The 57,671-nt window shown below is 60.5% G+C and carries 50 protein-coding genes and 1 pseudogene (2 of these 51 cut by a window edge); 32 read left to right on the forward strand and 19 right to left on the reverse strand.

The window, feature by feature from the left end; genetic code table 11:
• Positions 1-608, reverse strand: partial view of a bifunctional allantoicase/(S)-ureidoglycine aminohydrolase gene (locus AGR7B_RS15235; protein WP_080857212.1) — the 5' portion only. The gene continues 217 nt to the left of window position 1, outside the view; only the first 608 of its 825 coding nucleotides appear in the window; its start codon is at positions 606-608; its stop codon lies beyond the left edge, outside the window.
• Positions 609-700: 92 nt separating this feature from the next.
• The gene (locus AGR7B_RS15240) at positions 701-1,747 is read right to left on the reverse strand and encodes a class I SAM-dependent methyltransferase (RefSeq protein ID WP_162934167.1); all 1,047 of its coding nucleotides are present in this window, start codon (positions 1,745-1,747) and stop codon (positions 701-703) included.
• A 316-nt stretch (positions 1,748-2,063) separates the two neighbouring features.
• On the opposite strand from AGR7B_RS15240, the gene AGR7B_RS15245 reads away from it, so the two are divergent.
• Positions 2,064-4,058 (forward strand): putative bifunctional diguanylate cyclase/phosphodiesterase, encoded by a 1,995-nt coding sequence (locus AGR7B_RS15245; RefSeq protein ID WP_080857213.1) that lies wholly within the window; start codon positions 2,064-2,066, stop codon positions 4,056-4,058.
• Positions 4,059-4,101: 43 nt separating this feature from the next.
• On the opposite strand, the gene AGR7B_RS15250 is transcribed toward AGR7B_RS15245, so the two are convergent.
• Together AGR7B_RS15250 and AGR7B_RS15255 are read right to left on the reverse strand one after the other, a co-directional pair.
• Positions 4,102-5,178, reverse strand: a complete 1,077-nt coding sequence (locus tag AGR7B_RS15250; protein ID WP_162934168.1) for an Ldh family oxidoreductase — start codon at positions 5,176-5,178, stop codon at positions 4,102-4,104.
• A gap of 92 nt (positions 5,179-5,270) precedes the next feature.
• Positions 5,271-7,946 (reverse strand): DNA translocase FtsK, encoded by a 2,676-nt coding sequence (locus AGR7B_RS15255; RefSeq protein ID WP_080857214.1) that lies wholly within the window; start codon positions 7,944-7,946, stop codon positions 5,271-5,273.
• 374 nt (positions 7,947-8,320) lie between these two features.
• Here AGR7B_RS15255 and AGR7B_RS15260 point away from each other — a divergent pair, with 374 nt between their 5' ends.
• From AGR7B_RS15260 to AGR7B_RS15305, 10 genes are all read left to right on the forward strand, one after another.
• Positions 8,321-9,931, forward strand: coding sequence for an ABC transporter substrate-binding protein (locus AGR7B_RS15260; protein ID WP_078052732.1), 1,611 nt, complete (start codon positions 8,321-8,323; stop codon positions 9,929-9,931).
• A gap of 9 nt (positions 9,932-9,940) precedes the next feature.
• Complete coding sequence (locus AGR7B_RS15265) at positions 9,941-10,930, forward strand: ABC transporter permease (RefSeq protein ID WP_080857215.1); 990 nt, start codon at positions 9,941-9,943, stop codon at positions 10,928-10,930.
• Positions 10,927-11,757 (forward strand): ABC transporter permease, encoded by an 831-nt coding sequence (locus AGR7B_RS15270; protein WP_080857216.1) that lies wholly within the window; start codon positions 10,927-10,929, stop codon positions 11,755-11,757. The genes AGR7B_RS15265 and AGR7B_RS15270 overlap by 4 nt, the downstream gene beginning before the upstream one ends.
• Positions 11,754-12,557, forward strand: a complete 804-nt coding sequence (locus AGR7B_RS15275) for an ABC transporter ATP-binding protein (RefSeq protein ID WP_080857217.1) — start codon at positions 11,754-11,756, stop codon at positions 12,555-12,557. The genes AGR7B_RS15270 and AGR7B_RS15275 overlap by 4 nt, the downstream gene beginning before the upstream one ends.
• Positions 12,554-13,333 carry an ABC transporter ATP-binding protein gene (locus AGR7B_RS15280; protein ID WP_080857218.1) on the forward strand — a complete coding sequence of 260 codons (780 nt, stop codon included), beginning with the start codon at positions 12,554-12,556 and terminating at the stop codon, positions 13,331-13,333. The genes AGR7B_RS15275 and AGR7B_RS15280 overlap by 4 nt, the downstream gene beginning before the upstream one ends.
• A gap of 9 nt (positions 13,334-13,342) precedes the next feature.
• On the forward strand, positions 13,343-14,461 hold the full coding sequence (locus tag AGR7B_RS15285; protein WP_080857219.1) for a pyridoxal-phosphate-dependent aminotransferase family protein: 1,119 nt from the start codon (positions 13,343-13,345) through the stop codon (positions 14,459-14,461).
• A gap of 158 nt (positions 14,462-14,619) precedes the next feature.
• Positions 14,620-14,814, forward strand: coding sequence for a hypothetical protein (locus AGR7B_RS25940; protein WP_003523745.1), 195 nt, complete (start codon positions 14,620-14,622; stop codon positions 14,812-14,814).
• A gap of 66 nt (positions 14,815-14,880) precedes the next feature.
• The gene (locus AGR7B_RS15295; protein ID WP_080857221.1) at positions 14,881-15,381 is read left to right on the forward strand and encodes a helix-turn-helix domain-containing protein; all 501 of its coding nucleotides are present in this window, start codon (positions 14,881-14,883) and stop codon (positions 15,379-15,381) included.
• Positions 15,378-15,782 (forward strand): VOC family protein, encoded by a 405-nt coding sequence (locus AGR7B_RS15300; protein WP_080857222.1) that lies wholly within the window; start codon positions 15,378-15,380, stop codon positions 15,780-15,782. The genes AGR7B_RS15295 and AGR7B_RS15300 overlap by 4 nt, the downstream gene beginning before the upstream one ends.
• Before the next feature lie 56 nt (positions 15,783-15,838).
• Positions 15,839-16,063, forward strand: coding sequence for a hypothetical protein (locus AGR7B_RS15305; protein ID WP_245317740.1), 225 nt, complete (start codon positions 15,839-15,841; stop codon positions 16,061-16,063).
• Between the two features lie 124 nt (positions 16,064-16,187).
• On the opposite strand, the gene AGR7B_RS15310 is transcribed toward AGR7B_RS15305, so the two are convergent.
• A complete protein-coding gene (locus AGR7B_RS15310) occupies positions 16,188-18,008 on the reverse strand; it encodes an IlvD/Edd family dehydratase (protein ID WP_080857223.1) in 1,821 nt (606 codons plus the stop codon).
• Between the two features lie 522 nt (positions 18,009-18,530).
• Between AGR7B_RS15310 and ytfQ the strand changes: the two genes are divergently transcribed.
• The 5 genes from ytfQ (at position 18,531) to AGR7B_RS15335 (ending at position 23,862) form a co-directional block, all read left to right on the forward strand.
• On the forward strand, positions 18,531-19,490 hold the full coding sequence (ytfQ, locus tag AGR7B_RS15315; protein WP_020809449.1) for a galactofuranose ABC transporter, galactofuranose-binding protein YtfQ: 960 nt from the start codon (positions 18,531-18,533) through the stop codon (positions 19,488-19,490).
• A 75-nt stretch (positions 19,491-19,565) separates the two neighbouring features.
• Positions 19,566-21,089, forward strand: a complete 1,524-nt coding sequence (locus AGR7B_RS15320) for a sugar ABC transporter ATP-binding protein (protein ID WP_078052722.1) — start codon at positions 19,566-19,568, stop codon at positions 21,087-21,089.
• On the forward strand, positions 21,089-22,132 hold the full coding sequence (locus AGR7B_RS15325) for an ABC transporter permease (RefSeq protein WP_161987805.1): 1,044 nt from the start codon (positions 21,089-21,091) through the stop codon (positions 22,130-22,132). Before AGR7B_RS15320 ends, AGR7B_RS15325 begins: the two co-directional genes overlap by 1 nt.
• Positions 22,129-23,109 (forward strand): galactofuranose ABC transporter, permease protein YjfF, encoded by a 981-nt coding sequence (yjfF, locus tag AGR7B_RS15330; protein ID WP_080857224.1) that lies wholly within the window; start codon positions 22,129-22,131, stop codon positions 23,107-23,109. Before AGR7B_RS15325 ends, yjfF begins: the two co-directional genes overlap by 4 nt.
• An 18-nt stretch (positions 23,110-23,127) precedes the next feature.
• On the forward strand, positions 23,128-23,862 hold the full coding sequence (locus tag AGR7B_RS15335) for a FadR/GntR family transcriptional regulator (protein WP_003523755.1): 735 nt from the start codon (positions 23,128-23,130) through the stop codon (positions 23,860-23,862).
• 46 nt (positions 23,863-23,908) lie between these two features.
• Here the strand turns inward: AGR7B_RS15335 and AGR7B_RS15340 are convergent, their stop codons facing one another.
• Positions 23,909-25,126 carry an MFS transporter gene (locus AGR7B_RS15340; protein ID WP_080858119.1) on the reverse strand — a complete coding sequence of 406 codons (1,218 nt, stop codon included), beginning with the start codon at positions 25,124-25,126 and terminating at the stop codon, positions 23,909-23,911.
• A 182-nt stretch (positions 25,127-25,308) separates the two neighbouring features.
• Here AGR7B_RS15340 and AGR7B_RS15345 point away from each other — a divergent pair, with 182 nt between their 5' ends.
• A complete protein-coding gene (locus AGR7B_RS15345) occupies positions 25,309-26,247 on the forward strand; it encodes an AraC family transcriptional regulator (protein ID WP_080857225.1) in 939 nt (312 codons plus the stop codon).
• A gap of 9 nt (positions 26,248-26,256) precedes the next feature.
• Here the strand turns inward: AGR7B_RS15345 and AGR7B_RS15350 are convergent, their stop codons facing one another.
• The 3 genes from AGR7B_RS15350 to AGR7B_RS15360 are packed head-to-tail and all read right to left on the reverse strand — an operon-like array spanning position 26,257 to position 31,725.
• Positions 26,257-29,532, reverse strand: a complete 3,276-nt coding sequence (locus AGR7B_RS15350) for an error-prone DNA polymerase (RefSeq protein WP_080857226.1) — start codon at positions 29,530-29,532, stop codon at positions 26,257-26,259.
• Positions 29,529-31,046 carry a Y-family DNA polymerase gene (locus AGR7B_RS15355; RefSeq protein WP_162934169.1) on the reverse strand — a complete coding sequence of 506 codons (1,518 nt, stop codon included), beginning with the start codon at positions 31,044-31,046 and terminating at the stop codon, positions 29,529-29,531. Before AGR7B_RS15355 ends, AGR7B_RS15350 begins: the two co-directional genes overlap by 4 nt.
• Positions 30,961-31,725 (reverse strand): ImuA family protein, encoded by a 765-nt coding sequence (locus AGR7B_RS15360; RefSeq protein WP_080857227.1) that lies wholly within the window; start codon positions 31,723-31,725, stop codon positions 30,961-30,963. The genes AGR7B_RS15355 and AGR7B_RS15360 overlap by 86 nt, the downstream gene beginning before the upstream one ends.
• A gap of 229 nt (positions 31,726-31,954) precedes the next feature.
• Here AGR7B_RS15360 and AGR7B_RS15365 point away from each other — a divergent pair, with 229 nt between their 5' ends.
• The 3 genes from AGR7B_RS15365 (at position 31,955) to AGR7B_RS26185 (ending at position 33,965) form a co-directional block, all read left to right on the forward strand.
• Entirely contained in the window at positions 31,955-32,308 is a 354-nt protein-coding gene (locus AGR7B_RS15365; protein WP_078052716.1) for a DUF1304 domain-containing protein, read from the forward strand.
• Positions 32,309-32,312: 4 nt separating this feature from the next.
• Complete coding sequence (locus tag AGR7B_RS15370; RefSeq protein WP_080857228.1) at positions 32,313-33,599, forward strand: glycerate kinase type-2 family protein; 1,287 nt, start codon at positions 32,313-32,315, stop codon at positions 33,597-33,599.
• Positions 33,600-33,716: 117 nt separating this feature from the next.
• Complete coding sequence (locus AGR7B_RS26185; protein ID WP_080857229.1) at positions 33,717-33,965, forward strand: hypothetical protein; 249 nt, start codon at positions 33,717-33,719, stop codon at positions 33,963-33,965.
• 72 nt (positions 33,966-34,037) lie between these two features.
• Here the strand turns inward: AGR7B_RS26185 and AGR7B_RS15380 are convergent, their stop codons facing one another.
• The 6 genes from AGR7B_RS15380 to AGR7B_RS15405 form a co-directional block, all read right to left on the reverse strand.
• Positions 34,038-35,225: a Gfo/Idh/MocA family protein gene (locus AGR7B_RS15380; RefSeq protein WP_065655512.1), complete on the reverse strand. Its 1,188-nt coding sequence runs from the start codon at positions 35,223-35,225 to the stop codon at positions 34,038-34,040.
• A 21-nt stretch (positions 35,226-35,246) separates the two neighbouring features.
• Positions 35,247-36,299, reverse strand: a complete 1,053-nt coding sequence (locus AGR7B_RS15385) for a sugar phosphate isomerase/epimerase family protein (RefSeq protein ID WP_080858121.1) — start codon at positions 36,297-36,299, stop codon at positions 35,247-35,249.
• 144 nt (positions 36,300-36,443) lie between these two features.
• A complete protein-coding gene (locus tag AGR7B_RS15390; protein ID WP_080857230.1) occupies positions 36,444-37,517 on the reverse strand; it encodes an ABC transporter ATP-binding protein in 1,074 nt (357 codons plus the stop codon).
• A gap of 17 nt (positions 37,518-37,534) precedes the next feature.
• Positions 37,535-38,383, reverse strand: a complete 849-nt coding sequence (locus AGR7B_RS15395) for a carbohydrate ABC transporter permease (protein WP_078052712.1) — start codon at positions 38,381-38,383, stop codon at positions 37,535-37,537.
• Positions 38,376-39,314, reverse strand: coding sequence for a carbohydrate ABC transporter permease (locus tag AGR7B_RS15400; protein WP_078052711.1), 939 nt, complete (start codon positions 39,312-39,314; stop codon positions 38,376-38,378). Before AGR7B_RS15400 ends, AGR7B_RS15395 begins: the two co-directional genes overlap by 8 nt.
• A gap of 67 nt (positions 39,315-39,381) precedes the next feature.
• The gene (locus AGR7B_RS15405; protein WP_080857231.1) at positions 39,382-40,683 is read right to left on the reverse strand and encodes an ABC transporter substrate-binding protein; all 1,302 of its coding nucleotides are present in this window, start codon (positions 40,681-40,683) and stop codon (positions 39,382-39,384) included.
• Positions 40,684-40,878: 195 nt separating this feature from the next.
• Here AGR7B_RS15405 and AGR7B_RS15410 point away from each other — a divergent pair, with 195 nt between their 5' ends.
• The 3 genes from AGR7B_RS15410 to AGR7B_RS15420 are packed head-to-tail and all read left to right on the forward strand — an operon-like array spanning position 40,879 to position 43,890.
• Positions 40,879-42,078, forward strand: a complete 1,200-nt coding sequence (locus tag AGR7B_RS15410) for an ROK family transcriptional regulator (RefSeq protein WP_065655517.1) — start codon at positions 40,879-40,881, stop codon at positions 42,076-42,078.
• Between the two features lie 52 nt (positions 42,079-42,130).
• A complete protein-coding gene (locus tag AGR7B_RS15415; protein WP_078052709.1) occupies positions 42,131-43,231 on the forward strand; it encodes a Gfo/Idh/MocA family protein in 1,101 nt (366 codons plus the stop codon).
• 17 nt (positions 43,232-43,248) lie between these two features.
• A complete protein-coding gene (locus AGR7B_RS15420) occupies positions 43,249-43,890 on the forward strand; it encodes a ThuA domain-containing protein (RefSeq protein ID WP_078052708.1) in 642 nt (213 codons plus the stop codon).
• A gap of 174 nt (positions 43,891-44,064) precedes the next feature.
• On the opposite strand, the gene AGR7B_RS15425 is transcribed toward AGR7B_RS15420, so the two are convergent.
• On the reverse strand, positions 44,065-45,423 hold the full coding sequence (locus AGR7B_RS15425; protein WP_080857232.1) for an amidase: 1,359 nt from the start codon (positions 45,421-45,423) through the stop codon (positions 44,065-44,067).
• Between the two features lie 343 nt (positions 45,424-45,766).
• Between AGR7B_RS15425 and AGR7B_RS15430 the strand changes: the two genes are divergently transcribed.
• From AGR7B_RS15430 to AGR7B_RS15440, 3 genes are all read left to right on the forward strand, one after another.
• Positions 45,767-48,085 carry an EAL domain-containing protein gene (locus AGR7B_RS15430; protein WP_080857233.1) on the forward strand — a complete coding sequence of 773 codons (2,319 nt, stop codon included), beginning with the start codon at positions 45,767-45,769 and terminating at the stop codon, positions 48,083-48,085.
• Positions 48,086-48,115: 30 nt separating this feature from the next.
• Positions 48,116-49,009, forward strand: a complete 894-nt coding sequence (locus AGR7B_RS15435; protein WP_065655521.1) for an amino acid ABC transporter substrate-binding protein — start codon at positions 48,116-48,118, stop codon at positions 49,007-49,009.
• A gap of 71 nt (positions 49,010-49,080) precedes the next feature.
• Positions 49,081-49,983, forward strand: a complete 903-nt coding sequence (locus tag AGR7B_RS15440; protein WP_080857234.1) for an amino acid ABC transporter substrate-binding protein — start codon at positions 49,081-49,083, stop codon at positions 49,981-49,983.
• Between the two features lie 42 nt (positions 49,984-50,025).
• Here the strand turns inward: AGR7B_RS15440 and minE are convergent, their stop codons facing one another.
• Genes minE through minC form a run of 3 tightly spaced genes read right to left on the reverse strand, consistent with a single transcriptional unit; the run spans position 50,026 to position 51,861 of the window.
• Entirely contained in the window at positions 50,026-50,286 is a 261-nt protein-coding gene (gene minE, locus AGR7B_RS15445; RefSeq protein ID WP_020809474.1) for a cell division topological specificity factor MinE, read from the reverse strand.
• Positions 50,283-51,098 (reverse strand): septum site-determining protein MinD, encoded by an 816-nt coding sequence (minD, locus tag AGR7B_RS15450; RefSeq protein WP_003506498.1) that lies wholly within the window; start codon positions 51,096-51,098, stop codon positions 50,283-50,285. The genes minE and minD overlap by 4 nt, the downstream gene beginning before the upstream one ends.
• A 34-nt stretch (positions 51,099-51,132) precedes the next feature.
• Entirely contained in the window at positions 51,133-51,861 is a 729-nt protein-coding gene (gene minC, locus AGR7B_RS15455) for a septum site-determining protein MinC (protein ID WP_161987806.1), read from the reverse strand.
• 405 nt (positions 51,862-52,266) lie between these two features.
• On the opposite strand from minC, the gene AGR7B_RS15460 reads away from it, so the two are divergent.
• From AGR7B_RS15460 to AGR7B_RS15485, 6 genes and pseudogenes are all read left to right on the forward strand, one after another.
• On the forward strand, positions 52,267-52,953 hold the full coding sequence (locus tag AGR7B_RS15460) for an HAD-IA family hydrolase (RefSeq protein WP_080857235.1): 687 nt from the start codon (positions 52,267-52,269) through the stop codon (positions 52,951-52,953).
• Positions 52,954-53,172: 219 nt separating this feature from the next.
• Positions 53,173-54,327: pseudogene (locus AGR7B_RS15465) on the forward strand (IS4 family transposase).
• Between the two features lie 296 nt (positions 54,328-54,623).
• Complete coding sequence (locus AGR7B_RS15470; RefSeq protein ID WP_080857236.1) at positions 54,624-55,340, forward strand: FadR/GntR family transcriptional regulator; 717 nt, start codon at positions 54,624-54,626, stop codon at positions 55,338-55,340.
• Positions 55,341-55,402: 62 nt separating this feature from the next.
• Positions 55,403-56,377: a sialic acid TRAP transporter substrate-binding protein SiaP gene (locus AGR7B_RS15475; RefSeq protein ID WP_078052583.1), complete on the forward strand. Its 975-nt coding sequence runs from the start codon at positions 55,403-55,405 to the stop codon at positions 56,375-56,377.
• Positions 56,378-56,437: 60 nt separating this feature from the next.
• Positions 56,438-57,010 carry a TRAP transporter small permease gene (locus tag AGR7B_RS15480; protein ID WP_080857237.1) on the forward strand — a complete coding sequence of 191 codons (573 nt, stop codon included), beginning with the start codon at positions 56,438-56,440 and terminating at the stop codon, positions 57,008-57,010.
• Positions 57,011-57,014: 4 nt separating this feature from the next.
• On the forward strand, positions 57,015-57,671 hold the beginning of the coding sequence (locus AGR7B_RS15485) for a TRAP transporter large permease (RefSeq protein WP_035220793.1). It continues 750 nt past the right edge of the window; the window shows 657 of its 1,407 coding nt (coding positions 1-657); it begins with the start codon at positions 57,015-57,017; its stop codon lies off the right edge, out of view.

The raw sequence follows: 57,671 nt of genomic DNA on the forward strand, positions 1-57,671 counted from the left end.
GCGCCCGGCTCGAAGGTGACGATGTTGAGATGCATGTCGTAACGCACGTCTTCCGGATCGATGAAGCGGGTCGTCGCCCATTTGCCGTCCGTATCCGGCATGGCCGACAAAGCGTGCTCATCCTCATGCGTGAAGATAGCCGGGGGCGGCTCCAGCCCGTCGACCGCCTGAAACGCCTTGCGGACCCAGTGGAACTTGACGGGCGCCTTGCCCGAATTGCGAAGCTGCCAGCGGGAACCGGCCGGCAGGAAGGCGAAGGAGCCCTCCCGCAAGGCATGCGGCACGCCCTCGAATTCCACGGTCATTTCGCCGTCGACAACGAAGATCGCCGCTTGCGCCCTTGCGTCCGGCTCCGGCCGCTCGCTGCCGCCGCCCGGCTGCACCTCGACGATATATTGCGCGAAGGTTTCGGAAAAACCCGTCATCGGCCGGGCGATGATCCAGGCCCGGGTGCCGGTCCAGTGCGGCAGCACGCTCGTCACGATATCGGACATGACGGTTTTGGGGATGACCGCATAGGCGGTCTTGAACACCGCCTTGCTCGACAGAAGTTCCGTCTGTCCCGGCAGACCACCCATATCCGAATAATATCTCTTCATTTCAGCCATTCCATTCTGCAACGCATTCGGCGCGGATTCTTAGGCCCGCGCCGAGGTTTAATCAAATGGTTATTGGCAAGCAGAGACTGGCCCGAAGGATGTCACGCCTTCTTACGCATCGTGGCGTAGACGATATTGTGGTTCTCGCCGAAGAACACATCCGCCTCGATGCCTGCAGGATCGGCGCTGGCATTGACGATTCGCCACATATCCGCCTTGGAGCGCAACAGCAGCGCCCAGTTCATGAAGGTTTCCATGTAACCGTCGACGACGATGTCCTCCGAGAAATTGGCGAAGAGGAACATGCCGCCGGGCTTCAGCATTTCCATGCAGCGCCGCGTGAGTTTGATCGCCACGCGGTCGTTCAGATAGTCGTAGAGACCGGCCGCATAGATCAGATCGAAAGTGCCGAGTTCCTGTGTGCGCAGGACGATATCGCGCACGGAACCGTCGATCGCCTCGATGCAGCTGCCGTTGAAATCGCGGGCGACGGAACCGACGCTCAAGGGGTCCTGATCGAGCGCTACCCAGCGCTTGATCTTGCCCTCTTTCAGCGCCACGGAGGCATCCGCCTCACGCAGATGACCGGAAGCGATGGTGAGGATTTCCGTCTCACTACCGTGCCGGGCCGCAGCCTCATCGACGAACCGCGTCAGCAAATCGCGCCGCTCGCGCACGGCGACCGAGGAACTGGCCTCCTTCGTGTAGTCGTAAAGGGCCGCACCGAGCGGCGTGGCTTTATTTACCAGTTCGGCAACACTGTCGTGGCCATAAATGAAATCGAGCAGCTGCGCATCGCCCGAATAACCCCGCGGCTTTTCGAAAGACCAGCGCGTGAACGGGTCCTCCAGAAAATGGACCGAAACAGGGTGATTCTGCACCAGCGGAATCAGTTCAGCCCACACGCTGGAGTGGAGCTTCTCACGCAGACCATGCAGTGCGCCCGCCGTTCTATGTATTATCTCACGTGCTGAAATACGATTGTCGAACTGCTGCTGTGCCAATTCGAGAATGAGCGCAATCTCTGCTTTCGCAACGGCGAACTGCTCATCGAATGTTTCCGTTCTGCGTTCAAAAATCTCTTTTGCGACAGTATCCGGGGTAATCAGACTTGCCCCGTCAAGATTTTTCTTCTTTACCCGCACCACTTCAGCCTCCAGTATTAACACATTGTTAACTATACGTTTCTGGGAGGCGGAAGGCCACTCGCTTTCGATTTTTGAGCGGTGTAGGGATACATTAGTAAATTAGCGTATTTTTTTGGTCACACTCGTGAGGACGGGAGAAAGCAGATACGCGATTTAGTGAAACTTAATGTTGCGAACGTATGATGCGTTCTTCCTTTCCATGTTCTCCGCACACATCGGCAGAGATCGACGGGAACCCGCACTGGGTGCGACAGCACACGGAAAAGTGGAATAAGCAGTTACTTAATAAAGTATACGCAACACTATGGGAAAGTGCATGAAGCACACATTGGGAGAGGTGAGTGGACAGCAAGACTATCGGCGGCCGGACTCCCGGTTTTCTGATGAACTCCTTGCCCTTTACCAGCAGGAAGGTGAGCGCAGCCGCCGCGGTTCTATCCGGCGGGGCCTGTGGACCGCTGTTTTCATCTATCTGCTGTTTGCCGCAACCGACATCATTCTGATACCCGACGTCGCTTTTTACACCATTATCGCACGTCTGATTGTTGTGTTGTCATCCCTGCTGACGCTGGAGATTCAGCTAAGCAAGGGCGCCAGCACCACGGCGCTCGATCTCACCTGCGCCACCGCTCTCGTCATGGGCTATATCGGCTGGCTGCTGCCGTCGCTGTTGACCGACAATACCGAAAACATGTCCTATTACATGGTTTTCGGGGCGATCTTCATGATGGGCGCCAATCTGTTTTTCACCTTCCGCTTCCATCTGTCGCTGGTGTCTTCAGGCATTATTCTCGTCACCTATTTTCTGGCGGCAACGCAGTTTCCCGAAGACAGCTTCTACAAGTTCGCCTTTGGCACCTTCTACATATCCTGTTTCGTCTTCACTTCTTACGTAAACTGGAACCTGAACCGGGAGCGCTACCACGTCTTCGTCAACGGGCTGGAGGCGAAGGCCCAGCAGAAGGCGGCCGACGAACGTGGCCAGGCGCTGCTGCGGCTTTCCAATACCGACTCCCTGACCGGCCTGCAGAACCGTCGCGCCATCGACCACCATCTGCGCCTGCTGTGGGACAACTGGATCAGGAAGGAAGAAGGCTTTGCCGTTTTCCTGATCGATGTCGACTTCTTCAAGAAATACAACGACCGTTACGGCCACCAGGAAGGCGACAAATGCCTGGTGACGGTGGGCAAAGCCCTGCAGGATGCGATCACCGAACACGGCGCTTCCATCGGCCGCTATGGCGGTGAGGAATTCATCGTGCTGGCGCCGTTCAAATCCAAGCAGCAGGTGGGTGAGCTTGCCGAGACGATCCGCCACACCGTTGAAGACCTTTCGCTTGCGCATGACCAGCGCCGGGATGGCACTTTCATCGTCACCGTCAGCATCGGTGCGTCCTTCACCCGCCCCAATGCGGACGGCAAGCTGGAAAAGATCATCAACGAGGCCGACCGCGCGCTCTATATCGCCAAGGGCAATGGCCGCAACTGCATGAAGCTGTTCGATCCGGACGATCCGCAGACCAGCGACGAGACGGAAAACATTGCCGCCCTGCTGAAAATCGCTGTCGCGGAAGATCTCGTTTCCCTCGTCTATCAGCCTATTCTCAACGTTTCGACCAATGAGACCGCGGGGGTCGAAGCGCTGATGCGGCTTCGCCTGCTGGATGGCAATCCAGTCGCACCCGGCATTTTCATTCCGATTGCCGAACGCACCGGCACGATCATGGAACTGGGCCTGTGGACCATCAAAACCGTCTGCAAGCAGATACTGGCCGATGACAAGGTGGCGGTCGTCAGTGTCAACGTGTCGCCGATGCAATTGAAAAATCCGGGTTTCGCCACCTCGGTGGCGGCCATTCTCGTGGAGGCCGGAATTGCCGGCAACAGGCTTGCCTTCGAAATCACCGAAGGCGTCGACATGGAAATGCACTCGGACGTGCTGCGTTGTCTGAACGACCTGAAAACGCTCGGCATCAATATCTGGCTGGATGATTTCGGAACGGGTTTTGCCGGCCTTTCCTGGCTGCGCATGACGGATTTCGATACCGTCAAGATCGACCGCTCCTTCCTGCACGACAGCAAGACCCCGCGTGGCCGGGCGATGCTGCAGGACATGATCCGCCTCATCCGCAATCGCGGCCACAAGATCCTGATCGAAGGCGTCGAGACCGAGGAACAGCTGAGGCTCGTGCGTCAGATGGAAATCGACTACGCGCAGGGCTATTATATCGGTCGCCCCATCGGGGCCGAAAGGCTGGGCGCGGCGGCAGCGCCCTATCCGCGTCCGAATATGCTGCTGCGACCCGCCTGAACACGGGATGACGGCGGAACGCCGCCGTCAGCCGCAGGCCGCTTTAATGATAAGCAGGCGGGTTGACCGAGAATTTTACGGCAAGCTCCGAGAAGGCCGCCCGCGTGACGGGATCGACAGGAGCCCCTTCCCTCTCCCGCCTTGCCGCCACCGCCCACTCCCGGTCACCCGGCGCCATGACCTTGCAATCTTCCCGAACGGGGGATCCGCGCAGGACCTCGAGATAACGTTTCATGCCCTCGTCGAACACCTCGCGTTCCAGGAAGGCTTCCGGCTTCAGCGCCAGAACGAAAGCCCCAAGCCCGCGCGGCGTGGAAAAATCCGGCCCGCCCATGGGAGCGATATCGAAGCTGAGTTTCATGCCCGTGAGAACAGCGCTGAAAATCTCGACCATTCCCGCAAGTGCGGCCCCCTTGAAACCGAACTCGCCGCCGACCGGGGCAAGCATTTCAACGGCATGGGGATCGCGGGTATCGACGCCGTCGCCGTCAGAGGCCACACCTTGCGGCAATTGCTGGCCGAGGCTCCGGTAAAGCAGGACACGGTTATAGGGCACCGCGCTGGTGGCCATATCCAGCAGCCAGGGCATGTCATCCGCTGCCGGCACACCGATGGCGATGGGATTGGTGCCGTGGAAACGCATGGCGCCATCGTGCAGGCGCACGAAACTGTCGGAATTGCAGAAGGTGAGGCCAATATAGCCCTGCCGCGCCGCTTCCAGCGCATATGCGCCGGCCGGGCCGAAATGCGATGAGTTGCGGATCGCCACCGCGCCAATGCCGAATTTTTCCGCGAGCACCATGGCGCTGTCCATCGCCGCATAGGTGGCGCGGGCGCCATGGGCGTGGTCGGCGTCGATCGTCTCCACCGCGCCGAAGCCCGAAACGCGGCGGATCTGCGGCCGCCGATTGAGACGCCCGCCTTCGAGCGCGGTAATATAATGGGCGAGGAGGCGCACACCGTGGCTGTCCACACCGAGCCTTGTGCCGTGCATCATGGCGCGGGTCGCCGCATCGGCCGTTTCGTCATCGGTGCCGGCGGCCAGAAAAACGGTGCGGCAAAACCGCTCCAGCTCACCCAGGCTCGCCAGAACGGTGGCTTTTTCATTGCTGTGCGCCATGAGGGAATCCTCCCAATTCCAGAATCCATGCCGCACAAGCTATTCACGGGGCGCGTTTTTGCAATCGAATATCGCGCGCCCCGAAGGCTCAATCAGTCTTCCGCTCCCATGGCATCGTAAGAAGAGCGTTCGCCGGCAATAATCGCACGTTTGCCGACATGGTTGGCAGGCCCGACAATGCCTTCCTGTTCCATGCGCTCGACCAGCGAAGCGGCACGGTTGTAACCGACGGACAGGCGGCGCTGGATATAGGATGTGGAGCACTTCTTGTCGCGCATCACCACCTTGACGGCCTTTTCATAAAGATCGTCGCTATCGTCCTCACCCATGGCGGTCTTGTCGAAAACAGCGGCGTCCTCTTCCGCCTCTTCGTCGGTTTCGTCGGCGTCTTCGGTAACGGTGCCGAGATATTCCGGACGTCCCTGCGTCTTCAGATGCGCGACCACCTTTTCCACTTCCTCATCCGAAACGAAGGGACCGTGGACACGGGCGATGCGGCCACCGCCCATCATGTGCAGCATATCGCCCTGGCCGAGCAGATGTTCCGCGCCCTGTTCACCGAGGATGGTGCGGCTGTCGATCTTCGAGGTCACCTGGAAGGAGATGCGGGTCGGGAAGTTCGCCTTGATCGTACCGGTGATGACATCGACCGACGGGCGCTGGGTTGCCATGATGAGATGGATGCCGGCGGCACGCGCCATCTGCGCCAGACGCTGGATCGCGCCTTCGATTTCCTTGCCCGCGACCATCATCAGATCGGCCATTTCGTCGACGATGACGACGATATAAGGCATGGCCGTGAGGTCCATTTCTTCCTGCTCGTAGACCGCCTCGCCGGTGGCGCGGTCAAAACCGCTCTGCACGTTGCAGAACACCGTCTCGCCCTTGGCGCGGGCGGCAGCGGCCCTTGCATTGTACCCGTCGATATTGCGTACGCCGAGACGCGACATCTTGCGATAGCGGTCTTCCATTTCGCGCACGGCCCACTTCAACGCCATGACCGCCTTCTTCGGATCGGTAACGACAGGCGTCAACAGATGCGGAATACCGTCATAAACGGACAGCTCAAGCATCTTGGGATCGACCATGATCAGACGGCACTCTTCCGGCTTCAGACGATAGAGCAGCGACAGGATCATGGTGTTGATGGCGACCGACTTGCCGGAGCCGGTGGTGCCGGCGACCAGCAGATGCGGCATCTTCGCCAGTTCGGCGATGACAGGTTCGCCGCCGATGGTCTTGCCGAGGCAAAGTGCAAGCTTCTGGCGGGTTTCAGCGTAATCGGTCGCTTCGATCAGTTCGCGCAGATAAACCGTCTCGCGCACCGGGTTCGGCAGTTCGATGCCGATGACATTTCGGCCTGGCACAACGGCGACACGGGCCGAGAGCGCCGACATGGAGCGGGCGATATCATCCGAGAGACCGATGACGCGCGAGGACTTGACGCCGGGGGCGGGCTCGAACTCATACAGCGTGACGACGGGGCCCGGACGGACATCGATGATCTCGCCCTTGATGCCGAAATCCTCCAGCACGCTTTCGAGAAGCCCGGCGCTCTGCTCCAGCGCTTCCGGCGTCATGGTCGTGGTCTGCTGGACGCGGGCCTCCTGCAGAAGATCGATGGAGGGATATTCATATTCCCCTTCGGCGAAAACAGGCGCTTCGCGGAACATCGGCTGCGAGGCCTGGATGGGCGCGCGTGGCGTGAAGCGCGGCTCGGCCGCAATTCTCTCAACCGGCTGAACCTGCTCCACAGGTCTCGACGTCTCGACAACCATCGGCGCTTCCGCGACGGGCAGCGGCGCGACTTCCTGTTCTACCGCCGGAAGGGCGGCAGGAACGACGGACTGACGCACGCCAATCTCGCGGTAAAGCCGGATTGCGGAACCGCCCGGCACGGTGACGACCGGAGGTTCGGACGAAAGCACGATCGCAGCCGCTGCCGGCGACACGACGGCCGCCGGCGCGACTATCGTTGGCGCCGTGACGACCGAATTTGCAAGAACGGCGCGCGTGGACGCAGAAACGCCCTCGCCGGCACTGCCCGGCAGATCGAGCGTCATCACTTCCCAGAAAAGCTCATCCGGCAGATGGGCGGCGAAAGCAGGAATGGCGGCCTGAGCGGCCTCGACAGCAGGCGCGACGGATTGCGGCTGAACCGACGGGGATACCTGCGGCACAGGCGCTTCCACGGCTACGGAGATACCCTCCTGAACCGGCATCTGCGCAGCGGCAGCCGCCTCTTCCGCCTGCTTGCGGGCAAGCTCCAGCCGCAATTTGTAAGTCAGCGCCCTGGCGCCCCGGGCCTCCGGCGGCTGCGGCAGAAACGGCATGCGCGGCGGCGGCACGCGCTGTTCAGCGGGCTTCACGACGGGTTGAGGGACAGAAACCTCCTGCTGCACGGCGTGTTCCTGCTCCACCGTTTCAGGCGGGGCGGCAGCTGGGATTTCCTCTTCCGGAATATTGGGTGTCTCGACCGGCATGCGCCGGGCAAAGGCGCTTTCCGGCGTGCGGGTGAAACGCACATTCGGGCCGAGCACGAAAGCATTCTGCCAGCCGGGCATCTCGGCGCGGCCTTCAATGGCATCGGCTGCGCTAACATCGGCATTCGGCCGGGGTGCCGCGCCCGCCTTCATTCCCGCCGTCTGCTGACCGGCAACCGACTGGCCGCCGGCATGACGAGCCTTCTCGCTCCCCTCCCCTACGCTATTGGACGAATTCTGGAATCTGGATCGGGAGAAACTCATGGCAGCGTGCACACTCATCATAAACGTACATATTTCGGTCTCCCTGAAATAGAAAATAAAGGTTAATTACCCCTTTCCAAACGGGGTCACCGCGGCAGATTTTCGCTCCGCCCACAGGGGCAACGGGACACACACGGCCGAAACGCCGGCATCCCAACCACCTAATTTCATTGCGTTAAATCAATTTTCCGGAACATCGCCGCCGGCGGGACCGCAGCAGGAGAAAAGCGCATTGCCGCGAGAAAGCATATTGTTTCCGCAATGGCCCGCGCAACGTAAAATCATTGCTGTAAAGCCCGCGAATTAACGTGGACACTGCCGAGGTTGCAGTCTTAAGATCGGCCGCCGCGGACCAAGTGGAAAGGCCCGCCCAGCCCTCGTTTCCGGAGTGAATCATGTCGCCTGTCCACCTGTCCCGCCGCTCGCTTCTAAAGACGTCACTCCTTCTTGCCGCAACCACGGGTTTGGCGGGCATAGCCGCCGCGCAGGAGGCGGCACCAGGCGGAAGGCTGATCGTCGCGGCCGATTCGGAGCCGAAGAACCTCAACCCGGCGATCGTCGCCTCAAACGGCGTGTTTTATATTGCCAGCAAGATCGTCGAGCCGCTGGCCGAGGCCTCCTTCGATGGCAAGGATGGGCTCACACCGCGGCTTGCGACCGAATGGCAGGGATCGGATGACGGTCTCAGCGCCACTTTCAAGCTGCGCGAAGGCGTGTCCTGGCATGACGGCAAGCCGTTCACCGCGGCGGATGTCGCCTTTTCGGCGCTCTCCATCTGGAAACCTCTGCAGAATCTCGGACGGCTGGTCTTCGCCAATCTCGAGAAGGTGGACACGCCGGATGAACACACGGCGATCTTCCGCTTTTCCAAGCCCACGCCTTTCCAGCTCATCCGCAACGCCCTGCCGGTCGTCACCAGCGTCGTGCCGAAACATCTTTATGAAGGCACCGATATCGCCACCAACCCGGCCAATACCAAGCCGGTCGGCACCGGGCCTTTTTTCTTTGCCGAATACAAGCCCGGTGAATATTACCGCCTGACCCGCAATCCCAATTACTGGGGCAAGGGCGAACCGCAGCTCGAAGAGATCATCTACCGCGTCCTGCCGGACCGGGCGGGTGCGGCCTCCGCGCTCGAAGCAGAGGAAATTCAGCTCGCCGCCTTTTCGGCCGTGCCTCTGGCCGATCTCGAGCGCATCTCGAAGGTGCCTGGCATCAAGGTCATTGCCGATGGTTACGAGGCGCTGACCTATCAGCTAGTGGTCGAAATCAACCATCGCCGCAAGGAACTGGCCGATCTCAAGGTCAGAAAGGCCATCGCCCACGCCATCGACAAAAAATTCGTCATCGACAAGGTCTTCCTCGGTTACGCCACGGCATCCACAGGCCCGGTGCCGAAGAACGCCCCTGAATTCTACACCGACGATGTCGAGACCTATGATTTCGATGTGGCCAAGGCCAATGCACTGCTGGACGAGGCGGGTTATGCGCGCGGCCCGAACGGAACACGTTTCTCGCTGAAACTTCTGCCGGCGCCCTATTTCAACGAAACCAGACAGTTCGGCGCCTATCTTCGTCAGGCGTTGCAGGAAATCGGCATCGATGCCGAGTTGGTCAACAATGATTCAGCTGCTCACCAGAAGGCGGTCTACACCGATCATGCCTTCGACCTCGCCATCGCGCCGCCGGTCTTCCGCGGCGACCCGGCAATTTCCACCACCATTCTCGTGCGTTCCGGCATTCCGGCGGGCGTCGGCTTCTCCAATCAGGGCGGTTACGAGAACAAGACGCTGGACGAATTGATCGACAAGGCGTCGATAACGGTCGACACCGCCGCGCGCACGGCGCTTTACAAGGATTTCCAGAAGCAGGTCGCCGCCGATCTGCCGCTGATCAACGTTGCCGAATGGGGCTTCATCACGGTGGCGCGCGATACCGTCAAACATGTCGCCAGCAATCCCCGCTGGGCCGTTTCCAACTGGGCGGATACCGCGGTCGATACGTAAGGACGCATCGTGAAGCGTGCAGTAACATTGCTGAAGCGAAGGGCAGTCAGCGCCATTCCGGTGCTGCTGATCGTTGTCATCTTCACTTTCGTCCTGCTTGAAAATGCATCCGGAGACGCGGTGGACGCCTATCTCGTCTCCATTGGCGGCGGCGATGCCGGGCTCAGGGATGTGTTGCGCGAACAATACGGCCTGAACGGTTCGGTATTTGCCCGTTTCTGGCTCTATGCCAGCTCGGTGCTGCGGCTCGATCTCGGCTGGTCCCTTGCCTTCGACCGGCCGGTGCTGGGGCTGATCCTCAAGCGGCTGCCGAACACACTTCTCCTGATGGGCAGCGCCACCGCATTCGCCTTCATCCTCGGCACCGGGCTTGGCATCGTGGCCGGCGCGCGTCCCGGCGGGCTGACGGATCGCGTGCTTTCAACGCTTTCGCTGGCGCTTTACGCCACGCCCGGTTTCTGGCTCGGCCTCGTGCTGGCCATCGTCTTTGCCGTTCAACTCAAATGGCTGCCCACCTCAGGCATCGAAACTATTGCCTCGGGCAAGCAGGGATTTGCAAGGGCGCTCGATATTGCCCGCCATCTCGTGCTGCCGGTCGCCAGTCTCGGCCTCATTTATCTCGCGCTTTTCCTGCGCGTCATGCGCACTGCCATGGCGGCGGTCTGGCCGCTGGATTTCGTGCTTTTTGCGCAATCCAAGGGGCTTTCCAAACGGCGGATCGTGCTGCGCCATGTCGCGCGCAACGCCGCTCTTCCGCTTGTCACCGTGCTCGGCTTGCAGGCTGCAACCATGCTGGGCGGCAGCGTGGTGATCGAAAGCGTCTTCGCGATTCCCGGTTTCGGCCGGCTGGCACAGGAGGCGGTCAGCGGCCGTGATACGCCGCTTTTGATGGGCATTATTCTGACAAGCGCCGTCTTCGTCATTCTGGTCAATCTCGCCCTCGATATTGTCTATGCCGTTCTCGATCCGCGCATCGGCAGCGGGGAGAGACAGGCATGAATTTCGCTCTCCGGCTGCTGCGCAGTTTCGAAGGCGCCACGGGCACCATCATTCTGGTGCTGCTTGCCGTGGCGGCGCTTGCCGCCCCCCTCCTCTTTCCGGGCGACCCGCTGGCCATTGTCGGCGAGCCGCTGATCGCGCCGTTTACGGATGCCACCCTGCCGCTGGGCACCGACCGGCTGGGCCGCAATGTGCTGGCCGAGCTTGCCCATGGCGCACAGGCCTCCCTGCTCGTCGGCATGGGCGCCGCCGCCGCCGCGCTGGTGATCGGCACCGTCATCGGCACCATCGCCGGTTTTGCGGGCGGCCTCGTGGACGAAGCATTGATGCGCGTCACCGACGCTTTCCAGATCGTGCCGAATTTCCTGCTCGCGCTTGCCTTCGTCAGCACCATCGGACCTTCCATGCCCATCGTCATTCTCGCCATTGCGCTCGGCGCATGGGCGGATCCGGCGCGGCTGATGCGGGCGCAGGTGTTGAGCATCCGCGAGCGCGACTACGTGCAATCCGCCCGCGCCATCGGCATGCATCCGCTGGAGATCGCCTTCCGGCAGATCCTGCCCAACGCTCTGCCGCCGGTTCTGGCGCTGGCCGCCATTATCGTCGCGGCAGCCATCCTCACCGAGGCCGCGCTGTCCTTTCTCGGGCTTGGCGATCCCAATATCGTCACCTGGGGTTCTATGATCGCCGAAGGACGCAACGTCCTGCGCTCGGCCGCGTTTTTGTCCGTCATCCCCGGCATCGGCCTTCTGGTCACGGTTCTCGGCGTTTATCTTCTCGGTGAAGGCATCAACAGGGCGATGGCGACGAGGAGGCAAGCGCCATGAGCGGAAATGCGCTGTGCCGGATCGACGATCTCAGCGTTTTTTATGCGGCAGGCGATGCACCGGCCTTGCAGAATGTTTCGCTGACGATCCGGCATGGGCAGAGGTTGGCGATCATCGGCGAAAGCGGTTCGGGAAAATCCACGCTCGGCAGAGCCATTGCCGGTCTTCTTCCCGGCAATGCACGGGTTTCCGGCGATATTTCCTGGAGCCGCGATAGCGGCCTGTTTCACGGCAGGCCACAGCCGGGGCGCGATATCGGCACGATCTTTCAGGATACCGGCGCGACGCTGAACCCGGTTCTCACCATCGGCGAACAGGTGGCGGAAGGCGCCGTGCGGCATCTCGGCCTGTCATGGAGGCAAGCGCGCGATCTTGCCCGCGATCTTCTGGAGCGGGTGCGGCTGCCGCACCCTTCCCATCTGCTCACCGCCTATGCGCACCAGCTTTCCGGCGGCCAAAGGCAGCGCGTGGCGATTGCCGCCGCCATTGCCGCCAGTCCTTCGATCCTGATTGCCGACGAGGCCACGAGCGCGCTCGATACCGTCAGCCAAGCCGCCATCGCCACGCTGCTGGACGATCTGGTGCGGCAGGAAAACAAAACGCTGGTCTTCATCACCCATGATATCGGCCTTGCCTCCAGCCTTGCCGACGAGATCGCGGTTCTGCGCGCGGGGCTGCTGGTGGAACACGGCCCGACACGGCGGGTGCTTTCCGCACCCAGTCATGACTATACGCGTGCGCTGCTTGCCGATTATCTCGATCTCTCTACCCCGCCGCTCATCAGCGAGGCCGCGTCATGAACGAAGCCCTTCTGAGTGTCGACGGACTGTCGAAAGCCTATCGCACCGGCGCAAGAACGGTGGCGGCGCTTTCCGACATCTCCTTATCGCTTCAGCCCGGCGAGACGCTGGGGCTTGCCGGTCCCTCCGGCTGCGGGAAATCGACGCTGGCGCGCATTCTGATGCGGCTGGTCCCGGCCGACGAAGGCACGATCCATTTCAAAGGCCGTGACTGGCTGGCGCTTGACGACGGCAAGCTTCGCGCCGCCCGCCGGCACATGCAAATGGTGTTTCAGGACACGCATGGCGCCTTCAATCCGCGCGCCAGCGTCGAGGATGCCATCGGTGAACCCTTGCGCATTCATCGCATGGTCAAAAGACGTGAGCGTGCGGCGGAAATACGCCGCCTTCTCGAGCGCGTGGGCCTGCCCGCCAGCTATGCCGCCCGTTCGGTCTTCGAGCTCTCCGGCGGTCAAAGGCAGCGTGTCGCGATTGCACGGGCGATTGCGCTCAAACCGTCGCTTCTCATTCTGGACGAAGCTGTCTCCGCGCTCGATGTTTCGGTTCGCCGGCAAATCCTAGAACTGCTGGTGGAAATACAGCGGGAGACGGCCGTGTCCTGTATTTTCGTTTCCCATGATCTCGCAGTCATCCGGGCCGTCTGCCACCGCGTCGCCATCATGGAAGCGGGGCGGATCGTTGAAATCGGCAGGACGGGAAATATCGTCTCGGCGCCGAAATCCTCGACCGCCAGAACCCTGATCGACGCCGCACCGCGCCTGACCATTGCCACGTAAGGAAAAGACATGCCCGTTCCGGATTATGCACTGCTGCTCGACCCACCCGCTTTTCCCGCGGAGCGTTACGCCATTCTGGCCGACCGGCTGGCAGCCTTGATGGGCACGGGGAACGACGTCCTTCTCATACAGGCGGAAGCCGTGCTGGCGCTTGAGGCGGCGGCGACGAGCCTTGCCCGACCGGGTCTTAGTGCGCTCAACATCGTCACCAGCCCCTATGGCGCATGGTTCGGCGGCTGGCTCGCGAGAGGCGGCGCGACGGTGCGCAACCTGACCGCCAGCCCGGCAAAGCCGGTCACGCTGGAGGAGGTGGAACGGGCGCTGAACGAGGGTCCGGGCTTCGATCTTCTCGCCATCGTCCATGCGGAATCGGCAAGCGGCATTCTCAACCCCCTGCCCGCCATTGCCGCGCTTGCTCGGCAAAGGGGTATCGTCACGCTCGTCGATGCCGTCGCCTCCATCGGCGGCCATGCCTTCGAGGTCGACCGGCTGGGCATCGATATCGCCGTGATCGGCCCGCAAAAGGCGCTGGCCGGCCCGGCCGGGGTTTCCGCCATTTCCGTCAGCGAAAAAGCGTGGGAGCTTCTTTCGCATGGTAGTGCGCCGGAAAACTCCATGCTCTCGCTTATGGACCAGAAGAAACTCTGGCTCGATGCCGGCCGGGGCGCGCTGCCCGGAACGCCGGCTCCACTGGAATTCTACGCGCTGGAGGCCGCCCTTGACAGGATAGAGGCGGAAGGTCTGGCATCCGCCAATGAACGTCATGAAAGAGCGGCGGCGGCCACCCGGAACGGCATCAGGGCGCTCGGTATCCCGACCTGGGTGGAAGGGGCACACGCCTCTGCCCTCGTTTCCACGGCGATCCTGCCGGATACCGTGGAAGCAAAGGCGTTCCTCGCTGCTGCATCCCAAAAGCAGGGTGCAGATATTTCCGCCGGTGTGGGCCCCGGCTCGGAACGGCTGATAAGGCTCAATCACACCGGTCGGAGGGCGCATCTGGAGGCGGTGAAAGCCAATATCGCGGCCTTCTCCAGCGCCCTTAAGAGCCTCGGCCATGCCGCAGATACAGATTCCGCAATGGAAGCGACTGACAAAGCATATTCTGACGCCCCTGCGAACGGCGTTTAATGCCGCTAATAAACGTTCATTGCGCCAAATCCGGCAGCGGTGGAATGTCAGTCACGACATTGTTGTTAAAAATGGTAGACAAATTCCTCGGCCAATCTTGACGAAATCATGGCAACGCGCGAAACTTAACGCTACGTTAACTCGCGTGAAGAAGGGAAATGGCCATGGTAGCAGGGTTCAACATGCTCTCCTTTGACCTCTTTGGCATCGGCCGAAGGATGCCCGTCGTCAATGAGCGGGTGGAGACCGAGTTTCAGGACAAAACACCGCGCAGACCCGATGACGAGTCGCACGATGACGACCGCGATCAGGAATATGAACTGTTCTTCTGGTCGCTTTATCCGGTGATCTGAGCCACTCACAGCGGCTTGCGGGCATAAACCTTGCCAAGGACCGCCGGTTCATTCAATGATTGCCACATGCGCCGGCCCGAAAAGAACTCTGCGAACAGAGACTTGCAACTGTTGCGCCGCCTTCTGCGGGCCAAGGATCATATGGACGCGGCGCCCCATGAGGCGTGGCCTGTTTCACGCCTTGCAAGCGTCAGCGGCGCCTCGCAGGCGCACTTCGCGAGATCGTTTCGCGATGCTTTCGGCATACCCCCTCACCGCTATCTGCTGACCCGCCGCGTGGAGCGCGCCGTGGCGCTGTTGCGTGACACGGACCTTCCGATCATCGAGATCGCGCTGCAAACCGGCTGGAACAGCATCGGCACGTTCGGCCGTGTTTTCCGCGACGTGACGGGGGAAAACCCGAGTGAATTGCGGCGCAGGATGCGGCTTTTGCCTGCCGAGCTTGAGCAGGTTCCCCATTGCTTCGTCAGCGCCGCGCATCGTCCCCATCTCACAATCGCAGTTTCGGAGAAGCGCCGGCGAACGGAAAGCGGTAGGCACGGTGAGCGAAAGGGAGATAGCTCATGAAAAATGGTGTTCAACTTGTCGGGCTTTATGTTCATGACCAGGACGAAGCGCTGCAATTTTATGTCGAAAAAGTCGGATTTCGTCTGCATACGGACGCACGCAACGGCGATTATCGCTGGTTGACCGTGCAGCACCCGGACCAGCCGGATTTCCAGCTGGGCCTGTTTCGGCCGCAGGCCCCGACCGTTGATGAAGCGACGGCGCAGGATCTGAATGAAGCCGTGGCCAAAGGCGCCATGCCGCCGCTGGTTCTGGTGGTCGAGGATTGCCAGAAAGCCTTTGACGCCATGCACAAACACGGCGTCGAATTCACCCAGGAACCGATCGCCCGCTACGGCTCGGTGGATGCTAGCTTCCGCGATCCTTCCGGCAATGGCTGGAAGCTCGTTCAGGCCCGTTGAAGCGCCGATGTGTCACATTCCATCATGGATGTTTTTTCTTGGGGGCGACTTTGATCTTGCGAAACTGGATAAGGCAGGGCCATCGATGGCTGGGCATTCTGCTCACCGTCACCATTCTGGCGAACTTCGCTTCGATGGCCTTCGGCCCGACGCCACCGGTGATCGTCTTTGCTCCGCTGGTGCCGTTGACTTTGCTTGTTCTCAGCGGGCTTTACATGTTCTTCCTGCCATATCTGGGAAAGCCGCCAGCCCCATCGGGGAAGCAGGCAGGTAAGCAATGAGGCTATCGCGCCCTTCGGCCGCCCGCACGGTTCACGCGGTTGCGAAGCACGGTATCCAAAATGTTTCGGCCCCGGGTTTTACCCCGGGGCCGATTAAAAAGCGGTCGGCAAAAACTGCCTAACCTTAGTGGTTGTCGCGCGGCAGGCCCTTGGTCTGGGCGATGCGCTGATACTTCACCGCCGGTTCCAGAACCGCGCCGGTTTCCATCTGGCTGACGATACCGCGCTGGATTTCCTGCCATGGCGTCTGGTGATCGGGGAACTTGTAACCGCCCTCGGCGGAAAGCGCCTCGTAACGCTGGGCCAGTTCTTCGCCGGAAATCAGGATATCCGCCTTGCCACGGCCCACATCGATGCGGACGCGGTCACCCGTCTGCAGGATGGCGAGACCGCCGCCGGCCGCCGCTTCGGGCGAAGCGTTGAGGATGGACGGGCTGCCCGACGTGCCGGACTGACGACCATCGCCGATGCAGGGCAGCGAATTGACGCCTTCCTTCAGGAGATAATCGGGCGCGCGCATGTTAACCACTTCCGCCGCACCCGGATAACCGATGGGACCGGCGCCGCGCATGAAGAGGATGGTGTTGGCGTCGATCTTCAGCGACGGATCGTCGATGCGGTGATGGTAGTCCTCCGGACCGTCGAACACCACGGCGCGGCCTTCGAAGGCTTCCGGATCGTTCGGGTTGGAGAGGTAACGGTTGCGGAACTCTTCCGAGATCACGCTCGTCTTCATGATGGCGGAGGAGAACAGGTTGCCGCGCAGGACGCGGAAGCCGGCACGTTCCTTGAGCGGCTGCTCATAGGGACGGATGACCTTCTCGTCTTCGATGATCGCGCCACGGCAGTTTTCGCCGATGGTCTTGCCGTTGACGGTCATGGCGTCTTCCATGATCAGTCCCTGGTTCATCAGCTGATTGACGACAGCGGGAACGCCGCCGGCATGGTAATAATCCTCGCCGAGATATTCGCCGGCCGGCTGCAGGTTGACGAGCAGCGGCACATCTTCGCCATAGGTCTGCCAGTCATCAACCGTCAGCTCGACGCCGACGTGACGTGCGAGGCCATTCAGATGGATCGGCGCATTGGTGGAGCCGCCGATGGCCGAGTTGACGCGGATGGCGTTGATGAAGGCATCCTTGGTCATAATATCGGAAGGCTTCAGGTCTTCCTTCACCATTTCGACGATGCGCAGGCCGGTAAGGTAGGAGACTTCCTGGCGGTCACGGTAAGGCGCCGGGATGGCGGCGGAGCCCGGAAGCTGCATGCCGAGCGCTTCGGCAAGCGAGTTCATGGTCGTCGCCGTGCCCATGGTGTTGCAATAGCCGGTGGAGGGAGCCGACGAGGCGACGAGCTTGACGAAGCCCTGATAATCGATCTCGCCCTTCGCCAGCAGTTCGCGCGCCTTCCAGACGATGGTGCCGGAACCGGTGCGCTCGCCACGGAACCAGCCGTTCAGCATGGGGCCGACGGAAAGGGCGATGGCCGGAATGTTGACGGTGGCCGCCGCCATAAGACAGGCAGGCGTGGTCTTGTCGCAGCCGATGGTCAGGACGACGCCATCGAGCGGATAGCCGTAAAGCACTTCCACGAGGCCGAGATAGGCAAGGTTACGATCGAGACCGGCCGTCGGGCGCTTGCCGGTTTCCTGGATCGGATGCACCGGGAACTCGATGGCGATGCCGCCCGCTTCACGGATGCCTTCGCGCAGGCGGTTCGCCAGTTCCAGATGGTGGCGGTTGCAGGGCGAAAGGTCCGAACCGGTCTGCGCAATGCCGATGATCGGGCGGTCGGACTGAAGCTCGGCCTGGCTGAGACCGAAGTTCATGTAACGCTCGAGATAAAGCGCGGTCATATCCGCGTTGGCGGGATTGTCGAACCACGCGCGCGAGCGAAGCTTGCCTCCCTTGCCCTGGGTTGCGGGAAGATTGTCGGATGTAGTCATGATGCGGGTCTCCAGCCGGAAGTGGCCAACGGTAAAATATTACGAAATGCGACAAGCTTATGTTGTGCGCAAGGAAAATGGAATCAGCTTTCGGAGATCACGCATAACCGACAGAGCAGCCCCAGACGAGTGATTTGGAGCTGTTCTTCGGCTTTAGCCGAATATTTTTCGGCATTTACGATGATACCGGCGTCGCGCAACGGCCTCTTCCTCCCTGCCTTGCCGGAATGCGTCTGGCCCGATGGCCCGGCACTCCGCCTCAGTCTTATATCTTTATTTATATTACTATTAGATGCCGTCATTGACTGTCAAGCCACATCGCGGGCCATTTTCGGCGTGTTCAGACAGGGCAAGAGTATAATTTATTCCCATCCAAACCATTGATTTATTGTATTTTATGACAAAATTTAGTCTCAGTTCGTGAAAGCCAAATTGTGAAAAGGCTAAAAAACCACTTTTCAAGAGTATTACTATATGCTCATAGTGTCGCCGTCACGCTGACATCATCTCTGGGAGGATAAGATGAGAAAAGCTCTTGCGGCATTCACTGTCGCCGTTTCCGCATGCCTTGCATCGAGTGTTTCCGCACAATCGCTTACCGTCGGCTTCTCGCAGATCGGTTCGGAATCCGGCTGGCGCGCGGCTGAAACAACCGTCACCAAGCAGCAGGCGGAGAAGCGCGGCGTCACGCTGAAATTCGCCGACGCACAGCAGAAGCAGGAAAACCAGATCAAGGCCGTTCGCGGCTTCATCGCGCAGGGCGTCGATGCGATCCTGATCGCTCCGGTCGTCGCAACCGGCTGGGACGCCGTGCTGAAAGAAGCCAAGGAAGAAAAAATCCCTGTCATCCTGCTCGACCGCCAGATCGAGGCTTCGGATGATCTTTACCTCACCGCCGTAACCTCCGATCAGGTTCATGAAGGCAAGGTTGCCGGCGACTGGCTGGTCAAGGATGTTGGTTCCAAGGACTGCAAGGTCGTTGAATTGCAGGGCACGACCGGCTCTTCGCCCGCCATTAACCGCAAAAAGGGCTTCGAAGAGGCGATTGCCTCGCACAAGAACATCAAGATCGCACGCTCGCAGACGGGTGACTTCACCCGCACCAAGGGCAAGGAAGTGATGGAAAGCTTCATCAAGGCCGAAGGCGGCGGCAAGGATATCTGTGCGGTCTACGCTCACAATGACGACATGGCCGTCGGCGCGATCCAGGCGATCAAGGAAGCCGGCCTTAAGCCCGGAACCGACATCAAGGTCGTTTCCATCGATGCCGTGCCTGATATCTTCAAGGCCATGGCGGCCGGCGAAGCCAACGCCACCGTCGAACTGACGCCTGACATGGCTGGCCCTGCCTTCGACGCGCTCGAAGCCTATCTGAAGGACAAGAAGGCCCCGCCGAAGTGGATTCAGACCGAATCCAAGCTCTACACGGCGTCTGACGACCCGATGAAGGTCTACGAGGCGAAGAAGGGTCTGGGTTACTGATACCCCATTCTTCGGAAGGAGCGGCGCGTCGTTCGTGCCGCTCCATCATGGCATTCTTCATGCGGAACCTGCTCAATGTCCGAAACGGCACCACTTCTGGAAGCACGCGCCATCGGCAAATCCTTTTTGGGGATCACGGCGCTTGATGGCGTCGATTTTTCGCTTGGACATGGTGAAATCCATGCCCTGCTCGGCGAAAACGGCGCGGGTAAATCGACGCTCATCAAAATCCTGACCGGCGTTTATCACCGCGACAGCGGCTCGATCTTTCTGGAGGGCGCAGAGATTTCGCCCGCCAATGTGGGTGAGGCGCAGGCGCTGGGCATCGGCACGGTCTATCAGGAAGTGAACCTTCTCGAAAACCTGACGGTTGCCGAAAACCTGTTTCTCGGCCGCCAGCCGCGCCGCTTCGGGCTGATCGACCGCGGCACGATGCAGAAGAAATCGCAGGCGCTGCTTGCCCAATACGGGTTGTCCATCGACGTCAACGCGCTTCTCTCCAGCTATTCCGTGGCCATCCGGCAAATCATCGCCATTGCCCGCGCCGTCGATCTTTCCGGCAAGGTGCTGGTGCTGGACGAACCGACCGCCAGCCTTGATGCCCATGAGGTCGAGATGCTGTTCGGCGTCTTGAGAAACCTGCGCGCACGCGGCATCGGCATCGTCATCATCACCCACTTCCTTAATCAGGTCTATGATATCGCCGACCGGGTGACGGTGCTGCGCAACGGCCGTCTCGTCGGCACCCGCGACATTGGCAGCCTGCCGAGGTCCGAACTCATTTCGATGATGCTCGGTCGCGAGCTTCAGCACATCACCCATGAACATCAGGCGACCGAAGATACGGTTGCCGAGGGCGAACCGCCGATCCGTTTCGAAGGTTACGGCAAACGCGGCAGCATCGCGCCTTTCGATCTCGGCATCCGGCCGGGAGAGATTGTCGGCGTCGCCGGGCTGCTGGGTTCGGGCCGGACGGAAACAGCCTTCCTGTTGTTCGGCATCGACCGGCCGGATACCGGAAAGGCTGTCATCGACGGCCAGACAGTGGCGATTTCTTCGCCGGAAGCCGCCATTACCGCCGGGTTCGGCTTCTGTCCGGAAGAGCGCAAGACGGACGGCATCATCGGCGACTTTTCCGTCACAGATAATATTGCATTGGCGCTTCAGGCACGGCAGGGCTGGGCACGGCCACTCTCGCGCCGGCAGAAGGCGGAACTGGCCGAAAGCTTCATCAAGTCGCTCGATATCCGCCCGGCCGACCCCGAGCGGCCGATCAAATTCCTGTCCGGCGGCAATCAGCAAAAGGCCATTCTGGCGCGCTGGCTCGCCACCCACCCCCGGCTGCTGATCCTCGACGAGCCGACACGCGGCATCGATATTGGCGCGCATGCGGAAATCCTGAAAATGATCGAAAAACTCTGCAGCGAGGGCATGTCGCTCGTGGTCATCTCCTCCGAACTGGAAGAGCTTACCGCCGTCGCCCATCGTGTGGTCGTGCTCTCCGACCGCCGCCATGTCAGCGAATTGAAGGGCGGCGAAGTGACCGCCGACAATATCATGCGGGCGATTGCCGATGCGGCGAAAACGGAGGCGGCGTGATGGTGGCTGTGACACGACGCCTAAAAAGGCTTGCTCCCCAGCTTGCCGCGCTCTTCATCATTCTGGCAGCGATTACAATCCTTTCGCCGGGTTTCCTGCATGTCTCGTTTCAGAACGGCCGGCTCTATGGCAGTCTGGTGGATATTCTCGTGCGCGCCGCACCCGTGGCGCTTTTAACCATCGGCATGACGCTGGTCATCGCCACCAAGGGCATCGACCTTTCCATTGGCGCCGTCATCGCCATCTGCGGCGCGGTTGCGGCCACGCTCATCAGCAACGGCCATTCCATTCCCTCGGTCATCGTCATCTCGCTTGCGGTGGGCATTGCCTGTGGCCTGTGGAACGGTGTGCTCGTCGCCCTTCTCGACATACAGCCGATCATCGCCACGCTGATCCTGATGGTGGCGGGGCGGGGCATCGCCCAGCTCATCACCGAAGGCGTCATTCTCACCTTCAACAATGACAGCTTTTCCGCTATCGGTTCCGGCTCGTTCGCGGGCATTCCGCTGCCCGTCATCATCTGGGTGGCGGCGGCGCTCACGATCGGCCTTCTGGTGCGCAAGAGCGCGCTCGGTTTCCTGATTGAGGCGACCGGCATCAATCGTCGCGCGGCAGCGCTTGCCGGGGTACGGGCGCGCTTCCTGCTGTTCTTCGTCTATGCGGTTTCCGGCCTCTGCGCAGCCATCGCCGGCATGATCGTGACTGCCGATATTCGCGGCGCGGATGCCAACAATGCCGGGCTTTGGCTGGAACTGGACGCCATATTGGCGGTAGTCATTGGCGGCACCTCGCTGAATGGCGGGCGCTTCTCCATCACCGCCTCGCTGATCGGCGCACTCATCATCCAGACCATCAATACCGGCATTCTCGTTTCGGGCTTTCCGCCGGAATTCAACCTCATCATCAAGGCCGGCATCATCATGGTAGTGCTGACGCTGCAATCGCCGGCGATCATGACGGTGCTTGGCTTCGTGAAAGCGCCCAAGCCACACGCCAAACCGGCGGCCACCAATGGCATGACCAAGGAAGGAACCGCGCGATGATCCACAGCCGCAATCTGCCCTTCCTCACCACGCTGACGATCTTCGTCATCGCCTATCTCCTCTGCGTGCTGCAATATCCGGCGATCTTTTCCACGCGGGTGATCGGCAATCTTCTCACCGACAACGCCTTTCTCGGCATCGCGGCGGTCGGCATGACTTTCGTCATCCTGTCTGGCGGCATCGATCTCTCCATCGGTTCGGTCATCGCCTTCACCAGCGTCTTCGTCGCCGTCATGGTCGGCACCTATAATATCCATCCGCTGCTGGCCTTCGCCATCGTGCTGGTTGTCTCGACATTGTTCGGCTGCCTGATGGGGGCGATGATCCGCTTCCTGTCGATCCCGCCCTTCGTGGTGACGCTGGCGGGCATGTTTCTGGCGCGCGGCGCGGCTTACCTCATCTCCACCCAGTCGGTGCCGATCTCCCACCCGTTCATCGATGCGATACAGGGCTTTTATTTCCGCTTTCCAGGCGGCGGCAGGCTGACGGCATTGGCCATGCTGATGCTTCTCGTCTTCGCCGCCGGCATGCTGATCGCCAGCCGCACCCGCTTCGGCGCCAATGTCTATGCACTCGGCGGCAACCCGCAATCGGCCGAGTTGATGGGCGTGCCGATCGGGGCCACGACCATCGGCATCTATGCGCTTTCCGGCTTTCTCTCCGGCCTCGCCGGCATCGTCTATACGCTCTACACTTCGTCAGGTTATTCGCTGGCGACGGTGGGCGTTGAACTCGACGCCATCGCCGCCGTCGTCATTGGCGGCACGCTTTTGACCGGCGGCACGGGGCTGGTGGCGGGAACCTTCATCGGCCTTCTGATCCAGGGCTTGATCCAGACCTACATTGTTTTTGACGGGACGCTTTCCTCCTGGTGGACGAAAATCGTCATCGGTGTGCTGCTTTTCGTCTTCATCGTGTTGCAGCGCGCAATCATCTGGTATTCAAACAGGAGACTGGCCGGACCGCATCCGGCATAATTGCCAAGGGAGGCTTGCTTGGGGCTGCTCGAAACGACGATAAGCGGGCGAAAACGCCGGAACAGCCACGCCCATGTGGTCTCCGAACTCGGCAGCGCCATCGTCTCGGGCAGAATTGCGGAAGGCTCCCTGCTGCCCAATGACGCGGAACTTTCCATGCGCTTCGGCGTCTCGCGCACCGTGCTGCGCGAAACCATGAAGACGCTGGCGGCCAAGCGGCTGGTCGAACCCAAGGCGAAGGTCGGCACCCGCGTTCTCGACCGCTCAAGCTGGAACTTCTTCGATCCGGATGTGCTGGGCTGGCGCTGCGAGGCCGGCATAGACCAGGAATTCGTCACGCATCTGGCGGAGATCCGCCTGGCGCTGGAACCGGCGGCGGCAGCGGCAGCGGCCCTGCAGGCCTCCAATGACGATATCGTTTCGCTTTACGTCATCGCCGCCAAATTCGACAATCCGAAACATACGCCGGAAAGCATCGCCAAGGTCGATCTCGAATTCCACCTTGCCGTGGCGCATATGTCCGGCAATCCCTTCATGCGCTCGGCAAGCGGGCTGATCGAAGCAGCACTTGCCATTTCCTTCCAGCTCTCGTCGCCGGCCGCTTCGCCTGGCACCATCGCCGAAATCGCGTCCAATCATCTGCGCATCGTACATGCGATTGCGGCGCGTGACGCGGATGCGGCGGTGAAAGCCATGCGCCACGTGATCGAGGTCGGTAAAGACCGGACGCAGAAGGCGATCAAGACGGTTTGAGGAGTTGTAAGACCCGCAGGAATGCGGGTCCGTTTTCTCCAACCAATTATCCCTGCGATGCATCGACCTGCGGCACCACGCCACGGCGCGACGCCATCAGCGATGCGCCGAGAAGGGCGGCAATCGCCACGAAGACGAAGACCATCGTCGCCCCCTGAAGATCGATCAACAGGCCGCCCAGAACCGCACCGCTGGAAATGGCGATCTGGAACGTGGTGAGCAGCAGCGCGCCAGCACTTTCCGCCTCATCGGAAGCGGCCCGCGTGATGAAGCTCTGCACACTGACCGGGAGCGCACCGAAGGCAAAACCCCAGGAGGCGATGGCAAGGCCAGCAATCAGGGGTGACGCACCCGCAACGACCAGAACGGAAGCCGATGCCGCGATGAGAGTCGCGGCGAACGTCACTGCCCATGCCGTGTTTTTCTCGGAGAGGAAACCGCCGAAAAGATTGCCGAAAAAGCCGCTGACACCATAAACCAGAAGGACGAGGGAAATCGCCTCGACGCCAAGAAGCGTCACATCTTCCAGAAATGGACGGACATAGGTGAAACCGGCAAAGTGACCCGCAACGATGAATAGCGTCGTCAGAAGGCCGATCCGAACCTGCGGCCGCTGCAACAGCCGGAACATGGTGGAAAGACCGGGTGCGCCAGCCGGCGGCAGCGACGGAACGGTGAGCAATTGCACGAAAAGTGCGATGACACCGAGCGCACCCGCAACCACAAAGGCCGAGCGCCAGCCAAGCGTCGCGCCGATCCATGCGCCCACCGGCGCTGCACAGACGGTGGCGACCGAAACCCCTGTCAGGATGATGGCCATGGCGCGCGGCATCTTCTCAAGCGGCACCAGCCTCAGCGCCAGCGCCGCCGACATGGCCCAGAAGCCGCCAAGGCCGATGCCGAGCAGGACGCGCGAGGCGAACAGCATGAAAAGACCGTTGGCGAAGGCGGCCAGCGTGCTGGAAATGATCAGCAGCGTGGTCAGCCCAAGCAATGTCCAGCGACGGTCGATGCTGCGTGTGCCGATGACGACGCCGGGGCCGGCGACCGCCGCGACCAGCGCCGTAACGGTGATGGATTGACCGGCAATGCCGGAGCTGACGGCGAGATCGACCGAAAGCGGCGTGAGAAGGCTGACCGGCAGGAACTCCGCCGTCACCAGCCCGAAAACGCCGAGCGAAAGCGAAACCACGGCCGCCCATTTCGCATCCGGCTCTGTCTTGCGCGGCACATATTCAAGCTCGTTTATGGTCCGGTTGTTCATGAAAATCTCCTGATGCGCATTCCCGGAATGCGTCCTGAAACGGAAAGGCAAAGTGGTGAAACCGGTGGGAGCCCGGTTCAACAACCGTAAATCGATGCACATAAGCTATGCGTGACATCCCGGCGTTTCCATGCTAGAAAATCCATATTCCTTAACCAAACATCCGAATTTGCGAGCAAGCCATGAATGATGCCCTGACCGAAATGTTGCGTGGCCTGAGGCTCGATGGTGTCGAATACGGCCGGTGCCGCATGGCCACACCCTGGGCGACGGCTTTTCCCGAACAGGAAGCCGCGCGGTTTCATTTCATCGGCGTCGGTCAGGCGAAATTGCTGAAACCTTCCGGGGAATGGCTGACGCTGACCTGCGGCGACGCCGTGCTTCTGCCGCGAGGGCACGCCCATGTGCTGGGCAGCGGCGAGGATGTGAAGCCCGCCCTTTTCGACCGCTTCGGCAAGAAGGAAGTCTGCCAGGGCATCTTCGACATGGAATGCGCGAGTGCCGGCGGCGATACCGTGGCCTTTACCGCCTCGATGCGTTTCAACATGGACAATCTGCACCCGCTGCTGCAGCTGATGCCGGATGTGATGCTGACCAGCGATCTGGCCAAAAGCGACCCGGCTATCCCCCATCTGCTTGAAGCCATGACGCGCGAGGTGGAACTGAACCGCGTGGGCGCGGGCGGCATTCTGGCACGGCTTGCCGATGTGCTGACCGCGACATTGATCCGCACATGGGTGGAATATGGCTGCGGCGATTCCAGCGGCTGGCTGGCCGCCGTGCGCAATCCCGAACTCGGGCGGGTGCTGGCCGCCATCCACCTCAACCCCGAAAGGGACTGGAGCGTGGAGGAGCTTGCCTCGCTGATGGGCGCATCCCGCTCCAGTTTCGCGGAACGCTTCACCCGCGTGGTGGGCGAAAGCCCGGCCCGTTATGTGGTGCGCGTGCGCATGCATCAGGCGCGGCTGTGGCTGCGCGAAGGCATGCGCGTGACGGTGGCGGCGGAAAAGCTCGGTTACGATTCCGAAGCCTCCTTCAGTCGCGCCTTCAAACGCGTGCTCGGCGCGCCGCCCAGCCAGTTCCGCAGGAAGGACACGGCCGGGCTGGAGGATGCGGCATAGGAATGTGTCTCAGTGGAAATTGCGGGAAATGACCTTTATCCGCTCCACCTCATCTTCATCATCGACTGTAGCCGGCGGGCGCTTCCTAATAGTGCGATGATCCTCCGGCGACATTCCGTGGTGGAACTCATCGCCGCGCCCATGCGGCAGGGGAAAGGCGCGGTTGCGCTCACCCACACTTGCCAGCGCTTCCGACAAATCGGTCAGCCGGTGGGCGACCAGATGCACCACCTCGCCTTCCCGCTGGATCTTGCCGTAAATGCCTACCATGCCGGCAGACAGCACCACACGCCGGTATTTTTCGAAGGTCTTGACCCAAAGGACAGCATTGGCAATGCCGGTCTCGTCCTCCAGCGTCATGAAGATCACGCCCTTTGCCGAGCCGGGACGCTGGCGCACCAGCACCAGACCCGCCGTTTCCAGCCATGTGCCATCCCGAACGCGCACCGCCTCCGCACAGGTGACGATGCGGCGGCGGGAAAGATCGCGCCGCAGGAAGGTCATGGGATGTTCGCGCAGCGTCAGCCCCACATGACCGTAATCCTGCACCACCTCGCCACCATCAGTCATGGGCCTGAGCGCAACGGAGGGCTCCTGAAGCTCTTCGATAACGGCATCTTCCCTGACGGCAGCGGCGGCGAAAAGCGGCAGCGGCTCATCCCGCAAAGCCTTGATGGCCCAGAGCGCTTCGCGTCTGGCAAGCGAAAGCGACGGCAAAAAGGCATCGGCTTCGGCGAGACAGACAAGGGCGGCGGCAGGAACGCCCGCCCTTCGCCATAGATCGTCGACGGAGGCGAAAGGCCGATCCTGCCGGGCGGCGACGATTTTTGCAGCATGGTCATTGGAAAGCCCTTTCACCATGCGCAGGCCAAGCCGTACGGCATAGCGTTCCTCACCCTCATCATTCTTCTTGCCAGTAGGCTCCAGCGTACAATCGAAGCGGCTGTTATTAACGCAGACCGGACGCACCTCGACACCATGATCACGCGCATCACGCACAATCTGCGCCGGGGCGTAAAAACCCATGGGCTGCGAGTTGAGAAGCGCCGTACAGAAAATATCGGGATGATGGCATTTCAGCCATGAGGAGGCATAAGCAATCAGCGCGAAGGAAGCCGCATGGCTTTCAGGGAAACCATAACTGCCGAAGCCTTCCAGCTGCTTGAAGATGCGTTCGGCGAATTCTTTGTCATACTCGCGCTCTACCATGCCGTCGATCAGGTCCTGCCTGAATTTCGAGATGGTGCCGACATTCTTGAAGGTGGCCATGGCTCGGCGGAGCTGATCCGCCTTGCCGGGGGAGAAACCGGCGCATTCGATGGCGACGCGCATGGCCTGTTCCTGGAAAAGGGGCACGCCGAGCGTCTTGCCCAGCACATTTTTAAGCTCCGGCTTCGGATAATCCTCTTTTTCCTTTCCATCTCGGCGACGCAGATACGGATGCACCATATCTCCCTGAATGGGGCCGGGACGAACAATGGCCACCTGTATGACGAGGTCGTAGAATTTTGCCGGTTTCAGACGTGGCAGCATCGACATCTGCGCCCGACTTTCGATCTGGAAGGTGCCCAGCGTATCGGCCCTCTGGATCATTTTGAAGGTTGAGGGATCATCATCCGGCATGGAAGTGAGATCATATTTCTTCCCATAACGCTCCTCCAGCATATTGAAGCCTCGCTTCATGCAGGAAAGCATGCCGAGCGCCAGACAGTCCATCTTCATGAACTTCACAATATCAATATCATCCTTATCCCATTCGATGATCTGGCGATCATCCATGGCGGCGGGTTCGATTGGCACCAGCTCGTCCAGCCGGTCATGGGTCAGAACAAAGCCGCCCGGATGCTGGCTGTGGTGACGTGGCGTGCCGACAAGCTGATTGGCAAGTTCAAAAGCGAGCTTAAGGCGACGATCCTCCATGTTGAGGTTCAGTTCCTTCACCTGGTTTTCACCCACCCCCTCGCTCCAGCGCCAGACCTGCGATGAGAGGAGTTTCGTCAGGTCTTCCGGCAGGCCCAGAACCTTGCCGACATCGCGTAACGCCCCACGCCCGCGATAACGGGTGACGACCGAACACAGGGCGGCCTTGTTCCGACCATAGGTATCATAAACCCACTGAATGACCTCCTCGCGCCGCTGGTGCTCAAAATCTACGTCGATATCAGGCGGTTCGCGCCGTTCTTCCGAAACGAAACGTTCGAACAGGAGGTCAACCTTGAGGGGATCAATGGCGGTGATTCCAAGCACGTAACACACCACCGAATTGGCCGCCGAGCCGCGTCCCTGACAGAGAATATCCTCCCCCCGGGCAAATTGGACGATAGCATTCACCGTCAGGAAATAAGGGGCATATTCCAACCTGCCGATCAGGCCAAGCTCGTGGTGCAGCGCCTTCTCCACCTTTTCCGGCAGACCATGCGGATACCGCCCCGGCACCGCTTCCCAAACCATCTTCTCCAGCGCCTGCTGCGCCGTCAGCCCCGGCATGCTGCGCTCCTCGGGATATTGGTAGACCAGTTCCTTCAGCGAAAATTTGCAGCGTTTCGTAATTTCGAGACTGCGGGCCAGCGCCTCGGGGTAACGGGCAAACAGCCGGTGCATTTCCTCCGGCGGCTTCATATAGCGGTCGGCATGCCGCTCGCGCCGGAAACCAGCCTCGTCGATGGTGCAATTGTGCCTTATGCAGGTGACGACATCTTGCAGCATGCGCCGTTCCGGCACATGAAAAAGCACGTCATTGGTGACAACAGTCGGCACACCAGCCGCTTCGGCCATAGCTGACAGTTCGAAAAGCCGCATCTGGTCGTTGGGGCGTCTTCTGAGGCTAAGCGCCATATAGGCCCGGTCCGCAAAAGCTGTCTTCAGCCGGCGCAGGCGAAGCGCGCATAGATCGTCGGCCAGATCGGCGAGCAGCACCACGATCAGGCCTTCGCCGTAGGCGACGAGATCGTCCCATGCCAGCCGGCACTTGCCCTTGCCGCCTCTTTTCTTGCCGACGGAAAGCAGCCGGCAGAGCCGCCCGTAAGCGGGCCGATCCATGGGATAAACGAGCACGGAAAGATCGTCATCCAGATCGAGCCGGCAGCCGATGACAAGGCGGATGCCATGATTATTGGCGGCTTCGTAAGCGCGGGGAATGCCCGCAAGGCTGTTGCGGTCCACGATACCAAGCGCCTTGATGCCGAGTCTTTTGGCCTGTTCGAAAAGCTCATCGCAGGAGCTTGCACCCCGCAGGAAGGAAAAATGCGTGGTCACCTGAAGTTCGGCATAACGCGGCGCGCTCATGCGAAGACCCCGTGAATGAACCAGCCCTGAGAACCAGTCTCGATATGTTCGCCGTCGCCGGAGCGGAAAATCCAGAAGCGCTCGCCGCTTTCATTTTCCACCGTGAAATAATCGCGCACGGCGGCCTTTTCCCGGTCGCGTTTCCACCATTCGCCGAACACCCGCTCCGGCCCGTCGGCGCGCCGCACATTGTGGCGCACGCCTTTCCAGAGGAAATAACGCGGCGGATGGTCCGGCAGCAGCGCCAGCGTTTCGATGGGTTCCGGCCTTGCAAAAAGCCTGACCGGGCGCGGCCAGTGGCCGGGCCAGCCGAGCCTATCCTCAGGTGCCAGCGCCGCAACCCGGGCAACGGAGCGTTCCGGCACATCGCTTGCCACCGCCGCATAACGATAGACCCGGTGGCCGCGATTGAGAATGACATCGACCGTATCGGCGATGTCCGCACGGCCTTCCTCCAGAAGCGAGGATCGGGCCTGCGCGGCGACAAGCGGCTCGGCATGGGTGGCGGTCAGCACCATCATCTCGATGCCGAAACCGGGATCGATGGTGTCGATCCGGTCGGTCAAAAGCCGGACAAGCTGTTTGACATCGCGCACCGGTCTGGAGGTGCCGGCCCGCACCGCCTGCAGGCCGCTATCGACCCGGTGCAGCACCAGATCGACACGGCGAGCGCCGAGGCCGCGCTTTTCCAGCGCGATACAAAGGTCAGCAACCAGTTTTTGCGTATAGCGGGCAATCGTCTCCGCCGCTGCAATGGGTTCGGGAAAGGCGCGCCGCACCTCCACCATCTCGGCCACGCGCACCGGTTCGATGGGTTCACCGATCTCCCCCAAAGCCTGGGAAAGACGGCGCACGAGTTCGGGGCCGAAACGCAGGGTGAGCGTCGCACGCGGCGCTTCGGCCAGCTCGCCGATGCTGCGAAAACCGAGCACCTTCAACTCGGACACAATACGCTCTTCCAGCCTGAGCGCGGCCAATGGCAAAGCGTCGGTCGCCACACGCTGCCCGCCCGGCGGCACGATGCTGATCGCCTCACGGCCAAAACGCGCCAGCGCATGGGCCGCTCCCCAGCTATCGGCAATGGCGGCGCGGGCGCTAAAGCCGGCGGCATGCAGGCGGTTGACCATGCCGCTCAGCATCAGCGCCTCATTGCCGTGCAGATGGTCCGCCCCCGCCGTGTCCAGCACCAGCCCGTCCGGTAGGTCGGCGGCGACGATGGGTGCATAGATGCGCAGGAAATGAAAGGCCAGCTGTTGCAGGGCGCGGGCATCTCCATCGGCATCCAGATCTTCCACGAGAAGGCCCGGCACCAGCGCCTGCGCCTTGCTGACCGGCGTGCCGTGCCGGATGCCCACCGCCTTTGCCGCCTTGTCGAGCGCCAGCACCAGCCGGCGGCTGCCATGGCGGCCAATCATGACCAGCGGCTTTTCAACCGGCGGCGCGTCCTTGCCCGAAAGACGCCGGAAACGATCCGTCGGCCATGTCGGCAGGTAGAGCGAGACGACCCTTTGCATCACAGGCTTCCACTTCAAATTCGGCACTTTCGCCGCCGCGACATCGCAAAAGTTCCAGAAACCAGTGCGGCCTGCCCACCCCCGGTACCGGCAAGGGGGATGAGGGTCGGACGGAGATGCGCCAGCGGGTCATCGCTGCCGTCGGCTCGCCGAACAGCGCCGCATCGGCCGCACGCCGGAAACGACGAATGGCGATGCCGGTAACACCGGAGGTTTCCGCCGCCAGTTGCAGCCGCCGCGAGGCATTCATCGGCAGCTTCGCCAGCTCGCCCATCACCGCGCCGAAACCGTTGCAGCGTAAGCCCTCCTCGAAACAGTCGAGCACACCTTTTTCATCGCGGCATTCAACGATTATGACCCGGTTCTGCGACAGGCCGGCCTGCGTCAACCCCGGCATGAACAGATCCCGGCGGGTGACACACCATAAAACCTTGCCGGAAAGCCGTGCCGCCACACCGGCCGCAAAAAGGGCGGCCGCCGCGCCATCGGCAGCGCCATTGCCGCCGCCGCTCACCTCATGCAGGCAACCGAGCTTCAGCCCGCCTCCCGGCAGGCGATGGTCGATGGCATCCACGCCGAAAGGCAAGGTCTCGTGCAGGCGCGGAGCGCCGTTACCGATCCTTTCCAGCCTTTCACGCAGCTCTTCGACAACGAGCAACTGATCCGCGCGCTTTTGCATGGCATGACAGGTTTCAATTCCGGTTATTCATCTTTATTGTTCCTGTTTTGTTCCTATTTCAGCAAAGAGTCAAGCAATAGGCTGCCGGTCTTCAACAGTTTGCACGGGAAGAGAGGATTCTGGCCTTGCGGCCCTCTGCCCTGCCGTTAAAACGGAATTGTCCGCTCGCCACCTGTTTTACCCTGACAGCCGCCCGGCAACGGACATCATGGTTTGGAGGAAACCGCCGATGATCGCCAGCATTCTGATTGCCGTGGTTGCGGCCATCCATATTTACATCGTCATTCTGGAAATGCTGCTGTGGGAAAAACCAGCCGGCCGCAAGGCCTTCGGTCTTTCGGCGGATTTTGCCCGGCAGACGAAAGTACTGGCCGCCAATCAGGGACTGTATAACGGTTTTCTCGCAGCGGGGCTGATCTATGGGCTGATGCAGGGCGATGAAGGGCTGAGCTTCAAGGTTTTCTTCCTGACCTGCGTTCTGGTGGCCGGTATTTTCGGCGCCATCACCGCCAATATGAAGATCCTGTTCATTCAGGCATTGCCGGCATTGTTCGCGCTCGGCTTCCTTTGGATCGGAGCATGAACCGATGAGCGCATGGAACGATCACAGCGCAAAAGACGCCCTCAACCGGATTTTCATGGCGGCAGTGGCAAGCGCCGATCCGGCAAAGGTGCTGCAACACCACCTTCCCTCCCCGCCCAAAGGCCGCTGCGTGGTGGTGGGCGCCGGCAAGGCTTCGGCCGCCATGGCTGCGGCGCTCGAAGCGGCATGGCCGCATGTCGATCTTTCCGGTGTGGTGGTGACGCGTTACGGTCATGCCGTCCCGACTGCGCGCATCGAGATCATCGAGGCTTCGCATCCGGTGCCGGACGATAAGAGCGCGGAAGCGGCAAAACGCATTCTCGCAGCCGTTGCAGGCTTGACTACCGACGACATGGTCATCGCGCTGATTTCCGGCGGCGGTTCGGCGCTGATGGTGGCACCTGCCGAAGGCATGACGCTTGCCGACAAGATGGCCGTCAATCGTGCCCTTTTGGCCAGCGGCGCGACGATTTCCGAAATGAACGCCGTGCGCAAACATCTCTCCCGCATCAAGGGCGGGCGGCTGGCGCTGGCTGCCAAACCGGCAAGGGTCGTTTCGCTGCTGATTTCCGATGTGCCGGGCGACGACCCCTCCGAAATCGCCTCCGGCCCGACGGTTGCCGATCCGAGCGATATTGAAAGCGTGCGGGAAATCGTCTCCCGTTATGCGCTCGATCTTCCCGAAAACGTGCGCAAGGTGCTGGAAAAAGGCGAGGAAACCCCCAAGGCGGGCGATATCGAGGAGGATATCCGGCTCATCGCGGCTCCTTCGCTCGCCCTGCAGGCGGCGGCGGATGAGGCGGTGAAACTCGGGCTTACGCCGCTCATCCTCGGAGATTCGCTGGAGGGTGAATCAAAAGATGTCGGCGCTGTCATGGCCGGCATCGCGCTTTCCGCCAGCCGTAAGGGCCTGCCTGTGAAAGGCCCCGCCGTGCTGCTTTCCGGCGGCGAAACCACAGTGACGCTGAACAGGGGCGTTGGCGGCAAGGGACCGGCCGGCAAGGGTGGCCGCAATACGGAATTCCTGCTCAGCCTTGCGCTGACCCTGAAGGGTGCGGACGGCATCTGGGCCATTGCCGGCGATAGCGACGGCATAGACGGCGTGGAGGATGCGGCAGGTGCAGTGGTGACACCGGACACGCTTGCCCGCATGCGCGAAGCCGGTGTCGATCCGCGTCAATCGCTCGTGGGCCACGACAGCTACACCGCTTTCAGGGCAGCAGGAGACCTTGTCGTGACGGGGCCGACGCTGACGAATGTGAATGATATCCGCGCGATTTTGATCGGTTGATAGCGGGGGAGCCCGCAGGGATTACCGGCCTTCGGTGTGAGCATCGTGGAGGGAAGACGTTTTGACTATGCCCTCGGACAGGAGTAATCTGGCGGGATATCCTTTGGAGCCTCAGCCATGCGTCCTGGAGTGCTCATACTTGGCCTGATCATGGCCCTTATTCCGACTTTGGCGGATGCCCACAATTGCAAATGCCGAAATCGCGGCGTCATGTTCCAGCTCGGCCAGACATCCTGCCTGAAGGTTGATGGCGGCTCTTATCTCGCACGCTGCGAGATGAAGCTCAACGTTTCGTCATGGACAAAGATTCAGGACGGTTGCCCCATAACAGAAAGGGTGCAGACGCAATCAACCCGCGTCAATTGATCCCATCGGCAGATGACGCCAAGGGCATCTTCTCCCCGGCATCGGGGAGAAGAAATACGCGGCAACCTAGTCTTACAGCTTCACCCAGCCGCCATTCTTCTTGCCGGACTCGATGCAGGCCGTGACGAAAGCGACACCTTTAACCCCGTCGTCCACGGTCGGGTAAATCACCGCCTTGTCGAGCGCCGAGCCGCTGCGGCGGGCTTCGATGGCATGCGCCGCCTCGGTATAGATGGTGGCGAAGGCTTCGAGATAACCTTCCGGGTGGCCGGACGGAATGCGGGTGACGCGCGCTGCGGCAGCACCTGCCCCGGCGCCGCCGCGGGTGATCAACTGCTTGGGTTCGCCAAGCCTCGTGAACCAGAGATAGTTTGGGTCCGCCTGCGTCCACTCGATACCGGCCTTGTCGCCATAAACACGCACCTTCAGCCCGTTTTCGTGGCCGACCGCAACCTGGCTGCACCAGAGCAGCCCCTTGGCCGCCTGCTTGCCGCCCTTTTGCTTGAAGCGCAGCATCACATGCGCATTGTCGTCCAGCCGTCGGCCTTCGACAAAGGTGTGCACATCTGCCGCCAGCTCATCCGCTTCCAGACCGGAAATGAAGCAACCGAGATTATAGGCATGGGTGCCGATATCGCCGGTGGAGCCGCCGACACCGGATTGCGCCGGATCGGTACGCCAGACAGCCTGTTTCGCACCGGTCTGCTCCACCGCTTCCGTCAGCCAGTCCTGCGGATATTCCATCTGCACCAGACGGATATTGCCGAGTTCACCGGCCTCCACCAGTTCCCGCGCGTGCCGCACCATGGGATAGCCGGTATAATTATGCGTCAGGATGAACAGGGCATCGGCCTTGTCGGCCACCTGCTTCAGCTTTTTGGCGTCCTCCAGATTGGAGGTCAGCGGCTTGTCGCAGATGACATGGATGCCGCGCTCCAGAAACGCCTTGGCGGCCGGATAATGCACATGGTTCGGGGTGACGATCGCCACCGCCTCGATGCCATCCTCGCGCAGCGCTTCCTTTTCGGCCATTTCCTCGAACGAACCGTAGCAGCGCTCGGGATCGAGCCCCAGCTCACGGCCGGAGGCTAGGGATTTTTCCGGCGTCGAGGACAGGGCCCCCGCCACGAGATCGAAGCGATTGTCGAGTCGCGCGGCCATGCGGTGAACGCCGCCGATAAATGCGCCCGAACCGCCCCCCACCATGCCAAGGCGAATCCGCCTGTTCGCCTTGTCGGTTGTCTTTCCTTCAATAGCCATAATATCTCCCCTGAAATGCTCTCAAAGCCCAAGCATACGGCGGTTGGCCGCATCGTCCGTGCCGCTCGATGCGAAATCGTCAAAGGCTTTTTCCGTGACGCGGATGATATGCGCCTTGACGAATTCGGCTCCTTCCCGAGCACCGTCTTCAGGATGCTTCAGCGCGCATTCCCACTCGACCACGGCCCAGCCGTCGAAATCATTGGCCGCCATTTTCGAGAAAACCGCACCGAAATCCACCTGCCCGTCGCCCAGCGAACGGAACCGGCCCGCGCGGTTGACCCAGCCCTGATAACCGCCATAAACGCCCTGCCGCCCGGTCGGATTGAACTCCGCATCCTTGACGTGGAACATCTTGATGCGGTCCTTGTAGATGTCGATATTGTCGAGATAATCGAGGCATTGCAGAATGTAATGCGACGGATCGTAGAGCATGTTGGCGCGCTTGTGGTTCCTCACCCGCTCCAGGAACATCTCGAACGTCACGCCATCATGCAGGTCTTCGCCGGGATGGATTTCGTAGCAGACATCCACACCCTGCTCATCGGCATAATCGAGGATCGGCGTCCAGCGTTTCGCCAGCTCGTCGAAGGCTGTTTCCACCAGACCGGCCGGGCGCTGCGGCCACGGGTAAACGAAGGGCCAGGCAAGCGCACCGGAGAAGGTCGCATGCGCCTTGATGCCGAGATTTTTCGAGGCTTTCAGCGCCAGCTTCACCTGCTCCACCGCCCATTGCTGGCGGGCCTTTGGATTGCCGCGCACTTCAGGCGCTGCAAAACCGTCGAACGCCTCGTCATAGGCCGGGTGAACGGCAACCAGCTGGCCCTGCAGATGGGTGGAAAGCTCGGTCACCTCGACACCGTTCTGGCGCGCGACCCCGGCAAATTCGTCGCAATAATCCTTCGATTCCGCCGCTTTTTTGAGATCGATCAGCTGTCCGGCCCATGTCGGCACCTGCACACCGGCATAGCCCTTTTCCGCCGCCCATTTGGTAATGCCGTCCCAGCTGTTGAAAGGTGCGGCATCGCCGGCAAACTGGCCGAGAAAAAGACCCGGTCCCTTGATCGTTCTCATAAAAATCTCCTCCTGCATCGATACAGTTTCGCGGTAATCCGCTTTTTTCCCAAGCGCCAAGCTAACCGCTCGTGATTTTCAAACAAGCCCCAAAAGCGGAGGGACGAGAGAATTTCCGCATTTCGTTGAAAATGCTGAAGGCGCTTAAAGCGCCAGTCCGCTCGCCCTGTCGAAGACGTGCACACGCTCATGGTGCACGGTGGCAGCAAAGGGAGTGTTGACCTTGACCGGCTGCTCGCCATCCACCACCGCCGTCACATGATCGCCCGCCAGTTCGAAGATCACATGGGTCTGTGCGCCGGTCGGCTCCACCAGCAGCGTCCGGCCGGAGAGCGACACATCACCGCCGATGGCCGAGCCGATATGTTCCGGCCTCAAGCCAATCGTCACCGGCTGGTCGCGTTTCACCTTTCGAGAGGCGGCAATGCGGATCGCGGTTCCGTCCTTCAGCCGGGCGGCAGGCTGGTCTCCCTCGCCATCGACCACGCATTCGATGAGGTTCATGGCCGGTGAGCCGATGAAGGCGGCGACGAAGAGATTGGCGGGCGTCTTGTAGAGCTCGAGCGGCGTGCCCTGCTGTTCGATGCGACCGTGATTGAGCACCACCACCCGGTCCGCCAGCGTCATCGCCTCGATCTGGTCGTGGGTGACATAGATTGAGGTCGTGCCGACCTTCTGGTGCAGCGCCTTGATTTCGCTGCGCATCTGCACGCGAAGCTTGGCGTCGAGGTTGGACAGCGGCTCATCGAACAGGAAGACGGCCGGGTTGCGCACCACGGCGCGGCCCATGGCGACGCGCTGGCGCTGGCCGCCGGAGAGTTGCGAGGGCTTGCGATCCAGAAGCTTGCCGAGATCGAGCATGCGAGCGGCTTCCGCCACGCGCTCTTCAATGACGTTTTTCGGCTGGCCGGCTAGCTTCAGGTTGAAGCCCATGTTTTCGGCCACCGTCATATGCGGATAAAGCGCATAGGACTGAAACACCATGGCGATGTTGCGCTCACGCGGGGTCATGCCATTGACCACCTTCTCGCCGATGAGAATATCCCCATCGGTGATTTCCTCCAGCCCGGCGATCATGCGCAGCAGGGTGGACTTGCCGCAGCCGGAAGGCCCGACCAGGGCGATGAATTCGCCATCCGTAATATCGAGCGAGATGCCGTGAATGACATCGAGGGCGGCATAGGACTTGCGGATATCCCTAAGTTCGACGGAAGCCATGTTTTGCTCCTTTCACGTCACGATTTGACGGCACCGGCCGTCAGGCCCGCGATGATGTGTTTCTGTGCGAGGAAGAAGACGATGACGGTCGGCAGGATCGTCAGCGTGATGAAGGCGAGAACGAGCTGCCATTCGGTGCCGAATTCACCGCGATAGACCATGATGCCGAGCGGCCAGGGATATTTCGATTCCGAATTCAGCATGATCAGCGGCAGGATATAGCTGTTCCAGCTGCCGACGAAGGAAACGATGCCGACGGTCGCCACGATCGGCCGCGAGAGCGGCACGGAAATGTGCCAGAAGAAGCGCAGATAACCGCACCCATCCACGAAGGCGGCCTGAAACAGCTCCTCCGGCAGATTGCGGAAATAATTGCGGAATAGGAGAATGCTCATGCCAAGCCCGAAGGCCACCTGCGGCAGCACCACACCCCAATAGGTGTCGAGCAGGCCGAGATCGCGGATGCGGATGAACAACGGCAGGATGGCGGTGGCCGCCGGGAACATCAGTCCCAGCAGGAAATAATTCAGCAGGAAGGACGAGCCGAAGAACTTCACATGCGCGAAGGTGAAGGCGGCCATGGCCGAGACGGTCAGCGTCAGGAATACCGTCAACAGCGCGATGACCAGCGAATTGAAGATTTGCAGCCAGTAGCGTTTTCCGAAGAGAATATCGCCATAATTGGCCCATTGCCATTCGGCCGGGATGCCGAACGGGTTCACACGCAGGTCTCCCAGCGTCTTGAAGCCGCCAAGCGCGGTGGTGAGCAACGGGATGAGCACGATGGCCGCGATCAGACTCAGCGATATATAAAGATAGAGCTTGGTTTGCAGCGGCATGCGGACGGAGGTGGATGTGTCAGTCATGGCGCATGAAAATCCTTTTGTAACCGAAGGCGAGCGTCACGCAGATGACGAAGAGAACGACGCCGACCGCGCTGCCAAGCCCCACCTGCATGCGCATGACGCCGTAGGTGTAGAGGAAAGTGACCATGGTCTGCGTGGAGTTGGACGGCCCGCCGCCGGTGAGCGGCATGATCATGTCGAAGAGCTGCAGCGAGCCGATGACCGCAAAGAAGACGGACAGGCGAACGGTGGAGCCGAGCATCGGCAAGGTGACGTATCGGAATTTCTGCCAGCCGGAAGCGCCATCGATTTCGGCGGCTTCCAGCACATTCTTGTCGACGGATTGGAGGCCGGCGATGAACAGCATCATGTGAAAGCCGAAATATTTCCAGACGATGACGCCGAGCACGGCATAGATCGCCACATCCTTATCGGCCAGCACATAGGGATTGGCGAAACCGAAGAAATTGGAAATGGCGGCAAACAGGCCATAATCGCCATCATAAACGAAACGCCAGATCAGACCCGCCGCGACGTCAGCGAGAACGTAAGGCAGAAAGAACACCAGGCGGAAGGCGACGACGCCGGGAATGCGGTGCGCCAGCATCATGGCGAGCCAGATGGCCAGCGGAATCTGAATCAGGATCGAAATGAGGATAATGAGGCCGTTATTGATCAGGGCCTGTGAGAATGCGGCATTGCCGAAAAGCACCTGGAAATTCTTCAGGCCGACAAAATCGGTCGGCGTGCCGTAGCCGTTCCAGCGGTAAAGACTGTACCACGCCGCCTCGCCCATGGGCAGGATGACGAACAGGGTAAAGAGCAGCAGTGCGGGCGGCAGGAAGACCAGAAGGGTCAGCGCCCGGTCATGCGCGACCGAGCTTTGCTTGCGCTTTGTCTTCGCCGCGCCGCGCGCCGGTATGGACGCAGAAGTCATGGAAATATCCGTCATTTCTATCCGCTTTCGTGGAGGCAGATAAGCAGCGCCGCACATTCGCGGCGCCGCCGTGGAAACCAGATCAGCGCAGTTCGAATGCGTCCTGAATCTGCTGGGCACCCTCTTCGGCAGTCATCTGGCCGGAAACGATCTCAACCGAGATATCGTTGACGACACGACCAACGGCAGCGCCGAGCGTCTGGTCGAAGAAGTTCTGGTGCCAGGTGGAAGCAGCCAGCTGCTTGGCGGAATCCGCCAGCAGCGGGTTCTTCACCGCACCGGCAGCCCCTGTGGCAACCGGCAGGATCATACCGGCGGTCGCCATTTTCTCTTCGCTTTCCTTGCTGGTAAGGAAGGTGGCGAAATCGATCGCTTCCTTGGACGCGTTTTTCGTGACAGCCCAGCCGTTCAGGCCGCCCAGCGTATCTGTGGCCTTGCCCGCACCGCCCTCGACAACCGGGAAGGCGAAGCGGCCGATATTGTCTGCGGCCAGCCCCTTGCCGTCACCGGCATTCTTGCGCTGGTTGGCTTCCGTATTGTCGAAACCGAGAATAATCGCCGCCTTGCCGTCGCCGAAGACACCGAGCGCCTGTGGCCAGGTAGAGCCGAGATAACCGGGCTGGAAGGGTTCGAGCTTGCCGAACTCGGCCAGCTGTTCACCCGCCGTGATGATCGCCGGATCCATGAAACCTTCGCCTTCGCCCTTGCGGGCGGCATCGAACACGGCCTGCCCGCCATTGCGCATGACGAGATAGCTCCAGTAGAAATGGATCGGCCATTTTTCACCGCCGCCACCGGCAATCGGGACGATGCCCGCTTCCTTGATCTTCTTGACCGTGGCGCTGAAATCGTCCCAGGTCTTGATGTCATCGGCCTTCACGCCGGCCTTGGCAAACAGCTCCTTGTTGTAAAAGAAGCTGACAAGGCTGACACGGTAAGGCACGGCCCAGACCTTACCGTCGAAAGACAGGCCGTCGATTGCGGATGCATTATAGGCCTGCCGCAGCTTGCCGCCATTGGCGTCGAAAACCTCGGTCAGATCCTTCAGCGCACCGGTCTTGGACTGTTCCTCAAGGACGCCGCCACCCCAGCTATAGAAGAAATCCGGCACGTCGTTGGATTGCAGCAGCGTCGGCAATTTCGCCTTGAAAGCCTCGTTTTCGAGGAACTGCAGCTGAATATCGACATCGGGGTGCTTGGCCTCGTATTCCTTGGCGATCTCCTCCCAGACAGCCACGGATTTTGGGTCCAATTCCACATGCATCCATTTAACGACGGTCGCCGCCGAGGCGCTGGCCGCGCCGAGCATCAGGGCTATGCTTGTCGTTGCGGCAAAGGCAATCCGCCTGCCGCTCAGGCTTGCGCCTGCGTGCCAATAGGTCATGTTCGTGATCCTCCCTGGGGTTCCTCACCATTTATTCCCCAATGCGGATTAATTCACCCCACACCCTGCCCAATGTCAAGGCGGGTTGCTGATTTTTTACCCTGATGGCTTGACACACCCCTCCCGGCAGACGTTATTTAATCCGCAATCCGATATAAATTCGTTTTAGATCGAAGCCGATCGCAGCAGGACCCCATGAAGACCGCAGACCCAGAATTAATGCGCGCGATCAACAGGCTGAGCGTGCTGGACAGCATCCGCCGCCATGGGCCGATCTCGCGGGTGGAAATCAGCGAAAGAACTGAGCTTTCCACCACCACCGTCTCGGCTATTACCGCCTCGCTGCTCGATGACGGGCTTATCCTCACCCGTCATATCGGCGATATCCGCACCGAAGGCGCACGCGGCAGGCCGCGCGTGATGCTGGAACTGAACCCGGATGCCGCCCGCGTGGTGGGCGCCAAGATCGCCGCAAGCCGCATGGTCTTCGTCGTTACTGATTTCTGCGGCAACGTGCTTTCAACGCTTGCACTACCGATCCGTGTCGACCGTCAGCCCATCGGCGTCATCGCCGATCTTGTGGAGGACGGGGTGCGGCGCTGCGTCGTCGATGCCGGTCTTTCGCTGGAAGATGTGGACATGGTCTGCCTGGGCCTGCCCGGCGTCATCGAGCATCGCACCGGGAAAATTCGCAGCAGCCCGATTTTACGCGAAGTGAACGTCAATTTCGCCGAGGAAATGACCGCGCGGCTGAATTCGCCGACCATTATCGAAAGCGACGCCCACGCCATCACGCTCGCCCATCACTGGTTCGGCCATGCGCGCGATCTGGAAGACATGGTGCTGATTTCGCTCGAACAGACGCTGGGGCTTGGCGTGCTGCACCAGAACCAGCTGTTTCGCGGTGCCGGCGGGCTCAGCCACAATCTCGGCGACCTCGTCATCGGCCTTGCCAATGAGGGCACGGTGCGGCTGGCGAGCCAGGCGGGCGAAAACGCCATTCTGGGCTCCCGCCCGGCGGATGGGCGCTTTGCCGAGGCGATCCGGCTCGGCCGCGGCATGCAGCATGCCCATGCATTGATTGCGGCGGAAGACCACGATCTCATCGCGGCCGCTTTGCGCGCCGGCGCAGCGCTCGGCCTGACGCTTGCCAATATCGTCACGCTGTTTGCGCCGCCACGGGTCATCATCACTGGCTCCAGCCTCGAGCTCGGAGAACCCTTCATCGCCAGTATTCGTGACAGCTACAACGCCGCCGTTCCGCCTTCGCTGGCCGGCGTCGCCGAGCTGGTTTTCGACATTGCGAGCGACGAATTATGGGCGCAGGGGGCTGCGGCCGTCGCGCTTTACGAACTTTACGAATCGCCATGGAACACCACGGGACCGGCGCTTTAACCCACGGGTTGAGCACGGGCTTCGGCATTTCTGATTTACGGGAGGAAATCACATGAACAGGGTCGGTATCGGCATCATCGGCTGCGGCAACATCTCCAGCGCCTATCTCAAGGCCATGGCGTCGTTTCCCATTCTCGACATTCGCGGTCTTGCGGATATGAACGAGGAGGCCGCAAGGGCCCGCGCCGATGAATTCGGCCTCCAGGCAAAAAGCATCGACGCGCTTCTCTCAGATCCTTCCGTGGAGATCATCGTCAACCTGACCATTCCCAAGGCGCATGTGGAAGTTGGCCTGCGCGCGCTGGACGCGGGCAAACATGCCTATTCCGAAAAACCGCTCGGTATCAATTTCGCCGAGGGCAAGCGGCTTGCGGATGCGGCAAAGGCAAAGGGCCTTCGCATCGGCTCGGCCCCGGATACTTTCCTCGGCGGCGGGCACCAGACCGCACGCCGGCTGATCGATGAGGGCGTGCTCGGCCAGCCGGTCGGTGGAACGGCCACCTTCATGTGCCCCGGCCACGAGCGCTGGCACCCCAACCCGGCCTTTTATTACGAGGTCGGCGGCGGGCCGATGCTGGATATGGGGCCCTATTACATCACCGATCTCGTCAACCTGTTCGGCCCGGTCGCCAAAGTGGCGGGCTTTGCCATCTCGCCGCGCAATGAACGCCTCATTACCAGCGAGCCGAAGAACGGTGAAAAAATCCCCGTCCACGTCGCCACACATGTGTCCGGCGTGCTGGCTTTTGAGAACGGCGCCGTGGTGCAGGTGGGCATGAGCTTCGATGTGGCGGGCCACAAACATGTGCCGCTGGAACTCTATGGCACCGAAGGCACGTTGATCGTCCCCGATCCAAACCATTTCGGCGGCGAGGTGCAATTGCTGAAAAAGGGCGGCCAGTTCGAGCCGCAGGCGCTGTCGTCCCCCTATGCTGACGGCAATTATCGTTCGATAGGCGTCGCCGACATGGCCCATGCGATCCGCGAGAACCGCCCGCACCGCGCCAATGGCGATCTTGCCCTGCATGTGCTGGAGGTGATGGAAGCCTTCCAGACCGCATCGGACACCGGCACCGCCATTTCCATCACCACCAAGGCGGAGCGCCCTGCTCCGCTTGAAACATCGCTGGTCAACGGCCAGCTCGGCAAATAATTCGGAGGAGGAAATAAATGCGCGAAGCACTCATCGTCTGGGGCGGCTGGAGCGGCCACGAGCCGCAGGAATGCGCCACCATCGTCAAGGACATGCTGGAGGAGGACGGTTTCAAGGTCTATGTGGAGCACTCAACCGAGGCCTTCGCCGATCCTTCGGTGCATGATCTGAGCCTCGTGGTGCCCATCGTCACCATGTCGAAGATCGAAAAGGAAGAGATCAAGAACCTGACGGCCGCCGTGGAAAACGGCGTCGGCATTGCCGGTTTTCATGGCGGTGCGGGCGACAGTTTCCGCGAATGTGTGGAATATCAGTTCATGATCGGCGGCCAATGGGTTGCCCATCCCGGCAATATCATCGACTACCATGTCAACATCATCCGCCCCGACGACCCGCTGATGGAGGGGATTTCCGATTTCCCCTATACGTCGGAGCAATATTACATGCATGTCGACCCCTCCAACGAGGTTCTCGCGACGACGAAGTTTACAGGTGAGCACGCATGGTGGATCGACGGCGTGGTGATGCCGGTTGTCTGGAAACGCAAATACGGCAAGGGCCGCGTCTTCTATTCGGCGCTCGGCCATCAGGCCAAGGAGTTTTCCGTGCCGCAGATGAAAACCATGTTCCGCCGTGGCGCGAATTGGGCGGCGCGTTGAGGTTGTCGGTAGGAGGCGGCCAAGTACTCTCTCCGTCATGCCGGACCTGATCCGGCATCCAGCAGCCGCGCGTCTGCGCGGCGTCAGGAGTCTTTCACGATCAAGGACTTGATCGCGCTGGACCCCGGATCAAATCCGGGGTGACGGAGAATGGCTGTGTGAACCGCCCTCTCCTCAGCCGCGAATAATCTCTTCCGCCGCCATCGCCGCGCTGAGCACATGATCGTCCGTGCCGTGCAGGCCGGAAAGCAGCAGGCCGACCGGCATGCCCGCATCGCCCGTTCCGCAGGGGATCGAAACACCGCAGAGATCGAAAAAATTGCCGATCTGGGTGTTACGCAGGGTCTTCGCATTCATGGCGAAAAAGGCATCGTCACTCTCGAGAAGCGGCGCGACTTTGGCCGCGACATGCGGCAATGTCGGCGATACCAGCAGCTCTTGCCTGCCAATCATGCCGGAAAACGCCGCCGTCATGCGTTCGCGCGCGTCGATGATGGCGATATAGTCCGGCAGGGAAATATTCGCGCCGAGCCCTGCTCTGGCCACCACGCGCGGGTCCATGCGGGCGGCGTCGGCACCTTCCAGCCGGGTCTTGTGCAGGGCGAAGGCCTCAGCCGTCACCAGCGCACCCTTTTCCCTGATAAGATCGAACAGTTCCGAAAAAATCGGGAATGCCTGCCGCCGCACCGAAGCGCCGGCGCGGACGAGACGTTCCACCGCCTGCTCGAAAGCGGCTGCGACGCCATCCTCGATGCCATCGAAAAAGACCGTTTCCGGAACCACCAGCGACAGGCCGGAAAGAGGCGCGCGCGTGAGATCGGCAGCCGCCTTGCCGCGCATGGCGGCATCCACCCAGACGGCGTCCTGTACGGTGTGCGTGAGCGGGCCGAGCGAATCGAGGCTTTTCGCCAAGGGATAAACCCCGCGCATCGAATAACGGCCACGACTTGCCTTGTAACCCACCACGCCGTTGAAGGCGGCGGGAATACGCACCGATCCACCGGTATCGGTGCCGATCGCTACCGGCACCAGACCGGCAGCCACGGCGACGCCCGCACCCGACGAAGAGCCGCCCGGCAGACGGTGACCATCCGTAGAAGCAGGATTGCGGGGCGTACCGTAATGCGGATTGATGCCGAGACCGGAGAACGCGAACTCGCTCATATTGGTGCGGCCGATGCAGATCATGCCCGCCTGTTTCAGCGCCGTCACCACATCCGCGTCGCGAGACGCAGGCTTATCGTTGGCAAGCACCGTCGATCCCGCCGTGGTCGCCATGCCTTCAAGGTCAAACAGGTCCTTCCAGGCCACCGGAATACCATCGAGCACACCACAGGAACGGCCCTCACCAATGCGTTTCGCCGCGGCTTCCGCCTCCGACATCGCCCGCGCTGCCGTCAACTCAACAAAAATCGCCTGATCGTCCCCGCCGCCGATCGCATCCAGCGTCTCTTCCACCAGGGCACACGGATCGAGATGGCCGCTCTGGAGGAGTACGGAAAGCTGCGCGATGTTTTTGCCTTTATGAGCCATGATATCTTCCCTGAAAGCAGCATGTTGCGCACAACATGCCGTTTATCGGCCAATTGGCAAGGCCAATCGCCGCGCTATCGAGGACCGGCATGCCGGATCGGGAAACATGGCAGCGATCGCAGAATTTTGGAGTTTATCCTTGACGATTCATTTCCAACCTCTGATTTTTTCAACCTGAGGTGCAGGAACGCCATCTCTTATATAAGCTACGACTATAAAAAGACGGATTAATTCTTAATCGCATCTAAACTTTGTTGAATTATTTAGCAGACAGCATTGAAATGCATGCCCTATAAAATTCCATAAAACAATTATAACGCGACATCGCGGGGGACTATCGCGAATGGAAGAGACTGCCTATCGCGGGACAGATAGACAGGTTGAACCGGGCCACACGCTTCGCTCGCCAACGCAGCCGGAAACAGGCCGGTTTTCGCGGCGGCGTTCGCTCGCCAGCAAGATAACCCTGATATTCCTCGGCGGCGTGATCTTTTCCTACAGCATCGGTGCGCTTGTCGGCTGGTATATGTTCGTCGCCGCCGCCAGCGAGCAATGGCTCAACCAGGCCCGCGTTAATTCGCAGATCGCCAGCGCCACGCTTCGCAGCATCTACACTTATGTCAGCGTCACCGCCGATGCCGACGGGCAGGTCAACGGCATATTGACCGACAAACCCATCGGCGACGATGAATCCATTCTCGTCACCGGCTTCAACCCCAGCGATGTTCTCGCGCTTATCGGCGCACAGACCAAGAATGCCGTCTGGCTTTTCCGTTATGACGAGGCAGATTCCGGCTTCCGGCAGATCGCGGCGGCTTTCGACAACGCCACCGATGACGATGAAAAGCCGCTCGCCACCGATCCCATCTTTTCCCGGGATGCGGTCGCCGCGCGTTTTTCCACTGGTTTTGCGACCATCGGCGAATCCAGCCATTATATCGGCCTGCTGCCGATCATCAGCACGGAAACGAAGAAACCCATCGGCGCGGTCGCCGTCAGCATCGGCGGCTCGGACGCGCTTTATGGCGCGCAGCGCAAGCTCATCTATAATTCGCTCGCCGCGCTGATCGTGGTCTTGACCGTCACCGGCGTGCTTGTGACCGTCATCGCCCGGCATTTCCTGAAACCGGTCCCGGCGCTGGTGCAGGCGACGCTTCGGATCGCCCGCGAGGAAACGGATGTCGCCACGCCGTTTCAGGAGCGGCGGGACGAGATCGGCGACATGGCCACCGCCATCGAGACGTTGCGTGAGGCGGTTCTGGAACGCGGACGCCTGCGGCAGATTCGCGATATGGCGCAGCAGCTGGAACATATGGCCCATCACGATGCGCTTACCGGACTTCCAAACCGCGTGCTGCTGATGAAGACACTGGAAAACCGTCTCGAACAGCTTGCCGCGTCGGGCCAGCCATTCAACGTCATGCTGCTCGATCTGGACCGCTTCAAGGCCGTCAATGACACACTCGGACACGCCGCCGGCGATGCCCTGCTGGTGGCGGTGGCCTCACGGATTTCCGCCGTGCTGGGTGAAAACGACATGGTAAGCCGTCTCGGCGGCGACGAATTCGCGATCATACAATCGGCAAACGGTGATTGCGAGAGCGATGCGGCGATGCTGGCCGCGCGGGTGGTCCATGCCGTCTCGCGCAGTTTCGGTCTCGAAGGCAGCGATATCAGCATCGATACCAGCATCGGCATCGCCTGCGCGCCGGGCCACGGCACATCCGCAACGCAGCTTCTGCAACATGCCGATCTCGGCCTTTACCGGGCGAAATCCATGGGCTGCGGCTATTTCGTCTTTTATGAGCCAGGCATGGACATGGCGGCGCAGCACAAGCATGCGCTGGAAATAGACATGAAATCCGCGCTCGAAAACCAGGAATTCGAGCTGCATTACCAGCCGGTTGTCAATCTGCAGAGCGGTCGCATCGTCGCTTATGAAGCGCTGGCCCGCTGGCGACACAGCAAGCTTGGCCTCATCGCACCGGACCGCTTCATCGCGCTTGCCGAAGAAAACAACTTCATCAAGCCGTTGGGCGAGTGGGTTCTGGCACAGGCCTGCAGGGATGCGATGACATGGCCCAAGGATATCAGGCTCGCCGTCAATCTATCCGCCGTTCAGCTCAGCAATGACGACATCGTACCGATAGTGGACCGGGCGCTTGAAACATCCGGCTTCCCGGCGGAACGGCTTGAACTGGAAGTGACGGAAACGGTCATGCTGGAGCGCGACAACAGCGCCCGAGCCCTGAAACTGCTGAAGGAAAGGGGCGTTCGCCTCGCGCTTGACGATTTCGGCACCGGTTATGCAGGGCTCAGCACGCTCACCCATGTCGCCTTCGACAAGATCAAGATCGACCGGGAATTCGTCTCCGGCCTGCCGTCCAATCCCATGTGTTCCGCCATCGTCAACACCGTCATCGACATGGCTGAACAGATCGGCCTGAAGGTCACCGCCGAGGGCGTTGAAAACAGGGAGCAGGTCGAAGCGCTCAAGCTTTCCGGCTGCGACGAAGCGCAGGGTTATTATTTTGCCGAGCCCGCGCCGCTTGCCCGCATTCTCAAGAACCGCGCCGTCATCACTCCGATCACGCAGGATGAATTCGGCGACATCGGTCGTCCGACACAGGAAACCTATTGCCCGCCACAAAAAGCCATTTGAGAAACCGGCCGCCGGCCCAGAGGACATAAAATGCGTCTTTCAGTATTTTGCCTTTTCCTCACATGCCTTGCTCCCATCACGCCTCTCCAGGCTGCCGGCGAAGGCAATACGCTCCAGCAGATCGCCAAAACCGCAAAGATCCGCATCGGCTATCGCGAAGCCGAACCGCCCTTTTCCTATCAATTGCCGAATGGGGAGGTCACCGGTTTCTCGACCGATCTTTGTCGGGCGATCAGCGAAGATATTCGCAGGAAGCTGAAGCTCGACAGGATCGAACTCGAATATGTCAAGGCGACGCCCGCGACCCGCTTCATCCTTGTCCGCGGCGGCCAGATCGACATTGAATGCGCGGCCACGACCAACAATAGCGAACGCCGCAAGATCGTGGATTTCTCCTATCCCAACTTCATGACCGCAACGCAGTTTCTCTCCCGCAAGCAGGACAATCTGAAAAGCCTTGCCGATCTCGCCGGGCGGTCCGTCACATCCGCTTCCGGCACCGTCAATATCGAGCAGCTCAACGCCGTCAACCGGGCGAAGAACCTCAATATCTCGGTGATGCCGACGAAAACCAATGAGGAGGCCTTCGAACTCGTGGTCTCCGGCAAGGCCTCCGCCTTTGTCATGGATGGCATATTGCTCGCGGCGCTGGCGGCAACATCAGAGAATCCGGACCTCTATGCGCTTTCTGAGGAAACGCTGAGCGCCCCCGAGCCTTATGGCCTGGTTTTCCGGCGCAACGATCCGGGTTTCAAGGCGGCGGTCAATGAGAGCCTTCGGCATATTTTCACCGGGCCGGTTATTCATGGCCTTTATGAAAAGTGGTTCACCAAGCCCATTCCCCCAAACGGCATGAACCTGAACTTGCCGATGGCCGCCTCTCTGAAACAGGCATACGAACATCCGAGCGAATACCAGGACTGAGAGCGCAAGGCGTCCACCCGTATCGATTTTCATGAAAATGTTTTGACGGATTCTTTGGCTGGAGATGCGCGATGCAGAGATCGACATTATGGCTTATGCTCGTTTTTTCAAGTCTTCTTCCCGCCCAGGCGGTGAGCGAGGATGCCCAACCGCCGACACTTGAAACCATTGCCAGAACCGGCACCATCAAGCTCGGTTATGCAGATCGCAATATTCCCTTTTCCTATCTCGGCACCGGCCCGGAGCCTATTGGCTACAGCATCGAGCTATGCCTGAGAGTGGCGGATTCCATCAAGAAAAAGCTCGGCTTGCCGGAACTGAAGGTCGAGTTCGTCAAGCGCACGCCCAGCAACCGCATCATGCTTCTCAATGACGGCACGATGGACATGGAATGCGTGGCGAGCACGAATACCGAGGAGCGGCGCAAGGCCGTGTGGTTCTCTTACAGCCACTTCATCACCGGCACCCGTTATGTGGCGCTGAAATCGAGCGGCCTCAACACCGTCGCCGATCTCGCCGGGCGAACGGTGGTGGTCACGACGGGAACCATCAACATCACCCAACTCAACGTGCTCAATCGCAAACTGGGGCTGAACGTCGCTGTTCTGCAAAATGACAGCACCGAGGGCAGTTTCGACATGGTGACGGAAAACCGTGCCTCGGCCTTCGTCATGGACGACATACTTCTTCGCTCCTTCGTTGCCGAGACCGGCAAGCCGGAAGACTACGTCATCTCCGACGAATATCTCGCTCCGCCGCAGCCCTATGGCCTGATGCTCCGCCACGGCGATACCGGCTTCCGCGACGCCGTCAACGAAGCGCTCGGCCAAATCTATGAGAGCGGCGAAATCGATAAAATCTACGACAAATGGTTCAATGCGCCGATCCCGCCAAACGGAATCAACCTGAAGCGCCCGCTGCCCGGCGATCTGGCGGAGGCATTTCGAAAACCCGTCGATACGACAGCGGAATAAAAACGCCGCCCGGTGGCGGGCGGCGTTTTTTCAAGACGTATCTTACGCGGCGCGCAGATCTGCACCCAGAGGAATCTCGACATCGATCTCCAAGATGGAGACATGCTCGTCGCGATCCATCTTCACATGCACCCGGTCATTGTCGATCTGCACATGTTTGGCGATGACGCCGAGAATTTCTTCCCTGAGGATGGCGACCAGATCGGAGCCGGAGGATGCCCTTTCGTGGGCGAGCAGCACCTGCAGGCGTTCGCGCGCAAGCGGTGCCGACTTCTGTTTGCGGAAAAGACTGAAGATGCTCATGCAGCCCTCCTTGCGAAGATCTTGGAGAAGATGCCACGCTTCTCGCCCGGAATGACCACCGGAATATCCTCGCCGGACAGGCGGCGGGCGGCGTCGAAATAAGCCATGGCCGGCGCGCAGCGGGCATCGGCCAGCGTAACAGGCGCACCGACGTTCGAGGCCCGCAGCACATCCGTGCTTTCGGGAATGATGCCGAGCAGCGGAATGGAGAGAATTTCCAGAACGTCGTCGACCTTCAGCATATCGCCACGCTCGGCGCGGGAAGCGTCGTAACGTGTCAGAAGCAGATGCTTCTCCATGCGCTCGCCGCGTTCCGCCTTCAGCGTCTTGGAATCCAGCAGACCGATGATGCGGTCGCTGTCGCGCACCGAGGAGACTTCCGGATTGGTGACCACGACGGCCACATCCGCATGGCGCATGGCCAGCGTCGCGCCGCGTTCGATGCCGGCGGGGCTGTCGCAGATCACCCAGTCGAAGTGCTTCTTCAGCTCGTTGATGACCCATTCGACACCTTCCGGCGTCAGATTGTCCTTGTCGCGCGTCTGCGAGGCAGGCAGCAGGAACAGCGTCTCGAGGCGCTTGTCGCGGATCAGCGCCTGCGTCAGCTTGGCATCACCCTGGATGACGTTGACGAGATCGTAAACCACGCGGCGTTCAGCACCCATGACGAGATCGAGGTTGCGCAGGCCGACATCGAAATCGACGACCACGACCTTCTCCTTGTTCTGCGCCAGTGCGGCGCCAAGCGCTGCGGTCGAGGTGGTCTTTCCCACCCCGCCCTTGCCGGAAGTTACAACGACTACCTTCCCCATATGGCTCTCCTGTTCCTGTGTTGTTTCTCTGTTATCAGCCAAGCTTTGCGGCCTTGATCGTATCGTTTTCCAGCCAGAGCTGAACGGGCTGGCCGCGCAGCTTGTCGTCGATGTCCTCGGCCACCTTGTAGACGCCGTCGATGGCCAGAAGCTCCGCTTCCAGCTTGCGGCAGAAGATGCGCGCCGAAACATTGCCGAGCGAACCGGCCATGGCGCGACCGCGCAGAGCGCCGTAAATATGCACCGAACCGCCGGCGATGATTTCCGCCCCCGAGGCGACCGAACCGATGACGGTCACGTCACCCTCGGGAAACATGATCGACTGGCCGGAGCGAACCGGCTCGTTGATGACCAGCGACGGCACGACGGCCCTGACCTCACCGGCAGTGCGCGGCTTTTCCTCCGGCAACTCGGCAGCGATGGCGACCGGCTCAACCTCGACATCGGAAGCGGGCTTTCCGCCCTTCAGCGACGGCGGCATGCCCGGCTCGATCATCGAGGGGCGAACGCCCTCGATACCCATGATGCCGACATTGCGCTCCGTCAGCGCCGCCAGCAGCTCCTTCAGCCCCGCCTTGTCGAGCGACAGCTCCGACACATCCAGAACCACCGGACGCGACAGGAAGAAGCCCGCTGAACGGGCGGCTAGATCATCGAGCCTTTCCAGCCATTGATCGACCGGAGATTCGGGAGACAGGACGACTGCGAGGAAGGAGCGGCCTTTGATACGGATCGAACGCTGGTCTGTTAGCACTTTGGTCATCTTGGTAAACAAATCGTTGACAATTAGGTACCTCGAATATGGTTAACAAATGGTTAACGCCGCCCCTGAAGCGGCGGACTCGTTAAGAAAATTCCGCCCCGAAAAACCTCATGCGAAACATTCAAAATCCATCATTACCTCTTGATTTAACGCGTTTCCGGCACTTGTGAAAACTCACGATAGCAGCTCATCCTTGCTGCAACCTGACGCCCGTCATCGCGAGATGGGCACGCCATGTCCCCTACCCCAACCCGGCGAGTCGCGGAACCCGCAACGTCCGATTCCGGGACAACATCCACCTTCGGCCAGATGACCGCATTATGCCTTCGAGGTGGAAAAGCGATTCCGTTATCTCCGCCGATGCTGTAGAGACAGGCGTCCCGACAGCTTCAACGGAAGAATGAGATGCACAGCAAAGTCCCGCCGCAGAACCAGATATTTTCGCAAGACTATGCGGCCTTCCTGTTCGACATGGATGGAACATTGCTCAACTCGATTGCGGTGGTGGAACGGGTCTGGCGCGAATGGGCCGTGGACAACGGCATAGAGCCGAACGCTTTCCTGCAGCGCATCCATGGCATGCGCGCGTCGGAAGTGGTGCGCCGCGAGGCCGTTCCCGGTCTCGATGTCGCGGAACAGGCGGCGATGCTGCTGCAGAAGGAAATGGACGATGTCGACGGGATCCTCCAGATTCCCGAGGCTGCGGCATTTCTCGAAAAATTGCCGGCCGGCAAATGGGCAATCGTCACCTCCGCCGCCCGCGCGCTCGCCGAGCGCCGACTGGCGGCCGCAGGCCTCACCCCGCCTGCGGTGATGATCTGCGCCGAGGACGTGGTGAACGGCAAGCCCGATCCGGAAGGATATAAAAAGGCGGCGGAAAAGCTCGGCGTCGCGCCTGAAAACTGCGTCGTCTTCGAGGACGCCCCCGCCGGAATTCAGGCCGGGGAAAGCATGGGCGCCACCGTGGTCGTCATCAACGCCACCCACTCCCATCTCATCGAAACGCCGCATCTTTCCATAGGCGGATATGGTGAGCTGGATGTCGTCATCGGCGAGAACGGCGCCCTGAGGCTCGCAGGTGGCAGGGGCTGAAAAGCCGATCTTTCTATCCGCTAACAAGCCATCCCACCCAACGCCATCCCCGGGACTGTCCCGAGGATCTAATCACCTATCGTAAAACTGACCGGTAGCAGATGCTCGGGACAAGCCCCTGCTGTCCGGTTTAAATTTGGTGGACATGGCGCACGGTGTTGATTCTACTCGTATTCGAGCGTTTGGCGACGATCTCGGACACGAAAGAGGAGCAACACCGTGCGGCACAAGAATAGCGTCTTTCATGATCTTTTGAAGCGTATTCCCTGGGCGGCGTTTGAGCGGCTTGTGGATGAACACGGGGCTGACAAGCATGTCCGCCGGCTGTCGACCAAAAGCCAGTTCGTCGCCCTCCTGTATGGGCAGTTGGCGGGTTCGGTGAGCCTGCGCGAGATCGTCTTTGGCCTGGAGAGCCACTCTGCACGGCTCTATCATGTCGGCGCAAAGCCGGTGTCGCGCTCGACGCTTGCCGATGCCAATCGTCTGCGTCCGAGCCCTGTCTTTGCCGGGCTGTTTGCGCAGATGGTGGCGATGGCGGGACGCGGCCTGCGCCGGGCGGTGGGCGAGGCAACCTACCTCATCGATGCGACAGGGGTTCGCCTCTCCGGTGCCGGATCGCAGTGGGCGCGGTTTTCCCATCAAGCCTGCGGCGTCAAGGTCCACATCGTCTACGATGCGGATGCCGAACAACCGATCTATGCGGCGGTCACGCCGGCCAATATCAACGACATCACGGCTGCCAAGGCCATGCCGATCGCATCAGGCGCAACCTATGTCTTTGATCTTGGCTATTATGATTTCGGCTGGTGGGCCAAGCTGGACAAAGCCGGATGCCGGATCGTCACCCGGTTCAAGTCGCATACGCCGCTGACGGTCACCCATGAGCAGGCGGTGGACGGCGACGGTGTCATCCTGTCCGACCGCATCGGCCTGTTGCCGGCCCGCCAGGCCAAAAGCCGCAAAATCCGTTCAGCGATCCGGTCCGCGAGATCACCATCAGGACCGAGACGGGAAAGGTGTTGCGCATATTCTCCAATGATCTCGATGCACCGGCTCACGAGATCGCCGATCTCTACAAGCGCCGTTGGGCGATCGAACTGTTCTTCCGCTGGGTCAAGCAGACGCTGAAGATCAGCCATTTTCCTCGGCACGTCAGAAAATGCCGTGCGCATCCAGATCGCTGTCGCCCTGATCGCGTACCTGCTCCTGCGATTGGCGCAGGCTGACCAGAAGACCGTGCCAAGCCCACTCGCCTTCGCCCGGCTGGTACGCGCAAACCTCATGCACCGGCGACGCACCGATCGGCTTCTCGATCCGCCACCAGACAAACCCAGAAACCAAATCCAGATGGCCTTCCAATGGCCGCAAATTTAAACCGGACAGTAGTGGGACAAGCCCGAGCATGACGGCGGCAAGGTTTGCGAACTTTACCATCCTCTTATGCACAAAGACTCGGGCTGGCTGAATGCCCACTCCAAGCCGGAATGACGGAAGTGGTAGAAGCCCGGAATTAAGACAACGCCCGACCTGCTGAACCGCCTCAAACTCCGCCCCCACACTTTTCCACCAGCGGCCAATTGACAGCACCGCATAAATGCGCCCTAATAAAATTGGTAAGACCATCTTACCGCTTGCGCGATTGGGGGAGACTTTCGCGCTGGGAGGATATCATGTTTGTGGCTCTGGAGCCGCGCCGCCTTTACCGGCTGGTTGCGGAACAAATTCGCTTGCTCATCGAAAGCGGGGAACTGACGGACGGTCAGCGCCTGCCGGCGGAACGCGACCTTGCGGAACGCTTCGGCGTATCACGCCCCACGGTGCGGGAAGCGCTTATCGTTCTTGAAGTGGAAGGCCATATCCATATTCGCATGGGTTCGGGCGTCTATGTAAACGCAACCGGCAAACAGGGGAAAGAAAAGCCAACAGTGCCGGATGCGCATGGGCCTTTCGAAATCCTGCAGGCGCGTTGCATCATCGAAAGCGCGATCGCAGAGGAAGCCGCACGGCTCGCCACGCCGGAATGCATCGTCAAACTTGATGACATCATCGAGCGCATGGCCGGCGCACTAGACAATTCACCGCAGGCACTCAATCTCGACCGGGCCTTTCACACCGCCATCGCCGACATCATCGGCAACTCGGCGCTCAACCGCTTTACCGGCCTGATCTATGACGAGCGCAGCCTGTCGCCCTTTTTCGAAAAGCTCGCCAGCTATTTCGAGGGGCCGCACACCTGGAACCTTGCCGTTCAGGAACACCGCGCAATCCGCGACGCCATTGCCGCTAACGACCCGGAAGGCGCGCGAGAGGCGATGCGGCAGCATCTGACGCTGTCGCAAAAGAGATTTTCCGAAAGTTTCGGGGAGGAAACGATCGGAGAAGAGTGACCGCGCCGCAACCGGCGACGGGAAAAATGAGAAATCTGGCTTTAATTCGGGAGGAGTTAAGAATGAAAATCAGATTGTCGACTTTGATGGGCGCAACAGCCGCCATCCTGCTTTCCGCGCTCGCGGCGCAGGCGCAGACCACGCTGAAATGGGCGCATGTCTACGAGACCTCCGAACCGTTCCACACCGATTCGGTCTGGGCTGCGGAAGAGATCGCCAAGCGCACCGAAGGCCGCTACAAGATCGATGTCTTTCCGGCTTCGCAGCTCGGCAAGGAAGCCGATATCAATCAGGGCCTGAAAATCGGCACCGTCGATATCATCATTTCCGGCTCCAGCTTTGCCGCGCGTGACTTCAAGCCGATCGGCGTCACCTACTTCCCCTATATCTTTCGCGACCCGAGCCATCTGATCGCCTACACCAAGAGCGATATCTTCAAGCGGCTCGCCAAGGGTTATGAAGACAAGACCGGCAACCACATCGCCGCCGTCAGCTATTACGGCACGCGTCACACCACATCGAACAAGCCGATTGCCGCCTGCGCCGACATGGCGGGGCTGAAGATGCGCGTTCCCGACGTTCCGGCCTATCTCGCCATGCCGCGTGCCTGCGGCGCCAACACCACCCCGATTGCCTTTGCGGAAGTCTATCTGGCGCTCCAGAACGGCACCGTCGATGCGCAGGAAAACCCGCTGACCACCATCGAGGCGAAGAAGTTCTTCGAAGTGCAGAAGAACATCGTCCTGACCGGCCATATCGTCGACCACCTCAACACGGTGATTTCGAAGAACCTGTGGTCGCAGCTCTCCGATGAAGACAAGAAAATCTTCACCGAAGTCATGCAGCAGGCTGCCGAGCGCACCACCAAGACCATCGAAAGCCGCGAAAAGAGCCTCGTCGAAGACTTCAAGAAACGCGGTCTCACCGTCGCCGAGGTGGACAAGGCCGACTTCGAGAAGAACGTCCTCGAAAAAGTGAAGTTCGAGGACTTCGGTTACGACAAGGCCGACTGGGAAGCCATTCGCGCCGTCAAGTGAGCCAAGATCCGGTGCGGCCCCGTTGCCGCACCGCCCTTTCTCTCCAGACGGGATATCTCAATGTCGCAGGAAATCCATACTCAGGTCACGCCTGAGGAACTCGCCCATACGTTCGACGAGGCGCCGCCGGAGGTCGATCTCAAGGTCTATTCATTCGAAGACTGGGTCACGCTTGGCCTCTTCTGGCTGATGACGGGCTGCGTGTTCCTTCAATTCTTCACCCGCTACGTGCTCAACGACAGCTACGCCTGGACGGAAGAAATCGCCGTCAACTGCCTGATCGGCGTCGTCTTTTTGGGTTCTGTCATGTGCGTGCGCATGTCGCGCCACATCCAGGTGGATGTGCTTTATCACTATGTGCCGCCACAGGTGGCCCGCGCCATGTCGATCCTTGTCGATGCGCTGCGCATCCTCTTCTTCGCCTACACCTCATGGCTGATGTGGCGCTATCTGGAAATCGTCGCCGATGAGGAAATGGTCACCGTGGCGCTGCCGCGCAACATCGTTTTCTACACGGTTCTGGCCGCTTTCGTTCTGATGTTCTTCCGCTCGGTGCAGGTCTTCATCGCCAATATGCAGCGCGGCTACTCCGTTCTGGAACGGCCCGAAGAATTCCAGAGCGCGGGGGATTGATCACATGCTGCTTCTTATCGGCTCCTTTCTTCTCCTGATGCTGATCGGCCTGCCCGTCGCCATCTCGATGGCCTCGGCCTCGCTGCTCTATATCGTCTTCTACAATGTCGCGCCTGATATCATCGCGGCGCAGCGCCTGATCGCGGGTGTGGAAAGCTTCCCGCTTCTGGCCGTTCCCTTCTTCATCCTTGCCGGCAACCTCATGAACACGGCGGGGGTAACGGGACGCATCTATTCCTTCGCCGTCGCACTCGTCGGCTGGATGAAGGGCGGCCTTGCACAGGTCAACATCATCGGCTCGGTGATCTTTTCCGGCATGTCCGGCACCGCGCTTGCCGATGCGGCCGGTATCGGCACCATCGAAATCAAGGCTATGAAGGATCACGGTTATCCGGTCGAAGCGGCCGTCGGCGTCACCGCCGCCTCCGCAACGCTCGGCCCGATCTTCCCGCCGTCGCTGCCCTTCGTCATCTATGGCATGATGGCGAATGTCTCCATCGGCGCGCTGTTCATGGCCGGCATCGTTCCGGGCGTCGTGATGACGCTTCTGATGATGATCACGGTTGCGGTCTTCGCCTATATCAAGGGCTGGGGCTCCGATACGCCCTTCAGCCTCAGAACCATTTTCGGCGCATCGATCGAAGTCTTCGTGGTGATGATG

Source organism: Agrobacterium deltaense RV3 (genome assembly GCF_900013505.1).
Lineage (GTDB): Bacteria > Pseudomonadota > Alphaproteobacteria > Rhizobiales > Rhizobiaceae > Agrobacterium > Agrobacterium leguminum.

Bases quoted from the DNA above. Each gene is read 5' to 3' on its own strand.
- AGR7B_RS15470 (WP_080857236.1), top strand. From the start codon at position 54,624: ATGTTTGTGGCTCTGGAGCCGCGCCGCCTTTACCGGCTGGTTGCGGAA.
- AGR7B_RS15285 (WP_080857219.1), top strand. From the start codon at position 13,343: ATGCCCGTTCCGGATTATGCACTGCTGCTCGACCCACCCGCTTTTCCC.
- AGR7B_RS15480 (WP_080857237.1), top strand. From the start codon at position 56,438: ATGTCGCAGGAAATCCATACTCAGGTCACGCCTGAGGAACTCGCCCAT.
- AGR7B_RS15275 (WP_080857217.1), top strand. From the start codon at position 11,754: ATGAGCGGAAATGCGCTGTGCCGGATCGACGATCTCAGCGTTTTTTAT.
- AGR7B_RS15395 (WP_078052712.1), bottom strand. From the start codon at position 38,383: ATGACTGACACATCCACCTCCGTCCGCATGCCGCTGCAAACCAAGCTC.
- AGR7B_RS15390 (WP_080857230.1), bottom strand. From the start codon at position 37,517: ATGGCTTCCGTCGAACTTAGGGATATCCGCAAGTCCTATGCCGCCCTC.
- AGR7B_RS15385 (WP_080858121.1), bottom strand. From the start codon at position 36,299: ATGAGAACGATCAAGGGACCGGGTCTTTTTCTCGGCCAGTTTGCCGGC.
- AGR7B_RS15300 (WP_080857222.1), top strand. From the start codon at position 15,378: ATGAAAAATGGTGTTCAACTTGTCGGGCTTTATGTTCATGACCAGGAC.
- AGR7B_RS15365 (WP_078052716.1), top strand. From the start codon at position 31,955: ATGATCGCCAGCATTCTGATTGCCGTGGTTGCGGCCATCCATATTTAC.
- AGR7B_RS15430 (WP_080857233.1), top strand. From the start codon at position 45,767: ATGGAAGAGACTGCCTATCGCGGGACAGATAGACAGGTTGAACCGGGC.
- AGR7B_RS15260 (WP_078052732.1), top strand. From the start codon at position 8,321: ATGTCGCCTGTCCACCTGTCCCGCCGCTCGCTTCTAAAGACGTCACTC.
- yjfF (WP_080857224.1), top strand. From the start codon at position 22,129: ATGATCCACAGCCGCAATCTGCCCTTCCTCACCACGCTGACGATCTTC.
- AGR7B_RS15320 (WP_078052722.1), top strand. From the start codon at position 19,566: ATGTCCGAAACGGCACCACTTCTGGAAGCACGCGCCATCGGCAAATCC.
- AGR7B_RS15440 (WP_080857234.1), top strand. From the start codon at position 49,081: ATGCAGAGATCGACATTATGGCTTATGCTCGTTTTTTCAAGTCTTCTT.
- AGR7B_RS26185 (WP_080857229.1), top strand. From the start codon at position 33,717: ATGCGTCCTGGAGTGCTCATACTTGGCCTGATCATGGCCCTTATTCCG.
- AGR7B_RS15345 (WP_080857225.1), top strand. From the start codon at position 25,309: ATGAATGATGCCCTGACCGAAATGTTGCGTGGCCTGAGGCTCGATGGT.
- AGR7B_RS15255 (WP_080857214.1), bottom strand. From the start codon at position 7,946: ATGATGAGTGTGCACGCTGCCATGAGTTTCTCCCGATCCAGATTCCAG.
- AGR7B_RS15425 (WP_080857232.1), bottom strand. From the start codon at position 45,423: ATGGCTCATAAAGGCAAAAACATCGCGCAGCTTTCCGTACTCCTCCAG.
- minC (WP_161987806.1), bottom strand. From the start codon at position 51,861: ATGACCAAAGTGCTAACAGACCAGCGTTCGATCCGTATCAAAGGCCGC.
- minE (WP_020809474.1), bottom strand. From the start codon at position 50,286: ATGAGCATCTTCAGTCTTTTCCGCAAACAGAAGTCGGCACCGCTTGCG.
- ytfQ (WP_020809449.1), top strand. From the start codon at position 18,531: ATGAGAAAAGCTCTTGCGGCATTCACTGTCGCCGTTTCCGCATGCCTT.
- AGR7B_RS15270 (WP_080857216.1), top strand. From the start codon at position 10,927: ATGAATTTCGCTCTCCGGCTGCTGCGCAGTTTCGAAGGCGCCACGGGC.
- AGR7B_RS15415 (WP_078052709.1), top strand. From the start codon at position 42,131: ATGAACAGGGTCGGTATCGGCATCATCGGCTGCGGCAACATCTCCAGC.
- AGR7B_RS15250 (WP_162934168.1), bottom strand. From the start codon at position 5,178: ATGGCGCACAGCAATGAAAAAGCCACCGTTCTGGCGAGCCTGGGTGAG.
- AGR7B_RS15420 (WP_078052708.1), top strand. From the start codon at position 43,249: ATGCGCGAAGCACTCATCGTCTGGGGCGGCTGGAGCGGCCACGAGCCG.
- AGR7B_RS15405 (WP_080857231.1), bottom strand. From the start codon at position 40,683: ATGACCTATTGGCACGCAGGCGCAAGCCTGAGCGGCAGGCGGATTGCC.
- AGR7B_RS15310 (WP_080857223.1), bottom strand. From the start codon at position 18,008: ATGACTACATCCGACAATCTTCCCGCAACCCAGGGCAAGGGAGGCAAG.
- AGR7B_RS15370 (WP_080857228.1), top strand. From the start codon at position 32,313: ATGAGCGCATGGAACGATCACAGCGCAAAAGACGCCCTCAACCGGATT.
- AGR7B_RS15245 (WP_080857213.1), top strand. From the start codon at position 2,064: ATGAAGCACACATTGGGAGAGGTGAGTGGACAGCAAGACTATCGGCGG.
- AGR7B_RS25940 (WP_003523745.1), top strand. From the start codon at position 14,620: ATGGCCATGGTAGCAGGGTTCAACATGCTCTCCTTTGACCTCTTTGGC.
- AGR7B_RS15295 (WP_080857221.1), top strand. From the start codon at position 14,881: ATGCGCCGGCCCGAAAAGAACTCTGCGAACAGAGACTTGCAACTGTTG.
- AGR7B_RS15360 (WP_080857227.1), bottom strand. From the start codon at position 31,725: ATGCAAAAGCGCGCGGATCAGTTGCTCGTTGTCGAAGAGCTGCGTGAA.
- minD (WP_003506498.1), bottom strand. From the start codon at position 51,098: ATGGGGAAGGTAGTCGTTGTAACTTCCGGCAAGGGCGGGGTGGGAAAG.
- AGR7B_RS15410 (WP_065655517.1), top strand. From the start codon at position 40,879: ATGAAGACCGCAGACCCAGAATTAATGCGCGCGATCAACAGGCTGAGC.
- AGR7B_RS15400 (WP_078052711.1), bottom strand. From the start codon at position 39,314: ATGACGGATATTTCCATGACTTCTGCGTCCATACCGGCGCGCGGCGCG.
- AGR7B_RS15340 (WP_080858119.1), bottom strand. From the start codon at position 25,126: ATGAACAACCGGACCATAAACGAGCTTGAATATGTGCCGCGCAAGACA.
- AGR7B_RS15380 (WP_065655512.1), bottom strand. From the start codon at position 35,225: ATGGCTATTGAAGGAAAGACAACCGACAAGGCGAACAGGCGGATTCGC.
- AGR7B_RS15435 (WP_065655521.1), top strand. From the start codon at position 48,116: ATGCGTCTTTCAGTATTTTGCCTTTTCCTCACATGCCTTGCTCCCATC.
- AGR7B_RS15460 (WP_080857235.1), top strand. From the start codon at position 52,267: ATGCACAGCAAAGTCCCGCCGCAGAACCAGATATTTTCGCAAGACTAT.
- AGR7B_RS15350 (WP_080857226.1), bottom strand. From the start codon at position 29,532: ATGAGCGCGCCGCGTTATGCCGAACTTCAGGTGACCACGCATTTTTCC.
- AGR7B_RS15475 (WP_078052583.1), top strand. From the start codon at position 55,403: ATGAAAATCAGATTGTCGACTTTGATGGGCGCAACAGCCGCCATCCTG.
- AGR7B_RS15280 (WP_080857218.1), top strand. From the start codon at position 12,554: ATGAACGAAGCCCTTCTGAGTGTCGACGGACTGTCGAAAGCCTATCGC.
- AGR7B_RS15325 (WP_161987805.1), top strand. From the start codon at position 21,089: ATGGTGGCTGTGACACGACGCCTAAAAAGGCTTGCTCCCCAGCTTGCC.
- AGR7B_RS15355 (WP_162934169.1), bottom strand. From the start codon at position 31,046: ATGCAAAGGGTCGTCTCGCTCTACCTGCCGACATGGCCGACGGATCGT.